Here is a 57,671-nt window from a genome sequence, read left to right as displayed (position 1 = left end):
GCGTGCGGTTGATCGCGAGCGGGGTGCGCAGTTCGTGCGAGGCGTTGCCGACGAAGCGCTGCTGGGCGGTGAAGGCGCGCTCCAGGCGGTCCAGCATCTCGTCGAAGGTGTCCGAAAGCTCCTTCAACTCGTCGTCGGGGCCGTCCAGTTCGATCCGGCGGCTCAGGTCCGTGCCCGCCACCCTGCGGGCCGTGCGCGTGATGCGGCCGAGCGGGGACAGGACGCGGCCCGCCATCGCGTACCCGAAGGCGAAGGCGATGACGGCGAGGCCGAGGAGGGCCAGCAGGGAGCGGCTCAGGAGGTTGTCCAGGGCCACCTGGCGCTGGTGGTCGGTGCAGACGCTGATCGCGGCGTTGAACTCGGAGAGCGTCAGGTTGCCCGAGGCGGCCTGCTGGCAGTTGTCGCTGGTCACCTTGATCTCGCGGCCACCCACGATCTTGAACAGCGGTTCGTTGCCCGAGTTCAGCCCCTGCGCGGCGAGGAGATAGATGATCGAGAGCAGCAGGATGCCCGCGATCAGGAACATCCCGCCGTACAGCAGCGTGAGCCGTATGCGGATGGTCGGGCGCAGCCACGGGAAGGGCGGCTCGACCTTCCTCGGGTCCCACGTCGGCTTCGGAGGCGTCGCGGGGGGCGCCGGGGTCGCGGCCACCGGGTCAGATCCGGTAGCCGGAGCCCGGCACGGTCACGATGACGGCGGGCTCGCCGAGCTTGCGGCGCAGGGTCATGACCGTGACGCGGACGACGTTGGTGAACGGGTCCGTGTTCTCGTCCCAGGCCTTCTCCAGGAGCTGCTCGGCGGAGACCACAGCGCCCTCGCTGCGCAGCAGCACCTCAAGGACGGCGAACTCCTTGGGCGCGAGCTGGATCTCCTTGCCGTCCCGGAACACCTCGCGGCGGTTCGGGTCGAGCTTGATGCCGGCACGCTCCAGGACGGGCGGCAGCGGCACGCTGGTGCGCCGCCCGAGGGCGCGCACACGGGCCGTGAGCTCGCTGAACGCGAACGGCTTGGGCAGATAGTCGTCCGCGCCGATCTCCAGGCCCTCGACGCGGTCGCTGACGTCGCCCGACGCGGTGAGCATCAGGACACGTGTCGGCATGCCGAGCTCGACGATCTTGCGGCAGACGTCGTCGCCGTGGACGAGCGGGAGGTCGCGGTCCAGGACCACGACGTCGTAGTCGTTCACGCCGATGCGTTCCAGGGCTGCCGCGCCGTCGTACACGACGTCGACGGCCATGGCCTCCCGGCGCAGTCCGGTGGCCACGGCATCGGCGAGCAGTTGCTCGTCCTCGACGACGAGTACGCGCACGGCGCTTGTCCTTCCTCTGTGCCCCGCGCACGGTCACGGCAGGGCAGGTCTTTACGTGGAGTGAGACCTCCATCCTGCCCCTTTCGGCCATAAACCGGCTGTAAGGCGGTCCGGCGCCCCGGGAATGCGGGATTTTCTCGTCCGGTTGAGGTTTCTGCGGAAGAGGGCGGGGGGAGGACGGCTTTACACCCCGCGATCACGCTTCGTATGTGGCACGCCACGACCTGCTTCACGCAGCGGGCGCCGGACGTGATCGCCCTTTTCTCCACGGCACACCCCCGTGCCACCGACCCACGACCCAGCCGAGGGGGCGCAACCATGGACGCATTCACCGCAGGTCTCCTGCAGCGCATAAAGACCACGGAGTCCGACCTCACGCGGGCCCGCGAGACGGGCGACGACTTCCTGGCGGAGGTCGAACTGGCCGAGCTGGAAGACCTGCACCGCCTGGCAGCCGAGCACGGCGTGGAGGTCGCCGCCGCGATCTCCTGACCCTTCCTGACACCGCCCGACCGGGATGTCTCCAGCGTCCGGTCGGGTCCGCACACGACAGGGCCCCGGCACCTCAGCGAGGTGTTCGGGGCCCTGTCGTGTGCGGGTGCGGAGGCGGCCGGTCAGTCGTGCCAGGCGCCGAGGTCGTCCAGGAGGGTCTGGAGGGGCTCGAAGAGGCCGGGCGGGCCCGCCACGGTCAGCTCGCCCGACAGGGGCTCTCCGGGGCGGCCGCCGGTGCGGGCGCCCGCCTCCCTCGCGATGAGGTCGCCGGCCGCGAAGTCCCAGGGATTCAGGCCCCGTTCGTAGTACGCGTCCAGGCGGCCCGCCGCCACGTCGCACAGGTCGATGGCCGCGGAGCCGCCGCGCCGGATGTCCCGCACGCGCGGCAGCAGGTGCCGGGCGACCTCGGCCTGGTGGGCCCGCCGCTCGGCGACGTACCCGAAGCCGGTGCCGATGAGGGCCTGCTCGAAGGGCGGCGCCGGGCGGACCCGGGCGGGCCGGTCGCCGACGTACGCGCCCTCGCCGAGGACCGCGCGGAAGGTCTCGCCGCGCACGGGCGCGTGCACGACGCCCACGAGGGTCTCGCCGTCCTTGCGGGCGGCGATGGACACCGCCCAGTCCGGGCGGCCGTACAGGTAGTTCACGGTGCCGTCGATGGGGTCGATGACCCACTGGACGCCGCTGGTGCCCTCGGAGCTCGCGCCCTCCTCGCCGAGCACGCCGTCGCCGGGCCTGCGGTCGGCGAAGAAGTCCGTGATCAGCTTCTCGGAGGCGATGTCCATCTCGGTGACGACGTCGACGGCGCTGCTCTTGGTCGCGGCGACGCCGAGGTCGGCGGGGCGGCCGTCGCGCAGCAGCTCGCCGGCGCGGCTCGCGGCTTCCAGGGCGACGGCGAGCAGTTCGGCCTTGAGCTGGTCCTGCTCCTGGCGGGCGGGGTCGGTCACGGTGCTCCTCGGTGCGTCACGCTAGGCGAACGGGCTGTCGGCGCCCGCGGCCGCGGGCTTCGGGGTGCGGGCCGGGCAGCAGCCCACCGGGCACAGGTCGTGGCTCGGGCCGAGCGCGCCCAGGGCGCACGGCGTCATCGCGCGCCCGCTCTCGGCGTCGGCGCGCTCCAGGACGAGCTCGCGGACCGCGGCGGTGAACCGCGGGTCGGCGCCGACGGTGGCGGAGCGGCGCACGGGCAGGCCCAGCTCCGCCGCCTTCGCCGTGGCCTCGGTGTCGAGGTCGTACAGCACCTCCATGTGGTCCGAGACGAAGCCGATCGGGACCATGACCACGGCCGGGGCACCGGCTTCGTGCCGCTCCTCCAGGTGGTCGCAGATGTCGGGCTCCAGCCAGGGGATGTGCGGGGCGCCGCTGCGCGACTGGTACACGAGCTGCCAGGGGCGGTCGACGCCGGTCTCCTCGCGCACCGCGTCGGCGACGAGGCGGGCCACGTCCAGGTGCTGCCTCACATAGGCGCCGCCGTCGCCGTGGTCCTCGACCCTGCCGGAGGTGTCGGCCGCGGCGGTGGGGATGGAGTGCGTCGTGAAGGCCAGGTGCGCGCCCTCGCGCACCTCCTCGGGGAGGTCGGCCAGGGACTTCAGGACGCCGTCGATCATGGGGCGTACGAAGCCGGGGTGGTTGAAGTAGTGCCGCAGCTTGTCCACGCGGGGCACGTCGAGGCCCTCCTCGCGGAGCGTGGCGAGGGCGCCCGCGAGGTCCTCGCGGTACTGCCTGCAGCCCGAATACGACGCGTACGCGCTGGTGGCGAGGACCAGGACGCGGCGGCGGCCGTCGTGGACCAGTTCGCGCAGAGTGTCCGTCAGGTACGGCGCCCAGTTGCGGTTGCCCCAGTACACCGGCAGGTCCAGGCCGTGCTCCGCGAAGTCCTTGCGCAGGGCGTCCAGGAGGGTGCGGTTCTGGTCGTTGATGGGGCTCACGCCGCCGAAGAGGAAGTAGTGCTGCCCCACCTCCTTCAGGCGCTCCTTGGGGATGCCGCGGCCACGCGTCACGTTCTCCAGGAACGGGACGACGTCGTCCGGTCCTTCGGGGCCGCCGAACGAGAGCAGCAGCAAGGCGTCGTACGGAGTGGGATCCAGCGCTTCGGACATGTCTTTGATCCTGCCACCCGCCACTGACAGGCGGGAAACCGCCGTCCGTCCACGCCGTACTGCCGCATGAGAAACATCAGTGCGATCCAGCCCTTGGACCCGTAAGCTGTATCGACCATCTTCACGCCTTACCGGAGCCTGTCGTCCGAGCGCTCCGGCGCCCCCGCGGAGTCCCACGTGCCGAGCCCCTACCGCGCCATATTCGCCGCCCCAGGCTCCAAGGGGTTCTCCGTCGCGGGCTTCCTCGGGCGGATGCCGCTGTCGATGATGGGCATCGGCATCGTGACGATGATCTCCCAGCTCACCGGGCGGTACGGCCTCGCGGGCGCGCTGTCGGCCACCGTGGCGCTGTCCGCCGCGGCGATCGGCCCGCAGATCTCCCGGCTCGTGGACCGGCACGGCCAGCGGCGGGTGCTGCGGCCGGCGACGCTGATGTCCCTGGTCGCGGTGACGGGGCTGCTGCTCGCCGCGAAGTTCGAGACGCCGGACTGGACGCTGTTCGTCTGCGCCGCGTTCGTCGGCTGCGTACCGAGCGTGGGCTCGATGGTCCGGGCCCGCTGGGCGGCCCTGTACCGCGACACCCCGCAACTGCACACGGCGTACTCCTTCGAGTCCGTCGTGGACGAGATCTGCTTCATCTTCGGGCCGATCATCTCGATCGGCCTGTCCACGGTGTGGTTCCCCGAGGCCGGGCCTCTCCTTGCGGGCTGTTTCCTCGCCGTGGGCGTCTTCTGGCTGACGTCGCAGCGTGCCACCGAGCCGGTGCCGCATCCGCGCGAACACCACACCGGGGGCTCGGCGTTGCGGTCCGGCGGACTGCAGGTGCTCGTCGCCACGTTCGTCGCGACCGGCGCGATCTTCGGTGCCGTCGACGTCGTCACGGTGGCGTTCGCCGAGGACGAGGGCCACAAGGGCGCCGCGAGCCTGGTGCTCGCCGTCTACGCGCTCGGCTCGTGCCTGGCGGGGGTCGGCTTCGGGCTGCTGCGCTTCAAGGGGGCGCCGGCCCGCCGCTGGCTGCTGGGTGTCTGCGCGATGGCCGTGAGTATGATCCCGCTTCAATTGGTCGGGAACCTTCCGTTTCTGGCCGCGGCGCTCTTCGTCGCGGGCCTGTCCATCGCGCCGACGATGATCACGACGATGGCCCTCGTCGAACAGCACGTACCACGCGCGAAGCTCACCGAAGGCATGACGTGGGTCAGCACGGGACTCGCCGTCGGTGTGGCGCTCGGCTCCTCGATGGCCGGCTGGGTGATCGACGCCTCGGGGTCGCGCGCGGGGTACGTGGTCCCGGGGGTGTCCGGGGCCGTCGCGGTGATGGTGGGATTCCTGGGGTATCGCCGGCTGCAGCGGCCGGTTCCGCGACGGGGAGGGACCCATGAGCACGGGAACGGGCACGGGAGCGGGCAGGGGAACGGGAGCGGGACCGGGAGCGACCGGCGGGAAGAAGCCGACGACCTGGCGTAACTGGGCCGGTACGGTCACCGTGCGCCCCGCGCGCGAGGCCACGCCCGCCTCGGTGGACGAACTCGTCGCCGCCGTCCGCCGCGCCAAGGAGGACGGCCTGACCGTCAAACCCGTCGGCTCCGGTCACTCCTTCACGGCGGCCGCCGCGACCGACGGCCTCCTGGTGCGGCCCGACCTCCTCACCGGCATCCGGAAGATCGACCGCGCGGCCGGCACCGTCACCGTGGAGGCGGGCACTCCGCTCAAGCGCCTGAACGCCGCGCTCGCCCGCGAGGGCCTGTCGCTGACGAACATGGGCGACATCATGGAGCAGACGGTCTCCGGGGCCGTCAGCACCGGGACGCACGGTACGGGCCGCGACTCGGCGTCGATCGCCGCGCAGATCACGGCACTTGAGCTGGTCACCGCCGACGGCCGCGTCCTGACGTGCTCCAAGGACGAGCACTCCGACATCTTCGCCGCCGCCCGGATCGGGCTCGGCGCGCTCGGCGTCATCAGCGCGATCACGTTCTCCGTAGAGCCCACTTTCTTCCTCATGGCCCGTGAGGAACCGATGACCTTCGACCAGGTCACCGCCGAGTTCGACCAGCTCGTCACCGAGAACGAGCACTTCGAGTTCTACTGGTTCCCGCACACCGGCAACTGCAACACCAAGCGCAACAACCGCAGCGTCGGTCCTGCCGCTCCCCCGAGCGCGATCAGCGCCTTCGTAGAGGACGAAGTCCTCTCCAACGGCCTGTTCCAGGTGGTCAATTCGCTCGGCCGCGCCGTGCCCGCCACCATCCCGGCCATCGCGAAGATCTCCAGCAAGGCGCTGTCCGCCCGCACCTACACGGACATCCCCTACAAGGTCTTCACCAGCCCACGCAGGGTGCGCTTCGTGGAGATGGAGTACGCCGTCCCGCGCGAGGCCCTGGTCGAGACGCTGCGCGAACTGAAGTCGATGATCGAGCGGTCACCGCTGCGCGTCAGCTTCCCCGTGGAGGTCCGCACGGCCCCCGCGGACGACATCGCGCTCTCCACGGCCTCGGGCCGCGAGAGCGCGTACATCGCCGTCCACATGTACAAGGGCACGCCGTTCCGCAGCTACTTCAGCGCCGCGGAGCAGATCTTCACCGCCCACGAAGGGCGGCCGCACTGGGGCAAGCTCCACACCCGGGACGCCGCGTATCTGGCCAAGGCCTATCCGCGCTTCGCCGAGTTCACCGCCCTGCGGGACCGTCTCGACCCGGACCGCCTGTTCGGCAACCCCTATCTGCGGCGGGTGCTCGGCGACTGACGCCGCGCACCCGCCGGGTCGCTCACTGGTCCGGCGCCTGCTGCTGCTCCTGGACGCTGCCGTTGCCGTTGCCCGGACCGCTGCCGCCGCCGTTCGACGGGGTCGGCGTGGGCGTCGGGGTCGGTGTCGGGGTGGGCGTCGGGTCGGTCTTGGAGCCGTCGCCCGAGTCGCCGCCGTCGCCCTTGTCGGTACCGCCGTCGCCGCCCTGCTCCTTGCCGGAATCCTTCCCGGAGCCGGTGTCCGAGCCGGTGTCGTCACCCGGCGAGGGCTTGCCCGACGGGTCCTTGGACGTGCCGCCGTCCTGCTGCGAACCGTCGTCGGTGCCGGACGTGCCGCCGTCCGACGGCTCGTCGGAGCCACCGGTGGAGGGCTGGTCGTCCGACGTGGACGAGGAGCCGCTGCGGCTGAAGGCGTCACGGACCGTGGTGCTCTTGTCGTCGCCGCTGAAGCTCTTGCCGCTCACCAGCTCGTACGTGGTGATCCCGGCGAGGGAGACCCCGAAGACCAGCGCCGCGGCGACCAGCGGCCGCTTCCAGCTCCGCACGCGCGTGCGGTGCGTGGTGCCTTCGGAGAACTCGTCCGAGGGGAGCGGGGGTCCGGCGGGGGCCATGCCACCGGCCGGTACCGCGTGCGTCTCCGGGGCACCGGCCTGGCGCAGGACGCGGGTCTCCTGGTCGCCCGACTCGTGGTCGCGCGGCAGGAACCGCGTGGCGTCCACGGAGCCGAGCATTCTCGTCTGCTCGGGGTCGGTTCCCGCTACTGGGAGAGCCATCGTCGGGTCAGCGGGGTCGACCGCCGGGAGCGCGGTCGTGGGATCGGCGTCCGTCGCCGCCCTCCCCCACGACGTCGTGACCGGCCCCGTCCCCGCCGCGGAGTACGCCGCCGTCCTGAACGTCTCCGGCACCGGCGCGGCCTGCGCCACCGGGACCTGCTGGGCCTTCGGTTTGGCCTGCACCGCGACGTCACGTATCTGCTCGCCCGTACGCGAGAAGAAGTGCTGGAACACCGTGCCGCCGCAAGTGGCGATGGTGCTCACCAGACCCGCGCCCAGGATCGTTCCGTAGACACCGAAGGAGGACGCGAGCTTCGCGGCCACGACTGCGGCCACCGCGCTCCCCGCCACCTGCGGCACACTCAGATCGAGCCGCTTCTTCTCCGGCTCACCCTCCGTCGTACCCTTCGACTCGGCGCCGGTTTCCGGCCTTTTACGCATGTGCGGACCTTGCCTGCCTTTCTCGACTTCACGTACGACTTACGCGTTCACGTATGAGCTACGCGAGGTACGTGAGAAAGGGACGTATGTCCGAAGCGAATGGTTCCGGTTCAGGCTTTTTCGTGAAGGACGCCACGTCAGAGCGGACGTCTCGCGGCACCGGCTGACGCCAACTCCCTTCCCCCATGAGAAGTTCGGCGGCGTGCCGGTCCACCCGAGTGGCCCGAATGGAGTAGTGTTGCGAGCCCTGGGTCCGGTCTCCAGCCAGGGTGCCCGGGACCAGCCAGGACCGCCGGGAGGGGGCCCGCTGCACAGGGTGACGAGGTTGGTCACTTAGCGTTGCGAATAGGTAACCGTGCCATAACGGCGTTCCAGGGCCCATGCCCGACACGCCGGGCAACTCGGCAAGGTTGTGGCAGGCTGCACCCGGGCAGGCCACACTCGACTAGCGGAAGCAGCGACGCACGTGACGTCGGCAGGCACCACCCGGGAGGTCCCCATGCCCGAACTGCGTGTCGTGGCCGTCAGCAACGACGGCACACGGCTGGTGCTGAAAGCTGCGGACAGCACGGAGTACACGCTTCCGATCGACGAACGGCTGCGCGCCGCCGTCCGCGGCGACCGGCCGCGGCTCGGCCAGATCGAGATCGAGGTGGAGAGCCACCTCCGCCCCCGCGACATCCAGGCCCGTATACGGGCCGGTGCCAGTGCGGAAGAGGTCGCCTCGCTCGCCGGTATCCCCGTCGACCGCGTCCGCCGCTTCGAGGGCCCCGTGCTCGCCGAGCGCGCGTTCATGGCCGAGCGGGCCAGGAAGACCCCCGTGCGCCGTCCCGGCGAGAACACCGGACCCCAGCTCGGCGAGGCCGTCCAGGAGCGGCTGCTGCTGCGCGGCGCCGACAAGGAGAGCGTCCAGTGGGACTCCTGGCGCCGCGACGACGGCACCTGGGAAGTCCTGCTCGTCTACCTCGTCGCGACCGAACCGCACTCCGCGAGCTGGACGTACGACCCGCCGCGGCGCCTCGTGCAGGCCGTCGACGACGAGGCCCGCGCCCTGATCGGCGAGACCGACGACATCGCGGCACCCGAGCCCAGCTTCCCGTTCGTGCCGCGCATCGCCCGGCTCCCCCGGGACCGGCCGCTCGACCGCGCCCTGGAGCGCCCCGGCGCCCCGGCGCCGGAGCCCGACCAGGAGCCCGCGGCGCAGGCCGCCGTGTCCGAGCAGGAACGGGACTCGCTCACCAGCCTCCTGGAGGCCGTGCCGAGCTTCCGCGGCGACATGGTCGTCCCCGAGCGTCCCGCCACGACACCCGCCGAACTGCCGTCCGCACAGGAGGAGCCCGAGCAGGAGCCGGAGGCCGAGGAACCCCCGGCGACCGCCGCCTCGGCCGGCTCCGCCTACGCGGACGTCCTGATGCCGCGCGCCGTGGCCAGCCACCGCGACCGCCTGGTCGGCTCCACGGACCGCCAGGCGGAGGCCGACGGCGTCCGCCCCGGCCGCCGGGCCGCCGTCCCGAGCTGGGACGAGATCGTGTTCGGCACCCGGCGCAAGAAACAGGAGTAGGCGAAACGGAAGCAGACGCCCGCCCGGCGCGAGCCGGTCGGGCGCGGTGAGAATCCGATGAAGGGCCTGTACGCACCACGCGTACAGGCCCTTCACTTGTCACCCACAACACCACCCAGGCGCGGCTACTGCGGCTCCGCCCCCGTGGCCACCGGCCGCGCCGGATCCGAGGACCACTCCGACCACGACCCGACGTACAGCGCCGCCGGAATCCCCGCCACCGCGAGCGCCAGGACCTGATGCGCTCCGGAGACGCCCGAGCCGCAGTACACGCCGACTCGTGAAGTGCCGGACGCGCCCAGGGACTTGAAGCGGGCCGCCAGCTCCTCGGCGGGGCGGAAGCGGCCGTCGCCGACGACGTTCTCCGTCGTGGGCGCCGAGACCGCACCCGGGACGTGTCCGCCGACGCGGTCGATCGGCTCGACGTCGCCCCGATAGCGCTCGGCGGCGCGCGCGTCCAGGAGCAGGCCCGAGCGGGCCAGGGCCGCCGCGCCGTCCGCGTCCAGGAGCTCCACGGAACCCGGCACGGGCGTGAAGGTGCCCTCGGCCGCCGCGGACGTCTCACCGGACTCCCGCTCCCCCGTCCACGCGGCGAGCCCGCCGTCGAGGACCCGGACCGCCTGGTGGCCCGTCCAGCGCAGCAGCCACCAGGCCCGCGCCGCCGCCCAGCCCTGCCCGCCGTCGTACACGACGACCGGGCGGTCCGCAGAGACCCCGGCCGCCCGCATGACCGCGCCGAAGTGCTCGACATCCGGAAGGGGATGCCGCCCGGCCGCGCCCGCCGGGCCCGCGAGATCCGCGTCGAGATCGACGAACACGGCTCCCGGGATGTGCCCGGCCGCATGCGCGGCCCGGCCGTCGAAGGGCGGTTCACCCGTCGCCTTCGCCATGCTCAACTGCCAGCGGACGTCGAGCAGCACTGGCGGATTCTCGCCCGCGAGGTCGCTCGCGAGGTCGGTTGCGGAGATGATGGCATTCATGGCCACCATCCTTGCGTACGGGGTGGCCGCCGCGCCCGGCTCCGGATAACCTGCTCGGCCGGACCACGCCCGGACACGCGGCGTACGGAAACGAGCACGCCGCGTACCGCAGATGGACACAACCCTGCAATCGCGCGTTAACGGATGAGAAATGGCAAACCGGGCATCCTCCGCGAGGAAGCCCGCGAGCGCGGCGCGGCCGGGGGGCGCCGGGCGACAGGTGGTGCGAGCATCTGCACGGACGGGCATACGCGCGGCGCGAGTACGCGCGTTCGGACGATGAACCGAAGCGGAATCGAAGCGGAGTGGCAACGGCTGGGCGACGACGGATGACCGCCGACAGACAACGGATGACATGTCTTGACCTCTGTTGGCCGTAGTGCGCCGTCGACCGGCCGCGAAGTCACGAGGGCCCGAGGAGAGAGTGACGATGACCGAGGCACGGTGGCCGGACGACCGGCGCGCCCAGAGCGCGCGGCGCACACCCGGCACGCCCTGCTGGGTGAGCCTGATGGCGCACGACGTGGCTGCGACCCAGGAGTTCTACGCGGAACTTTTCGGCTGGACGTACCGGCCGGGGCCCCAGCAGCTGGGGCCCTATGTGCGGGCGATGCTCGACGGCTACGAGGTGGCGGGCATCGGGCAACTGCCCGACCGGCAACTGCCCATCACGTGGACGCCCTATCTGGCGTCGGACGACGCGGACGCGACGGCCGAGTCGGTGCGGCACTGCGGCGGCACGGTGGGGGTCGGGCCGCTGGTCGCGGGCAAGGCGGGGCGGATGGCGATCGCGTCGGACCCGGCGGGCGCGGTGTTCGGCATCTGGCAGGCGGCGGCGCACGCGGGCGCCGGCGTCGCGGGGGTGCCGGGCACGCCGACGTGGACCGAGCTGCTGACCCGCGAGACCGTGGAGGTGGCGAAGTTCTACCAGACGCTGTTCGGCTACCACGAAAAGGCGGCCACGCGACCGAACTTGGACTACCTGACCCTGTCCCTGGACGGTCGTCCGGTGGCGTCGGTGCGCGGCGTGGGCCAGGCGCTGCCGCGCGACCGGGGCGCGCACTGGATGACGTACTTCGAGACGCTGGACGTGGACGCGTCGGCCGCGCGGGTCGTCGAACTGGGCGGCCATGTGATCAGCCCCGCCGAGCCCGGACGCTACGGACGCATCGCGACGGTCGCCGACCCCGAAGGGGCCGTCTTCACGCTCATCCGCTCGGAGCGGCCCTCCTAGGAGCGCTCCAGGGTGTCGACCGGCAGTACGTCGGGCGACAGCGCGCCCGCGCGGGCGGAGGCCGCCGTCATGCGGCGCCGGTGGTGACGGCGGCACAGCACCTCGTAACCCACTTCGTCGGGCGCCTGGTTGACGTCGCCGACGACGACCTGGGCGCCCTCGACGACCATCTCGCCGCCGATGGTGCGCGCGTTGTGCGTGGCGCGGGCGCCGCACCAGCACAGGGCCTCGACCTGGAGGACCTCGACGCGGTCGGCGAGCTCGACGAGGCGCTGCGAGCCGGGGAACAGCTTGGAGCGGAAGTCGGTGGTGATGCCGAACGCGAAGACGTCCAGACCCAGGTCGTCGACGACGCGGGCGAGCTGGTCGATCTGTTCGGGCGCGAGGAACTGCGCCTCGTCGGCGATCACGTAGTCGGCGCGGGCGCCGCGGGAGAGGTGGTCGACGAGGTAGGCGTACATGTCGAGTTCGTCGGCCACCTCGATGGCCTCGGTGACGAGGCCGAGCCGTGAGGAGAGCTTGCCGGCGCCCGCGCGGTCGTTGCGCGCGAAGATCATGCCCTGCAGGCCGCGCGCCGAGCGGTTGTGCTCGATCTGCAGCGCGAGGGTGCTCTTCCCGCAGTCCATCGTTCCGGAGAAGAACACCAGCTCAGGCATGGGGGGTTGAGCGCCTTTCGGTCGGTACGCGAAGTCGTACGAGGTGTACGCGGGGGCGTACGGGGGTGGGGTGCCGTCGATGACGGCGACGCCTGGTCGACGCCGAAGAGCACCGACGTACGCGTCAAGAAGCAGCTAGGAGCGTACTTCCAGGAGCGGCACGAGTTGTTCGGCGGGGGTCATGGAGCCGTGGTTGCCGACCATCAGGGACTCCTTGGGCTCCTTCTGGGAGGCGATGATGACGACGTCGTCGTGGGCGGCGGCGACGACGTCACCGATGCGCCCGTGCACGCGCTCGTCGATGCGGGGGCCGAACCAGCCGGCGGCGATCGCCTCCTCGCGGCTCGCGACCCAGAACTGCTCGCCGAGCACTTCGCGCCAGACGGTGAGGACGTCGGTCTCCGCGCCGGGCACCGCGTAGACGTGGCGGGCGCGGCCCTCGCCGCCGAGCAGGGCCACTCCGGCGCGCAGCTCCCAGTCCTCGTCGAAGTCGATGCGGGACGCCTCGTCGAACGGGATGTCGAGCATGCCGTGGTCGGCGGTGATGTACAGCGCGCTGCGGGGCGGGAGCTGCTCGGCGAGGCGCTGGGCGAGGCGGTCGACGTACATGAGCTGGCCGCGCCAGGCGTCGGAGTCGACGCCGAAGCGGTGGCCCTTGCCGTCGACCTCGGCGTAGTACGTGTAGACCAAGGAGCGGTCGGCGGCGGCGAGTTGCTCGGCCGCGAGGTCCATGCGGTCCTCGCCGGAGAGGCGGCCGCGGAAGGTGCCGCCGCTGAGGGCGATCTTGGTGAGCGGGGTGTGCTCGAAGGTCGGTGAGGAGACCTGTGCGGTGTGGACGCCCGCGTCGTGGGCGCGCTGGAAGATCGTCGGGTACGGCTGCCAGGCGTGCGGGTCGGTCCAGGGCCGCCAGCGGAGCTGGTTCATCAGCTCGCCGCTGTCGGGGTTGCGGACCGTGTACCCGGGCAGGCCGTGGGCGCCGGGCGGCAGGCCGGTGCCGACGGAGGCCAGCGAGGTCGCGGTGGTGGCGGGGAAGCCCGCGGTGATGGGACGCCCCGTGCCGCCGCGCGAGGACGCGAGGAGCGAGGTCAGGAAGGGCGCTTCGGCGGGGTGGGCGCGCAGTTGCTCCCAGCCGAGGCCGTCGATGAGGAAGACGCAGTTCCGGTCGGCGGCGGCGAGCTCGGGGATGACCGGCGTGAAGCCGTCCACTTCCTGGTGGGCGACCAGGGTGGGCAGCACGTCGGCGAGCGATCCCGTGCCGTACTCGGGCAGGGGCGCGGAGCCGAGGGCGAGAGGCTGAATGTCGTCCCAGGCAGGATGCGCCATCAGCGACCGGTGTCCGTGCCGGCCGCGGTGGCCTCCGAGAGCGCCTGGGCGAAGGCGAGGGTCTGGCGGACGGTGTCCGGGCCGTCCCCGGCCTCGCTGACGCGCAGGCTGAGGTCGTCGGCCGTGGAGCTGCCCGTGTAGCCGTGGTCCGCCTCGCAGTTGGGGTCGCCGCAGGCGGCGGGCTCCAGGTCGATGCGGGCGACGGCGCCCCAGCCGATGGTCAGGACGACCTCGCGGGGCAGGGACCCCGGAACGTACTTCTCCGGGTTGGCGACGACCCGGCTGACGACCACCGACGAGATCCGGCCGATCTTCACGGACTCCGTGGAGGTGGTGGCGTACGGCGTCGGCGACGTGGAGTCGGCCGCCTGCTCGTCGGTGTGGCTGACGATGAAGCGCGTGTCCGTGAGCACGAGGACCGTCACGTGCCGGCGCACTTCGTTCGCGTCGAACGTGGTCTCCTGGTGGACCAGGTACGACCCGATGGTCTCGCCGCCGATCGCGGCCTCCACCGCCTCGGCCACGAGGGCCGGGTAGTAGCCGCTGCGCTCGATCGCCGCGCGCAGCCCCTGGGTCGTCGTACCGGTCTTTGCCATGCGCCCATCCTACGACCCGACGCCTGGCCCGAGGTGCCAGTGGCCGCGTGAACGCCGGTCAGTACGCGGGCAGGGTGCGAGGTCCCAGGTCGTCGCGGGCGGGCGGCGGGGCGAGGCGGACGGTGGCGCTGAGGACGGAGAGTCCTTCCTGGGCGACGACGACCGGCTCCAGTGAGACGGTGACCACTTCGGGGTGGTCGTCCACGAGCCGTGAGACGCGCATCAGGAGCTCTTCGAGGGCGCCGGCGTCCACGGGGGCCGAGCCGCGCCAGCCGAACAGGAGCGGGGCCGTCCGGATCGACCGGACCAGGTTTCCCGCGTCCCGGTCCGTGACCGGAATCAGCCGGTGCGCGGTGTCCCCGAGGAGCTCGGACGCCGCGCCCGCGAGGCCGAAGGACAGCACCGCGCCCGCCACCGGGTCGTGTCCGGCGCGCACGACGGTGTCCACGCCGCGGGACACCATGGCCTGGACGACCGGGCGCAGCTCGGCGGGCCTGCCGAGGGTGTGGGTCAGTTCCCGGTAGGCGCGCCGCAGTTGCTCCTCGTCGGCGAGGTCGAGGCGGACGCCGCCGAGGTCGGGGCGGTGGCGCAGGTGGGGTGCGGTGGTCTTGAGGGCGACCGGGTAGCCGGCCTCGTGTGCGGCGCGCGCGGCGGTGTCGGCGTCGGGGGCGGGCAGCGCCTGGCGTACCCCGATGCCGTACCGCCCGAGGAGGTCGCGGGCGTCGTCCGCCTCCAGGGTGCGGCCGCGGGGGTCGTCGGCCTTGGCCAGGAGGTGCTCGATGAGGTCGCCCGCGCCCTGCTCGTCGATGTCGTCGTACTCGGGCACCTTGCCGGGCTCGGCGATGTCGCGGCGCCACTGGGCGTACTTCACGGCTTCGGCGAGGGCGCGGACGGCGCGTTCGGCGGCGGGGTAGGCGGGGATGCGGTGGTGGGGCGGGGGTTTGGGGGGTTGTTGGGGGGTGGTGGGGGGTTGTTGCGCGGGGGCAGCTTCGTGGGCCGTGGGCGCGGCTTGCTGGGCCGCGGGGGCGGTCTCCTGGGCCGCGGGGGCGGTCTCCTGCGCCGCGGGGGCAGTCTCCTGGGCCGGAGGCTCGGGCGCCCGGTCGGCCGGGCCGATCGCCGTGGCGGCCCGCGGCCCCGTGCTCGCCGCCGCGGACAGCGCTTCGGCGAGGCCGCCCAGCTCCACGTGCACGACGGTGACCGGCTTGGTCGGGCAGGTCGCGGCGGCGGCGCGGAGGGCCGCGGCCAGCGACTTGTCCTCCCCCTGGCGGGTGGACTCCCCCAGGGACGGGATCACGGTGACGACCACGGAGTCGCACCCGTCGTCGGCCAGCGCGGCGGTGAGGGCGGCGCGGAAGTCGTCCGGGGCCGCGGCGGTGGTCAGGTCGCGGGGCGGCAGCGGCCGCAGGCCCTCGGCGACGCAGGCGTCGTACGTGAGCAGGCCGAGGGACTCGGAGTTGCCGAGGATGGCCACGCGCGGTCCGGCGGGCAGCGGCTGCCCGGCGAGCAGCAGTCCGGCGTCGACCAGCTCGGTCACCGTGTCCACGCGGATCACTCCGGCCTGCCGCAGCAGCGCCGACACCGTGGCGTGCGGGAGTCGCGTCGCGGCGCCCGCGTGGCCGGTCGGCGCGATGCCGCTGTGCCGGGCGCCCTGGACGACGACCAGGGGCTTCACGGCGGCGGTGCGGCGGGCGAGGCGGGTGAACTTGCGCGGGTTGCCGATGGATTCGAGGTACATCAGGGCGACGTCGGTGTCCGGGTCGTCGTACCAGTACTGGAGCACGTCGTTGCCGGAGACGTCCGCGCGGTTGCCCGCGCTGACGCAGGTGGACAGGCCCCACAGGCCGCGGCCGCGCCGGTGCAGACGGGACAGGAGCGCGATGCCGATGGCGCCGGACTGCGTGAACAGGCCGAGGCTCCCGGCGAGCGGCAGTTCGGGCGCGAGTGAGGCGTTGAGGCGCACCTCCGGAGAGGTGTTGATGACTCCGAAGGCGTTGGGTCCGATGATGCGCAACCCGTAGGTGCGTGCCCGGCGGACGAGTTCACGCTGGCGCTCGCGTCCCTCGGGGCCGCTCTCGGCGTACCCGGCGGAGATCACCACGAGTCCTTGTACGCCGTGTTCGCCGCAGTCGGTGACGGCCTGCGGGACGCGCTCAGCCGGCACGGCGACGACGGCCAGGTCGACGGGTTCGCCGATGTCGCGCACGGAGCGGTGCGCGGGCACGCCGTCGATCTCGGCGGTGTCTTCGGGGAGCGAGCCGTTCACGGCGTACAGGCGGCCGGTGAAGCCCGCGTCCAGCAGGTTGCGCAGGATGCCGCGGCCGACGCCGTCCGGGGACCGTCCCGCGCCGATGACGGCGACCGAGCCGGGCGCCAGGAGGCGCTGCACGGAGCGGGCCTCGGCGCGCTGTTCGCGGGCGCGCTGGACGGCCAGGGAGCGGTCGGTGGGTTCGAGGTCGAGTTCGAGGCGTACGACGCCGTCCTCGAAGCTGCGCTGCTGCTGATAGCCCGCGTCCGTGAAGACCTTGACCATCTTGGTGTTGGCGGGCAGTACCTCGGCGGCGAACCGGCGGATGCCGCGTTCACGGGCGACGGCCGCGATGTGTTCCAGGAGGGCGGAGGCGACGCCCCGGCCCTGGTGGGCGTCCTGGACGAGGAAGGCGACCTCGGCCTCGTCCGCGGGCGCGGTGGCGGCGCGGCCCTGGGCGTCGATGCGGTCGAAGCGCACGGTGGCGATGAATTCACCGCCCACGGTGGCGGCGAGGCCCACGCGGTCGACGTGGTCGTGGTGGGTGAAGCGGTGCACGTCCTTGGCGGACAGACGCGGGTACGGTGCGAAGAAGCGGTAGTACTTCGACTCGTCCGAGACCTGCTCGAAGAAGCTGACCAGGCGGTCGGCGTCCTCGGCCGTGATGGGCCTGATGCGGGCCGTGCCCCCGTCGCGCAGCAACACGTCGGCCTCCCAGTGGGAGGGGTAGGGGTGCCGGTCCGGCGGCGTCTGCATGGGGCCAGAGTACGGGTCGCGCCGCCGCTCGGGCCGGGGCAATGTAGGACGGGTCGAAGGGCGGCCGGGCACGGGACGTACGCCCGTGGGCGGCCCGACGATCGTCCCGGCGGGAGCACCCGGGTCGGCATGAGATAGTGGTCTAGACAAGTGTGAGACACCTGGAAGGGCAGCAACACATGGCTGAGCGCCGCGTCAACGTCGGCTGGGCCGAGGGCCTTCACGCCCGGCCCGCCTCCATCTTCGTCCGTGCGGCCACGGCCGCCGGCGTCCCCGTGACGATCGCCAAGGCCGGCGGCGACCCGGTCAACGCCGCTTCCATGCTCGCGGTGCTCGGTCTGGGTGCGCAGGGCGACGAGGAGATCGTGCTCGCTTCGGACGCCGAGGGCGCGGACGCCGCCCTCGACCGTCTGGCGAAGCTGGTCGCCGAGGGTCTCGAGGAGCTCCCCGAGACGGTTTGACCGGTGACGGTGCTCCGCACGCGGAGAACACCGCCCGGGATTGTACGTGAAGGGCTCGATCTGAATTTCAGGTCGAGCCTTTTGCGTATCCGGAGCTTACCCCGACGCATATCTGGCGCATATCCGGCGCAATATTCGATGTCGAAATGCGGGCACACGAAAAGCAATTCCCGCAGACTCGCTCCCCTTTGTATACGGCGTCGCCGTTAATTCCGTACGCTCACGGTGTTTACGGCATGTTGCGAATCCCTCACACGCCCGCCGCGCGATCCGGCGCGCGGCCGGTGCCCGGTGGCCGCCCGCTCGGCGTGCAGCATCGTGAGCGCGCGGGCCCGCTCCGCGTCGCCGCGGGCGACGGCGTCGACGACCGCGGCCCGCTCGGCCCAGGTCTCGGCGGGCGCGGCCTGCGGCTCGGTGACGTACATCCAGGCGATCTTGTGCCGCAGCTGGGTGAGGAGCGTGATCAGGCCGGGGCTGGCGGAGGCCTGGGTGAGCGTCTCGTGGAACCAGCCGTCGAGCGAGCGGAGGTCGTCGGCGCCGCCGCGCCGGGAGCGCTCCTGGCCGAGCCGGACGAGGCCGCGGAGCACCTTCAGGTGGGCGTCGGTGCGGCGCTGCGCGGCGCGGGCGGCGGCCAGTGGCTCCAGGAGCGCGCGGATCTCCAGGAGGTCGGCGGCGTCCTGCTCGGTGGGCTCGGCGACGCACGCGCCCGCGTGCCTGCGGGTGACGACGAAGCCCTCGGCCTCCAGGGTGCGCAGGGCCTCGCGCACCGGGACGCGGGAGACTCCGTAGCGGCGGGCGAGCAGTTCCTCCGTGAGGCGCGTGCCGCGTTCGTAGACACCGGAGACGATGTCGTCCCGGATGGCTGTGCATACCGAGTGCGCGGGAATGCGCATGACGGACCTCCGCTTTAATGCCCGCGAAACGCGTCGGTCGGCGCGTCGGCCGACGCGTCGAATGGCGCTCGTGCAACGACTCCATGGACTCCGTAGGACCCTGTGGAGTGGGACCCTATGGATCCGTAAGGACCCTGTCGACATGGACTCTATTGCAAGGGGCCGCGTTTTCCGATGGGAGGCCGGAATCCATGGATATCTTTTGGCCAAAAAGGCGTGCATACGCGGAAAACCCCGGCTCGGGTGAGCCGGGGCTTTCGTGCGGCGAGGGGGTCAGACGCTGACGCCGTGCGAGCGCAGGTACGCCACGGGGTCGATGTCGGAGCCGTAGTCGGCGCCGGTGCGGGCCTCGAAGTGCAGGTGCGGGCCGCTGGAGTTGCCGGTCGAGCCGGAGAGGCCGATCTGCTGGCCCGGGGTGACCGCCTGGCCGACCGTGACGCTCAGGGACGACATGTGGCCGTACTGCGTGTACGTGCCGTCGTTGTGGCGGATCACGACGTTGTTGCCGTAGGCGCCGCCCCAGCCGGCCTCGACGACGGTGCCGGCGGCGACCGCCTGGACCTCGGTGCCGGACGCGGCGTGGAAGTCGACGCCGGTGTGGCTGCCGGAGGACCACATGGCGCCACCGGTCTGGTAGCCGGTGGAGACGTAGCTGCCGTCGACCGGCGCTACGTAGGAGCCCATGAGGCGCTTGCGCTCGGCCTCGCGGGCGGCGCGCTCCTTGGCCTCGCGCTCCTCCTTGGCCTTGGCCTTCGCGGCGGCCTCAGCCTTGCGCTTGGCCTCGGCGGCCTTGCGCTTGGCTTCCTCGGCCTTGGCCTTCGCGGCGGCCTCGGCCTTCGCCTTGGCGGCGGCTTCGAGGGCCGCCTGCTTCTGGGCGGCGGCCTGGGCGTCGATCTCGTCGGCCAGGGAGTCGCCGATGGAGATGGACTGGGTGAGGCCGGTGGTCTTGTGCTCGGGGGCGGACGCGGCTTCGGCGGCGAACGCCGGAGCGGCCAGACCCGAGATGACGCCGGTGGTGGTGAGAGCGGCGACGCCCGCGGCACTCGCGGTCGTACGGGAGATGCGGCTCGGACGGCGGTGCTTGCCGGTCGGGCGGGTGAACGCCATGAAGCGGCTGATCCTTTCCTTCCTTCTCGCCTACCGGGTTAGCTGACGGGTTCGGAGCAGGAAGGTCTCCTACGGGCTCCTCGCCTCGCGGCAAGGGGTCCGATTCACCCCAGGGGACATGTGGGTCCCCGGCTCCCCTGGCTCGCGCCGTACGGGGACTCGGCGATGGCTGTCCGGTGCCGCGGACGCGGCGTGGTGCCTGACGGGCAGCCGGACCGACGCTAAACGCCTCATCTTTCAATCGACAAACGAATCAAGCCTTTTGTAGCGCACGCCACAGGGCAGACGGCCAACCTCCATGTCAATTCGGACATATGGCGGCATGCAGGGACCCCAGAGGCTTCTTGAACCTCTGGGGTCCCTGATCTCACGGGGCCTTTACGGCGCCGTTGATGTCGCTATGTCCAGCTTTGCGCCACCAGGTCGCCGCTGACGTCCGTCCCGGCAATCAGCCGGTGACCACCGTCACTTCACCGATGCCGAGCGCCTTGACGGGCTCCTCGATCTGCGCGGCGTCGCCCACGAGGACCGTCACAAGGCGGTCGTCCGGGAAGGCGTTCACGACGGCCGCGGTGGCCTCCACGGTGCCCGTGTCCGCCAACTGGCGGTACAGGTGCGCCTGGAAGTCGTCCGGCAGGTTCTGCTCGACCTGGTCGGCGAGGGTGGCGGCGACGGCTGCCGCGGTCTCGTACTTCAGCGGGGCGACCCCCACGAGGTTCTGCACGGCGACGTCGCGCTCGGGGTCCGTGAGGCCCTCCGCGGCGAGCGTGCGCAGGACCTTCCACAGGTCCTCCAGGGCCGGGCCCGTGTTCGGGGTGTCCACGGAGCCGCTGATGGCGAGCATCGCGGCGCCCGTGCCGTCCGCGGCGGAGCGCAGGACCTGGCCGAAGGCGCGCACTCCGTAGGTGTATCCCTTCTCCTCGCGCAGGACGCGGTCCAGGCGGGAGGTGAGGGTGCCACCGAGGCAGTACGTGCCGAGGACCTGCGCGGCCCACACGCGGTCGTGCCGGTCCGGGCCGACGCGGCCGATGAGCAGCTGCGTCTGTACGGCGCCGGGGCGGTCCACGATGACGACGCGGCCGCTGTCGTCGGCGGTCACCGGAGGCATCGGGCGGGGCTCGGCCGCACCGCCGGTCCAGGCGCCGAGGGTGTCCGCGAGGACGGTGTCCAGGTCGATGCCGGTGAAGTCGCCGACCACGACGGCGGTGGCCGCGGCGGGGCGGACGTGCTTCTCGTAGAAGGCGCGCACGGCCGCGGAGTCGATGGCCGTGACCGTCTCCTCCGTGCCCTGGCGCGGGCGCGACATGCGCGCGGTCGCCGGGAAGAGCTGCTTGGAAAGCTCCTTGGCGGCGCGCCGCGCCGGGTTGGCGGTCTCGTGCGGGATCTCGTCCAGGCGGTTGCGTACGAGGCGCTCGATCTCGCTGTCCGCGAAGGCGGGCGCGCGCAGGGCGTCGGCGAGCAGGCCGAGCGCCTTGGGCAGGCGGGAGACGGGCACTTCGAGGGAGACCCGCACGCCGGGGTGGTCGGCGTGCGCGTCGAGCGTGGCGCCGCAGCGGTCGAGCTCGGCGGCGAACTCCTCGGCGGAGTGCTTGTCGGTGCCTTCGGAGAAGGCCCTCGCCATGATCGTGGCCACGCCGTCCAGGCCCTGCGGCTCGGCGTCCAGGGGCGCGTCGAGGTGGATCTCCACGGCGACGAGCTGCTGGCCCGGGCGGTCGCAGCGCAGCACCGTCAGGCCGTTGCCGAGCGTGCCGCGCTCGGGGGCCGGGAAGGCCCAGGGCCTGGCGGCGCCCGCCTGGGGCTGCGGGTGGAACTGCATCGTTGCGGCCTCGGTCACTTCGCCGCCTCCTCGTCGTCCTGGTCGTCCTCGGCATCGCCGGCGGCGTCCGCGGTGTCTTCGGCGCTGATGGGTTCGTACACGAGCACCGCGCGGTTGTCCGGGCGCAGGCGGGCCTTGGCGACCTCCTGGACCTCCTCGGCGGTGACGTCGAGGACGCGCTGGACGGCGGTCAGGGCGAGCTGGGGGTCGCCGAACAGGACCGCGTACCGGCACAGTTCGTCGGCGCGGCCCGCGACCGTGCCCAGGCGGTCGAGCCACTCGCGCTCCAACTGGGCCTGGGCGCGCTCCATTTCCTCCGGAGTGGGGCCCTCCGCGGCGAACCGGGCGAGCTCCTCGTCGACGGCGGCCTCGATGACGGGGACCTCCACGTCACCGGACGTCTTCACGTCCAGCCAGCCGAGCGAGGGCGCGCCCGCGAGACGCAGCAGGCCGAAACCGGCCGTCACGGCGGTGCGGTCGCGGCGTACGAGGCGGTTGTAGAGGCGGGACGACTCGCCGCTGCCGAGGACCGTGAGGGCCAGGTCGGCCGCGTCGCTCTCACGCGTGCCGTCCTCCGGGAGGCGGTAGGCGGCCATCAGGGCGCGCGCGGGGACCTCCTCCTCGACGACCTCGCGCAGCTCCTCGCCGATGCGCTCGGGCAGCGCGCCGTCGCGCGGGGGCTGCTTGCCGTCGTGCGAGGGGATGGAGCCGAAGTACTTCTCGACCCAGGCGAGCGTCTGCTCGGGGTCGATGTCGCCGACGACCGACAGGACGGCGTTGTTCGGCGCGTAGTACGTACGGAAGAACGCCCGCGCGTCCTCCAGGGTGGCCGCGTCCAGGTCGGCCATGGAGCCGATGGGCGTGTGGTGGTACGGGTGGCCCTCGGGGTAGGAGAGGGCGGTCAGCTTCTCGAAGGCCGTGCCGTACGGAACGTTGTCGTAGCGCTGGCGGCGCTCGTTCTTGACGACGTCCCGCTGGTTCTCCATCGACTCCTCGTCGAGGGCCGACAGGAGCGAGCCCATGCGGTCCGCCTCCAGCCAGAGGGCGAGCTCCAGCTGGTGGGTGGGCATGGTCTCGAAGTAGTTGGTGCGCTCGAAGCTGGTGGTGCCGTTGAGCGAGCCGCCGGCGCCCTGCACCAGTTCGAAGTGGCCGTTCCCGTGCACCTGCTTCGAGCCCTGGAACATCAGGTGCTCGAAGAGGTGCGCCAGGCCCGTACGGCCCTTGACCTCGTGGCGGGAGCCGACGTCGTACCAGAGGCAGACCGCGGCGACCGGGGTCAGGTGGTCCTCGGAGAGCACCACGCGCAGGCCGTTGGCCAGCCGGTGCTCGGTCGCTGTCAGGCCGCCGGAGCCGGCTTCGGCTGTGGCCGTGTGACCCATGGGCATGTACGTCCCTTCGATCGCGAAATCCTCGATAAGAGCGGGGGGGGAGAGCTGCTCGGTATGTGCTGCAAGTCCTGCCACTCTAAGCAAGGCCCGGGACCCCTGGCGAAGTTCCCGCTCCGCCCTCGGCGTACTCGGATTTCGCCGTCGGCGTGATCGCCGGGGAACCGGGCGCCGGCCGCCCGGCACGGCGCGTCGTGATCATGGTGGTGGCGGCGTGCCGCCGCGTTGACGCGCGGTCGGTGCGGGGGTCGGCGCGCGGTCGCAGCCCGCCCACCACCGGGTCGTGGTCGGGGTTGTCAGTGGGACAGTCCACAATGGTCGGCGTCAGATCCCGCACTTGTTGGTGAAGGAGCCGCAGCAGCGATGGCCCGCCGCAGCACGAAGACCCCGCCGCCCGACGACGCGTTCGAGGAGAAGATCCTCGACATCGACGTCGTCGACGAGATGCAGGGCTCCTTCCTCGAGTACGCCTATTCGGTCATCTACTCCCGCGCCCTGCCCGACGCCCGGGACGGTCTGAAGCCGGTGCACCGCCGCATCGTCTATCAGATGAACGAGATGGGCCTGCGCCCCGAGCGCGGATACGTGAAGTGTGCGCGCGTCGTCGGCGAAGTGATGGGAAAGCTGCACCCCCACGGCGACGCGTCGATCTATGACGCCCTGGTGCGCATGGCGCAGCCCTTCTCGATGCGCCTCCCCCTGGTCGACGGCCACGGCAACTTCGGCTCCCTGGGCAACGACGACCCGCCGGCCGCGATGCGGTACACCGAGTGCCGCATGGCGGACGCGACCTCCTTGATGACGGAGTCGATCGACGAGAACACGGTCGACTTCGAGCCGAACTACGACGGCCAGGAGAGAGAGCCCGTCGCCCTCCCGGCGGCGTATCCGAACCTTCTGGTGAACGGCTCCTCCGGCATCGCCGTCGGCATGGCCACGAACATGGCCCCGCACAACCTCGGCGAGGTCATCGCCGCCGCCCGGCACCTGATCAAGCACCCGGGCGCCGACCTCGAGACGCTGATGCGCTTCATCCCGGGTCCGGACCTGCCCACGGGCGGCCGGATCGTGGGCCTGTCCGGCATCAAGGACGCGTACGAGACGGGGCGCGGCACCTTCAAGATCCGCGCCACGGTCTCCGTGGAGTCGGTGACCCCGCGCCGCAAGGGCCTGGTCGTCACCGAACTGCCCTTCACCGTCGGCCCCGAGAAGGTCATCTCCAAGATCAAGGACCTGGTCGGCGCGAAGAAGCTCCAGGGCATCGCCGACGTCAAGGACCTCACGGACCGCGCGCACGGCCTGCGTCTGGTCATCGAGATCAAGAACGGCTTCGTCCCGGAGGCCGTCCTGGAGCAGCTCTTCAAGCTGACGCCGATGGAGGAGTCCTTCGGCATCAACAACGTCGCGCTGGTGGACGGCCAGCCCTTGACGCTCGGCCTCAAGGAGCTCCTCGAGGTCTATCTCGACCACCGCTTCAACGTGGTGCGGCGGCGCAGCGAGTTCCGCCGCGGCAAGAAGCGCGACCGGCTGCACCTGGTGGAGGGCCTGCTCGTCGCCCTCCTGGACATCGACGAGGTCATCCGCCTCATCCGCTCCAGCGACAACTCCGCGCAGGCCAAGGAGCGCCTGATGGAGCGCTTCTCGCTGAGCGAGATCCAGACGCAGTACATCCTGGACACGCCGCTGCGCCGCCTCACCAAGTACGACCGCATCGAGCTGGAGTCCGAGCGCGACAAGCTGAAGGCGGAGATCGAGGAGCTGACGCGGATCCTGGAGTCCGACGCGGAGCTGCGCAAGCTGGTCTCCTCCGAACTGGCCGCCGTGGCCAAGAAGTTCGCCACGGACCGGCGCACGGTGCTCCTGGAGTCGGGCGGCGCGCCCGCCGCCGCGGTGCCGCTGCAGGTCGCGGACGACCCGTGCCGGGTGCTCCTGTCGTCGACGGGCCTGCTGGCGCGTACGGCCAACGGGGAGCCGTTCGGCGAGAGCGACGGCAAGCGCGTGAAGCACGACGTGATCGTCTCCGCGGTGCCCGCGACGGCGCGCGGCGAGGTGGGCGCCGTGACGTCGGAGGGCCGGCTGCTGCGGCTCGCCGTGGTGGACCTGCCGCAGCTCCCGGACACGGCGTCGGCGCCCAACCTCTCCGGAGGCGCCCCGGTGTCCGAACTGCTCTCCCTGGAGGCGGACGAGAAGCTGATCTGCCTGATGACGCTCGACGAATCGTCGCCCGGCCTGGCGCTCGGCACCGAGCAGGGCGTAGTCAAGCGCGTGGTTCCCGACTACCCCACGAACAAGGACGAGCTGGAAGTCATCACCCTCAAGGACGGCGACCGCATCGTCGGCGCGGCCGAGCTGCGTACGGGTGAGGAGGACCTGGTCTTCATCACCGACGACGCGCAACTGCTGCGCTATCCGGCGGGGCAGGTCCGCCCGCAGGGGCGTCCGGCGGGCGGCATGGCGGGCATCAAGCTCGCCGACGGTGTGAAGGTCATCTCCTTCACGGCGGTGGACCCGGCGGTGGACGCCGTGGTGTTCACGGTCGCGGGCTCGCGCGGCACACTCGACGACTCGGTGCACACGACGGCCAAGGTCACGCCGTTCGACCAGTATCCGCGCAAGGGGCGCGCCACGGGCGGCGTGCGCTGCCAGCGGCTCCTGAAGGGCGAGGACTGCCTGAGCTTCGCCTGGGCGGGCCCGACGCCGCCGCGCGCGGCACAGCGCAACGGCCTGCCGGCCGAGCTGCCCGAGCCCGACCCGCGCCGGGACGGCTCCGGGGTGTCGCTGGCGAAGCCTGTGGGGGCGGTGGCGGGGCCGGTGTAGTCAGTCGTCCGACGCAGGATCGTCAGGAGCAGCCTCGTCGGAGCCGAGCTCGTCCGGACCGAGCTCGTCCAGACCGGGCTCGTCCAGACCGGGCTCGGAGGCCGCCTCTGGCCCTGAGCCCGCCTCCGGCTCCTGCACGTAGCGCAGGACGCCCCACATGCCGAACTCGTCGGTGTGCGGGGCGTCCTCGTCGTTCTCCCGGCACATCGTCAGCTGCTCGTCCAGGGCGGCGACGTCTATCCCCGACCCGATGAGGACGAGCTGGGTGAGCCGCTTCTCACCGGGCTCCCACGGCTCGGGGTAGAAGCGCAGGAACCGCCCCACGGAGTGCACGGCGTACCGGTTGCGGGCGTCGGCGGCGCCGAAGTCGACGTACCCCTTGATGCGGTACAGCCCTTCGGGCCTGCTGTCGAGGAAGGCGATCAGCCGGCGCGGGTTGAGGGGCGCGTCGGAGGTGAAGGCGAGGCTTTCGTAGGCGGAGTGCAGGTGGATGTGGCCGGGGTCGTCGCAGCCGCAGGAGCCGTCATGGCTGCCGTGACGGTCGGCATCCCCGACACCTTCCGCGTCATGGTGGTGATCGCGGTCGTGGTCAAGGTCATGGTCGTGGTCGTGCAGATCGTCGAAGGAAAGCTGCCCCACTCGCTGCGCCACGGGTTTGCGGTCGAGCAGCAGCTCCACGTCGACACGTCCGTACGAGGCGGGGACGACGGCCGCGCGGTCGGTGAGGCGGTGGACCTCGGCGAGGATCCGCTCCCGCTCGGCTTCGCTCACCCGGTCGGCCTTGTTGACGACGACCAGGTCGGCGATGCCCAGATGCCGGTCGACCTCCGGGTGCCGCTGCCGGGTCGCGTCGAACTCGGCGGCGTCGACGACCTCCACGAGGCCGCCGTACACGATGTGCGGGTTCTCGCTGGCGAGCACCATCCGCATGAGCTCCTGCGGCTCGGCGAGCCCGCTGGCCTCGATGACGATGACGTCGATACGGGTGGACGGGCGGGCAAGCCGTTCCAGGTACTCGTCGAGCTCACTGGCGTCCACGGCGCAGCAGAGGCAGCCGTTGCCGAGCGAGACGGTGGAGTCGCCGAGCGCGCCGGCGACGGCCATCGCGTCGATCTCGATGGACCCGAAGTCGTTGACGATCGCACCGATCCGGCTGCCGCCGCTGCGGTGCAGCACATGGTTCAGGAGTGTCGTCTTCCCGGAGCCGAGAAACCCGGTGAGTACGACAACCGGAATCTGCTGCTCACGCACGTGCGGCCCCTCGCGTCAACTCACATCAAGCTGGATCAAGTCGCTCAAGACGCGTACACATCGCGGGCGACGGCGGTGCACGACGATTGAAGACCTCTCCAGGATATGCGCACGTAGACGCGCCGGTACGTGAACGATTGCAGCGGCGCTCGCGGGGCAAACAATGGGCACGGCGCATGGAATGGACCCAGCCCTCCCTCCGTGCGCCCTCCTCTCCGCCTCCCGCCCGATCAGAGCCGCTCGGCACCCTGGGAGACGGCAAGCGCCGCCCATCGCTCGCCGGTCCGCACCCTGTCGCCCCGCACCCGACGACCGGCGGACGGTCGCCTGATTCGGGGGTTGACATGGCCACACAGAAACTATGGCTCGGGGAGCTCCGCTCCACGGCCGGGGTGCGCCTCACCCTGGCCGTCGGGTGTCTCGTCCTCCTGGCCGCCCAACAGCGCAAATACACCCAGCTCCGCGCCGAGATGGACCGCGCGGAACGCGCGGAATGGCGCCGCGCCATGATGGCGGAGCAGCAGGAACTCCAGCTCTATCTCCTCCGCAAGGCGATCGAGGACCCCGATCTCGCGGCGGTCTACAGCATCGCGGAAGCCGAGTCGCCCACTCAGCGCCGCCAGTTCCTGTTCGCCAACGCGCTCTACACGAACGCGCTATTGGCCTATCGCGCCGGTGTCGTCACATGGGAGGAACTCCACGGCCACCTGCGCTGGATCTGCACGAACCCGGTCTTCCGCCTGTACTGGCACGCGACGCGCCATCAGCGAGCCAGCCTCAAGGACGCGTCGGACGAGGCCCGGGTGGGCCGGATGACGGACATCATCATCCGCGACCTGGACGAGGCCGACTCGGACGAGTACTGGGTGGTGGGTGAGCCTCCGCCTGAAGTTTCGGAGGGACCAGCGTCCGCGTAGAGCCGCTTGGACCTGTCGGTGGTCACGGCCCGTCCGCCGCACAGCCGCCACGTCAAGTCAGCCAAGCGTTCGGTCAAGTATTCGGCGCGCCGATGCGGAACCGAAGCAGGAAACCCCGGGGGAGACGCTAGCCTTCCCCTTCCACACCCTTCTACACCTCTGGAATGACGGTCGGCACACAGCCGACCGTCCACTTTTTTCATGGCCGTCAACTCCTCAAGGACCGGGATTTATGAAGATCGTGCGCCGCATCGGTGCGTCACCGCGGGAACGCGGCAGTCTCGCCGGCGATACCTGTCCGGATATTTTCGAGCTCAGCAACGGTGACTTCGCGGTCATCGGAACCGAAGCGACAGCGGCGCTCGACGGTGAACTTCCCCCTGACGCAGCACGCGCCGACCACGAGCGCATCGTGATCGTCAGCCGCGAGACGCTCGTCCGCGCGAAAGCCGACATCCCGAACAGTTGATCCGCGGCGCGGAGTGACGACGGCGCTCACCGCTCCGGAGGGCGAACCTCTTCGTCCGCCCGACCGACGTAGTTTCCTGTGAGGCCCGAGCCGGGCCTCACAGTCATTTCAACCCGTAGGTTCCGCGCCTCAGGCCGCCGGCCCCTCGGGCGCCACCGGCACCGAAACCGGCGGCACCGGCCCCACATACCGCGCCGCCGGGCGAATGATCTTCGAGTCCTCAGCCTGTTCCAGGATGTTGGCGCCCCAGCCGACCACGCGTGCCGACGCGAAGGTCGGCGTGAACATTTCGCGCGGCAGCCCGCACAGCTCCATGACCACGCCCGCGTAGAACTCCACGTTCGTGTGGAGTTCACGGCCGGGCTTGAGCTCCGCGAGGATCAACTCGACCTGCCGTTCGACCTCGACCGCGAACTCCACCAGCTCGCCGCCGAACCCCTGCGCGATCCCGCGGAGCATGCGCGAGCGCGGGTCCTCGGTGCGGTACACGGGGTGCCCGAAGCCCATGATCCGCTCGCCCGCGAGGACGCGTTCACGGATCCAGGGGTCGATACGGTCAGGCGTGCCGATGGCGTCGAGCGTGTCGAGGGCCCGGCTCGGCGCACCGCCGTGCAGGGGCCCGGACAGCGCACCCACCGCACCCACGAGACAGGCGGCAACATCCGCACCGGTCGAGGTGATGACCCGGGCCGTGAAGGTGGACGCGTTGAAGCCGTGGTCAATGGTGGAGATCAAGTATTGCTCGACCGCCCTGGCCCGCTCGGCACCCGGCTGCGAACCGGTCAGCATGTAGAGGTAGTTGGCGGCGTACGGAAGGTCGTCACGCGGCTCCACGGGCTCAAGCCCCTGCCCGAGCCGGTACAGCGCGGTGAGCAGCGTCGGCACGACGGCGGACGCGGCGAGCGCGTCGGCGCGACGCCGCTCGCCATCTATGTCGTACACCGGCCGGAACCCCTTGGCGGCGCCGAAGAGCGAAAGCGCCGAACGCAGCCCGGCGAGCGGGCCGGACAGCACGCTGGCGCGGGCGATGTCTGGCAGCGCCGCACGCACCTCCTCCGGCAGGTGCCGCAGGGCGGCCGTCTGCCCGGCGAACTCCGCTCGCTGCGCGGCATCCGGCAGCGCGCCGTGGAACATCAGGTGCCAGACGTCCTCGAAGCTGCGGGTCTGCGCGAGCTCCACGGCGGAGTACTGGCGGTAGTGGTAGAAGCCTTCGCGCCCCCTGACGTCACCGAGTTGGGTCTCGGTGACGACGACACCCGCGAGTCCGCGTGGGACCTCGACGGGAGCGGTGGGGACGGCGGCGGAGCCATTGATCGGCATGTTGTTCCTCGACTTCCTCCCTGGACTTGATTCGACTGTCCATGCTTGACTGAGACTCTGTCAATATTGATTGAATCAATGCAATCATCCAGATGTCAGGACGTGGATACGGTGACGCCCATGACGGATCGAACGGATCAAGAAGCGGTTCACGGCGCGTCCGGCCGTGAAGACCGCCGCCTCAGCACCAAGGAGGCGGCGGAAGTACTCGGCGTGAAGCCGGAGACCGTGTACGCCTACGTGAGCCGCGGACAGCTCAGCAGCCGCCGCGGCCCCGGAGCACGCGGCAGCACCTTCGACCCCAAGGAGGTCCAGGCACTGGCGCGCAGGAACAGGCGCGAACCCACCCCGGCGACCGGCGCCAACGAACTCTCCGTACGCACGCGCATCACGCTGATCGACAAGGATCACTACTACTTCCGGGGCGTGGACGCGGCCGAACTGGCACTGCGCCACTCCTACGAAGAGGTCGCCGAATGGCTGTGGACCGGCGTCCTGCGACCCGGCATCCACTTCACGCCACCCCCGGAGCCCGCCGGAGCGGCGCGCCTGGCAGTGCGCGCACTACCGGAGCACAGCGGCCCCACGGACCGGCTGCGGGTGGCGGCCATCGCCGCGGCGGCCGCGGACCCGCTCCGCTTCGACCTCTCCGAGCAAGCCGTCATCGGCACGGCCCGCTCGCTGATCCCGACGCTCGTGGCGGCACTCCCGCCCCTGCTGCCGACCCACCGGGACGGAGGCCCCCTCGCCGGGCGCCTCTGGGGGCGCCTGAGCGGCCGTAAGCCCGACGAGGCATCACTGCACGCCCTGGACACCGCACTGGCGCTGCTCGTCGACCACGACCTGGCCGCGTCCACGCTGGCGGTCCGCGTCGCGGCATCGGCCCGCGCCCACCCGTACGCGGCCGTCTCGGCGGGCCTGGGCGTCCTGGAGGGCCCGCTGCACGGCGCGGCGAGCGGCCTCGCCCACCGGATGCTCCTGGAGGTCCTGGACCGCGGTACGGCAGCACCGGTCGTCGCGGGCGAACTGCGCGCGGGCCGCCGCGTCCCAGGCCTCGGCCACCGCGTCTACCCGGGCGAGGACCCCCGCGCGCGGGCACTGTTCAGCCTCCTGGAGACGATGCCCAAGGCAGGCCCGGCGCTGGCGGCGGCCCGCGACGTGGTGGCCACCACGGCCCGCCACACCGACCTGCACGCCAACGTCGACCTTGCCCTGGCCGTCCTCACCGTCTCGTCCAGCATGGCCGCGGAGGCGGGCGAAACGGTGTTCGCCGTGGCCCGCACCGCCGGCTGGATCGCACACGCCCTGGAGGAGTACGAGGAACGGCCGATGCGGATGCGCCCCGTCGGGCAGTACACCGGGGTGCGGCCGCCCCAGCCGCTGCCGGACCCAGCCGCCCCGCCCGGCAGGCACGACGTGCCCGCAGAATGAAACCGGCCAGGCCGAGGGCAGGTTAGGCTCCCCTCCGTGAGTACGTGCGCGACCGCCTCGCGGGATCTGAACGAACCTCTCGCGGGCACCGCGGCCACCGCCAGGACATGGCTGCTCCTGGAACAGCCCGGCCCCTGGGGCGCCAAGGCGCTCACATCAAGCCATCTGGACCCGGACGTGGGCCGCGCCTTGGAGCAGGCCGTCGAGGCGACCGGCGTACGGATCGCGCTCATCCGGCGCCCGGGACGCCACGCCGACTGCCACACTCCCGCGCGGCACCGGGTGTACGTCGCCCACACCGTCCCCGGAAACGCCTGGCTGCGCTCCCATGTGGTGGACGATCCACGGCAGTTGCTGGACCTGGACTTCCCGGCGCTCGGCGCGGGCGACCACGGCGGCTTCGGCACCCCGCACACCGGGGATCCGCTCGCGCTCGTGTGCACCAACGGCAAACGCGACCGCTGCTGCGCCCTGCTCGGCAGACCGCTCGCCAGTGAACTCGTCGCCTCCGGAGAGGAAGGCGTCTGGGAAGTCACTCATCTGGGTGGTCATCGCTTCTCCCCCACGCTGCTCGTCCTGCCGCACGGCTATGCGTACGGGCGCACAGCCGCGCACGCGGTGAAGGAGATCCTTCAGGGGGTACGTGAAGGGCGCGTCGTCACCGAAGGGTGCCGGGGGAGCTCCGCCTGGGAGCGGCCCGGTCAAGCGGCCGAGCTGGCGGTGCGCAGGGCCGCGCGGGAGGTCGCCGCGGGCACGCTCAGCGTCGTACACACGACGGGCGCCGCTCCGCGCTGGGACGTGACGGTCGCCCACACCGACGGCCGCCGCTGGCGCGTCACCGTCGCGCAGGGCGCTTCGCTGCCGCCGCGCCCGGAGAGCTGCGGGGCGGCTCTGGCATCACCGGCGCGGATGGACGTCACGGCGGTACGGGAGATCACGTAGGGCCCCACAGCCCCGCACGTGCACAGTCACAGCACGGCCCGGCCACCAGCACCAGCACCAGCACCGAGGAACCACGCTCCACCAGGAGATACACGCCACACTGACTTCGGAGTAGCCCACCCGCCGCCGTACCGTTCGTACGCATGAGCCCCACTCCCCCTGCCCGACGTCTGCGCCTCGGCCTGCCGCGGCGCGTCTTCTCGCAGGTGCTCCTGATGCAGGTGGCGATCGCCGCCGGGGTGGCCGTGCTCGCCACCGGACTCTTCCTCGCGCCCCTCAGCGACCAACTCGACGACCAGGCGATGCGCCGGGCCCTCGCCATCGCGCAGACCACGGCGGCGCAGCCGCGGATCGCCCAGGATCTGCGCTCCTCGCACCCGACGGCCGACGGGCCTGTGCAGTCCGCGGCCGAGCGGATCCGGAAGGCCAGCGGCGCCGAGTACGTCGTGATCATGAACAAGGAGGGTGTGCGTTGGTCGCACACCGACCGCGACGAGGTCGGCAGGGTCGTCTCGACCGACCCCAGCGACGCCCTCGCGGGCCGCGACGTCATGGAGATCGACAACGGTACGCTCGGCCGCTCCGCGCGCGGGAAGGTGCCGTTGCGTGACGCCGGCGGGACGATCGTGGGCGCCGTCTCCGTAGGCATCGAGTACGACAGCGTGCGCGCCCGGCTGATCCATACGATCCCGAGCCTCTTCGCGTACGCGGGCGGGGCACTCGCCGTCGGCGCGCTCGCCGCCTACCTGATCTCCCGCAGGGTGCACCGCCAGACGCGGGATCTCGCGTTCTCCGACATCTCGGCGCTGCTCGCGGAGCGCGAGGCGATGCTGCACGGCATCCGTGAGGGCGTCGTGGCCCTGGACCGCGGCGGCCGGATACGGCTGCTCAACGACGAGGCGCAGCGGCTCCTGGGCCTCGGCGCGGGGGCGATCGGGCAGCCCCTGGAGGCCGCGCTCGGCGAGGGCCGCACCGCCGACGTCCTCTCGGGCCGTGTCACCGGCACGGACCTGCTGACCGTGCGCGGCCAACGCGTCCTGGTCGCCAACCGCATGCCCACCGACGACGGCGGCGCCGTCGCCACCCTCCGCGACCGCACCGAGCTGGAACAACTCGGCCGCGAACTCGACTCCACACGCGGCCTCATCGACGCCCTGCGCGCCCAGGACCACGAGCACGCCAACCGCATGCACACACTGCTCGGCCTCCTCGAACTGGAGATGTACGAGGAGGCCGCGGAGTTCGTCGGCGAAGTGGCGGGCGCGCACCGGGTGACCGCCGAGCAGATCACCGAGAAGATCCACGATCCGCTCCTGTCGGCCCTGCTGGTCGGCAAGGCGACCGTCGCCGCGGAGCGCGGTGTGACCCTGGCCGTCTCCGAAGAGACCGCTCTGCCCGACCGGCTCGTCGACCCCGGCGGCCTCGTCACGATCGTCGGCAACCTCGTCGACAACGCCCTGGACGCCGCCACGGGCCTGCGCGCGGGACCCGCTGGCGTCGGGCACGCGCGCGTAGAGGTCGTTTTGCGTACCGAGGGTCCAGAGGGGCGCACGGTTGTCCTTCGGGTACGTGACACGGGCCCTGGTGTGCCGGAGGACCGGCGTGAGTCGGTCTTCACGGAGGGCTGGACCACCAAGGAGCCGCCGGCTCATGGGAAGCGGGGCATCGGGCTCGCCCTGGTGCGCAGGCTCGCCGAGCGGCAGGGCGGCAGCGTGCGGGTCTGCGAGGCGCCCGGCGGCGGCGCCGAGTTCACCGTCGTACTGCCCGAAGGGCTCGCGGAGCCCCGACCGGTCGCCACGGAGGAGACACGATGATCGAAGTACTGGTCGTGGACGACGACATGCGCGTGGCGGACGTCAACGCGGCCTACGTGGAGAAGGTCCCCGGCTTCCGGGTGGCCGGGCGCGCGCACAACGCCGCCGAGGCGCTGCGACTCGTCGAGGAGCTGCCCGTCGATCTGGTGCTGCTCGACCACTATCTGCCGGACGAGACCGGCCTCGCTGTGGTCCGCTCCCTGCGTGAGCGCGGCCACCAGACCGACGTGATCATGGTGACGGCGGCGCGCGACGTCGCCACGGTGCAGGCCGCGATGCGTCACGGCGCGCTGCAGTACCTGGTCAAGCCCTTCTCGTACGCGGGACTTCGCGCCAAGCTCGACGCGTACGCGACGCTGCGCCGCACCCTCGACGGCGGTGGTGAGGCGGAGCAGGCGGAGGTCGACCGCATTTTCGGCGCGCTCTCGGCCACGCCGACGCCTGAGCTGCCGAAGGGGCACTCCCCCACGACGGCGGAGCTGGTCCGCAGGGCCCTGATGGCCGCTGAAGGGCCGATCTCGGCCCAGGAGTTGGCGGAGCGCACCCGGCTGAGCCGGCAGACCGCACAGCGCTACCTGAAGCTTCTGGAGCGTACTGGCCGGGTACGGCTGAGCCTGAAGTACGGCGACACGGGCCGACCCGAGCACCGCTACGAGTGGTCGTCCGCCCTCTGACCGGCTACGCGGCACCGGCTCCTGTGAGCGAACGCACCTCTGTCTCCGCGTGCTTGGCCGCGTCCGCGCGGTCCGGTGAGATGACCGTGCCGAACCATCCGGCGAGGAAGCCCAGCGGGATCGAGACGAGCCCGGGGTTCTCCAGCGGGAAGTACTGGAAGTCCACGCCGGGGAAGAGCGAGCCCGCGCTGCCGGAGACCACGGGCGACAGCGCCACGAGCACCAGCGCGGGCAGCAGCCCGCCGTACACCGACCAGACGGCGCCCCGGGTGGTGAACCGCCGCCAGAACAGCGAGTAGAGCAGCGCCGGAAGGTTGGCCGAGGCGGCGACCGCGAACGCGAGACCCACGAGGAACGCGACGTTGAGGTCACGGGCGACCAAACCGAGCCCGATCGCGACCGCGCCGATTCCCGCCGCCGCGACCCGTGCCACCGCGACCTCGCTGCGCTGCTTCGCGTGCTTGCGCCGCAGCGAGGCGTAGAGGTCGTGGGCCACGGACGCGGACGAGGCGAGTGTGATTCCGGCGACCACGGCGAGGATCGTGGCGAACGCGACGGCGGCCACGACGGCGAAGAGAACCGTTCCGCCGGTGGAGTCCGCACCGCCTCCCAGATCGAGCGCGAGCAGCGGAACCGCCGTGTTCCCCGCGGCGTTCGAGCCCCGCACCGCGTCGGTCCCGACGATGGCCGCCGCACCGAAGCCGAGCACGATCGTCATCAAGTAGAAGCTGCCGATGAGACCGATGGACCAGACGACCGAACGGCGGGCGGCGCGTGCGGTCGGCACGGTGTAGAAGCGCGACAGGATGTGCGGCAGCCCGGCCGTGCCGAGCACCAGCGCGAGGCCGAGGCTGATGAAGTCGAACCGCGCGGTCCAGTCCCCGCCGTACTTCAGCCCGGGCGCGAGGAACTGTTCGCCGTGCCCACTGCGGTCGGCAGCTGTGCGCAGCAGCTGGTCGAAGTCGCCGTGGAACCGCATCAGCACCAGGACGGTCAACGCGATCGCCCCGGCCATCAGCAGGACCGCCTTGACGATCTGGATCCACGTGGTGGCCCGCATCCCTCCCATCGACACATAGATGACCATGAGCGCGCCGACGCCGATCACCGTCCACGCCTGCGCCGCCTCGCTCGTCCCGCCGAGCAGCAGCGCGACCAGTGAGCCCGCCCCCACCATCTGCGCCACCAGATAGAGAACGGACACGGTCACCGAGGAAGTTCCCGCGGCGATCCGCACCGGGCGCTCGCGCATCCGGGCCGCGACCACGTCGGCGAGCGTGAACCGGCCGCAGTTGCGTACCAGTTCGGCCACCAGGAACAGCACGACGAGCCAGGCCACGAGGAAGCCCACCGAGTAGAGCAGGCCGTCGTATCCGTAGAGCGCGATCAGCCCGGAGATGCCGAGGAACGAGGCGGCGGACATGTAGTCGCCCGCGATGGCAAAACCATTCTCCATGGGCGAGAACAGCCGTCCGCCCGCGTAGAACTCCTCCGCCGAACCCTGCCGGTTGCGGCTCACATACGTCGTGATCGCGAGGGTGACCGCCACGAACACGCCGAACAGGACCAGCGCCAGGGTCTGGTGGTCACCCGTCACCACTCGGCCCCCTGCTCCCGCTCGCGTTTCCGCTCCTGCTCCCGTTTCTGCTCGAAGACGGTCCAGCGCAGGTCAAGTGCCGCTCGATCCCGCCGCAGCCGGGCGTGCCGCGCATACGCCCAGGTCAGCAGGAACGTTGTGGCAAACTGCGCGAGCCCCGCGACCATCGCGACATTCACCGCTCCGCTGACCGGCCGCGCCATCAGCCCCGGCGCCGCCGTCGCGGTCACCACATACGCCACGTACCAGGTGAAGAAGGCGGCCACCGCGGGGATCACAAACCTTCGGTAGCGGCGGCGCACTTCCTGGAAGGCGGCGCTCGCCTGCACTTCCAGATAGATGTCAGCCGCGCTCCGCTCCGGCGGGGCGACCTGCGCGGGAACGGCGGGCGCCGTCGGTGTGCCCGTGCCGTCCAGCTCGCCCCAGCCGGAGGCCAGCTCGTCGTACCACGGATCCTTCAGATCACCGGCCCGGATCTGCCCGGCATCGCGGCCGTCGTGCTTCTCCACCGAACTCTCCTTGTCCGCGGCCTCATCCGGCCGCGTGCCCAAGGATGGGCAGTTCGGGAAGATCCCTGACTCTCCTCTCCCCGCTCTTCACCCCATCAGGTGAAGGAACGTCCTCACCCGCGCTTTCTCCCCGGCGGCTGCGCGAGACCGTGCCGGTAGGCGTAACGCACCGCCTGCGCACGGTCCTTGAGGCCCGCCTTGGCGAAGAGGTTGTTGATGTGGGTCTTCACCGTGGCGGTGGAGACATGCAGCGCCCGCGCGATCTCCTGGTTCGTCATCCCCTCCGCGATCAAGGCCACCACCTCGGTCTCCCGGAGGGTCAGTCCGTCGGGCGGCTCCGCCGCGTGCCCCGCCGGTTCCGGTTCCGACAGCCGCTCGAGCAGGCGCCGCTGGATCCTCGGCGAGAGCCCCGCGTCCCCCGAGAGCACGTCGTGGACGGCCCGCACGATCTCGTCACCGCCCGCGTCCTTGGTGAGATACCCCCGCGCCCCCGCTCTCAGCGCCGGAAACAGCGACTCGTCGTCGGCGTACGTGGTGAGCACCACGACCTGCGTGCCCGGATAGTCCGCACGGATCCTCCGCGTGGCCTCCGCCCCGTCGCAGCGCGGCATCCGCAGGTCCATCAGGACCACGTCCGGCGCGAGTTCGGCGACGAGCCGCACCGCCTCCTCGCCGTCACCCCCGGAGCCGACGACCTCGATGCCCGGCAGAAGCCCCAGGAGCATCACGATCCCCTCACGCACCACGGTCTGGTCGTCGACCACGACCACACGCGCGGGCGCCCGGCCACTTCGATGCCCGCCGTCCACCGTCATCCCGGCACCTTCAGCCGCACCACGAAGCCTGCCTCCTCCGGTCCTGCCTCCAGCGAGCCGCCCAGCAGTTCGGCGCGCTCCCTCATGCCCAGCAGACCGTACCCGGCTCCGGAGGTGGCGAGTTCGCCCGCCGACCCTCCCGAATCCCGCACGTCCAGCGTCACTTCCCCCTCCCCGTACTCGAAGAGCACCGTCACCTTGGCCCCCCGGGCGTGCTTGCGCACATTCGTCAGGGCCTCCTGCGCCACCCTGCGCACCGCCTGGGACGCCTCCGCGCTCAGCACCCGCCGCTCCCCGGCGACCGCCACCGAAGCCCCGTCCGACGCGACCAGCTCCCGGAGGAAGTCCTCGACCGGCGTCATCTCCCCACGCAACGCGGACAGTGCCTGCCGGGTCTCGGCCAGCCCCTCCGAAGCCATCGACCGCGCCGCCACCACCCGCCCGAGGATCTGCCCCCGGTCAGCGCCGCCCTCGATCAGCAGCCGGGCCGCCTCCAGGTGGACGAGCTGTGCGGACAGGCTGTGCGCCAGCACGTCGTGGATCTCCCGGGCGATCCTTGCCCTCTCGTCCAGCGCGGCCGACTCGGCCTCGGCGGCCCGCGCCGCCCGCTCCTGGGCGAGCAGTCGCTGGGCGTTGCCCCGGGCCTCCGCGTCCAGCCGCAGGACGTATCCGGCGAGGGCGAGCCCGGCGGTGATGGCCGCTGTCGTGGTCCAGGGGTCCTCGTTGACCAGGGCGAAGGCCGTGAGTGACGTCGTGGCGGCGATCACGGCCGCGGCCAAGGGCAGCCGCTCCAGTGCCATGACGGCGGCGGCACACCAGAGCACCACCGCGGGGAGCTCGAACCCGGTCGCGTGGGCCACGAACGCCACCACCAGGACGAGCCCCAGTGACGCCAGCGACGGCCGCAGTCGCTGCTCCAGCGTCGCCCGGAAGTACGCCACCAGGGCTGCCGCGCAGATGCCGATCAGGCCCACTCCCAGGGCGACCCGCCAGCCCGGGATCCCTCCGCGGAAGAGGGTGCTCCAGAGCAGCAGGCCGATGAACACCGCGCGCACGAGCCAGCTCAGCAGCCGTCGGGGGCGCGTCATCCTCTCGCTGGCGAGAGCCTCCCGTGAGGGCCAGCGCAGCCAGTCATCACGCGTCACGCGGGCCCCTTTCCGGTCGGCCCGGACATTGCGGGCACCTTGTCACCGTACGACGCCCGGGAATGCCTTCGCCGGGCGCAGAGTCTGGGCGCGGAGCTCCAGGAGGCCCGCGCGCACCAGCAGCGACGCGGCGAAGGCCAGCAGCAGGGCTCCCGCGCCCTGGTGGATGCCGATGAGCAGGCCTATGCCCATGAGTCCGAGCCGGGCGGCTATGCCGACGGCCCACACGGCCGCCGTGGCTTTGGTGCCTCGGGTCCACACGGAGCCGTCCTGCTCGGTCCAGACGCGGCTGGTGCGAGCCCAGGCGGCGCCGATCAGGAGCCCCACGAGGATCTCGCCGGCGAGCAGCGCGATCGAACCGATCTCGTGGTGGGTGTCTATGAGACCTGCATCCTTCACACCGAAGTAGGCAAGCACCGCCGGCACCAGCCACCAGCGCTTGGAGCCTTCCATGCGCTGGGGCTGCGTCTGGCGCACGACGACGAGGGCGACTGCGGCGAAGATCAACAGCGCGTTGGCGAACCCGGGCATCACGGCCTCCGATGGCGTGCGCGGACGAGAAGTACGACGCCTTCGACGCTACGGAACCGGGCTGGTCAGAGGATCGGAGCGAGGGTGGATCATGGGTGGACGGAGTGTCTCCACCCACGGGTGGAGACCTAGCACCAGGTGCCGTTCATGGGCGTCGGGAAGGCCCCTGCGAAGACTTGCGCAGGGGCCTGTCCCTCAGCCGGTCGGCAGAGACCTCACGCGTCGATGCGCGAGCGGTCCAGCGTCGCCGCCGAGCTGGTGATGAACTCCTTGCGCGGCGCGACCTCGTTGCCCATCAGCAGATCGAAGACCTGCTCGGCCGAATCGAGGTCGGAGATGTTGATCCGGCGCAGCGTGCGATACCGCGGGTCCATCGTCGTCTCGGCAAGCTGGTCGGCGTCCATCTCGCCCAGGCCCTTGTACCGCTGGATCGAGTCCTTGAAGCGCACGCCCTTGCGCTCGAACTCGAGCAGGGTGTCGCGCAGTTCGCGGTCCGAGTACGTGTAGACGTACTTGTCCTGGCCCTTCTTGGGCTGGATCAGCTCGATCCGGTGCAGCGGCGGCACGGCGGCGAACACACGGCCCGCCTCGACCATGGGCCGCATGTAGCGCTGGAAGAGCGTGAGCAGCAGGATGCGGATGTGCGCGCCGTCGACATCGGCGTCGACCAGCAGAATGATCTTGCCGTAGCGGGCCGCGTCGATGTCGAAGGTCCGGCCGGACCCAGCTCCTATGACCTGGATGATCGCGCCGCACTCGGCGTTCTTGAGCATGTCCGAGACCGAGGCCTTCTGGACGTTGAGGATCTTGCCGCGGATCGGCAGGAGCGCCTGGAACTCGGAGTTCCGGGCGAGCTTGGCGGTGCCGAGCGCGGAGTCTCCCTCAACGATGAACAGCTCGCTGCGGTCCACGTCGTCACTGCGGCAGTCGGCGAGCTTCGCCGGCAGCGAGGAGGACTCCAGCGCCGTCTTGCGGCGCTGGGCGTCCTTGTGCTGGCGGGCGGCGATGCGGGTGCGGGCCGCGGCGACGATCTTGTCCATGACCGCGCGGGCCTGCGCCTTGGCGTCCCGCTTGGTGGAGGTCAGGAACGCCTTGAGTTCCTTGGCGACGACATTGGCGACGATGCGGTTCGCCGCCGACGTACCGAGGACTTCCTTGGTCTGGCCCTCGAACTGCGGCTCCGCGAGACGCACGGTGACGACGGCTGTGAGGCCTTCCAGGGCGTCGTCCTTGACGACGTCGTCCTCGGCGACGCGCAGGACCTTCTGCAGGCGCAGCGCTTCATTCACCGTCTTCGTGAGCGACCGCTCGAAGCCGGTCACGTGCGTGCCGCCCTTGGGCGTGGCGATGATGTTGACGAAGGACTTGAGCGTCGTGTCGTAGCCGGTGCCCCAGCGGAGTGCGACGTCGACGCCCAGCTCGCGCGTGACTTCGGTGGGCGTCATCTGGCCGTGCTCGTCGAGGACCGGCACCGTCTCCTTGAAGGTGCCCTGGCCGGAGAAGCGGAGGATGTCGCAGACGGCCTTGTCCTGTGCCAGGTACTCACAGAATTCGCTGATGCCGCCGTCGAAGCGGAAGGATTCCTCGCCCTTCGTGCCGCCCTCGCCGAGGCCGAACTCGTCGCGCACGACGATGGTCAGCCCGGGCACGAGGAAGGCCGTCTGGCGGGCGCGCTGGTGCAGGTTCTCCAGGCTGAGCTTGGCGTCCTTGAGGAAGATCTGGCGGTCGGCCCAGTAGCGCACGCGGGTGCCGGTGCGGGTCTTCGGGACCTTCTTGACCTTGCTCAGCCGCGCCGCCGGGTCGAACGAGGCGTCCGGGCCGTCCTTCGCGAAGGCACCGGGGACGCCGCGGCGGAAACTGATGGCGTGCGTGTGCCCGGCGCGGTCCACCTCCACGTCGAGGCGGGCCGACAGGGCGTTCACCACGGAGGCGCCCACGCCGTGCAGGCCGCCGGAGGCCGCGTACGAGCCGCCGCCGAACTTTCCGCCCGCGTGCAGCTTGGTCATGACGACCTCGACTCCGGAGAGCCCGGTCTTCGGCTCGACGTCGACCGGGATGCCCCGGCCGTTGTCGCGGACCTCTACGGAGGCGTCGTCGTGGAGGATGACCTCAATGTGGTCGCAGTACCCGCCCAGGGCCTCGTCGACTGAGTTGTCGATGATCTCCCAGAGGCAGTGCATCAGGCCACGGCTGTCCGTCGACCCGATGTACATGCCCGGACGCTTGCGGACGGCCTCGAGTCCCTCCAGGACGAGCAGGTGCCGCGCGGTGTAGTTGGAACCGTCACGGTCTGCTCCGGTCAGCAACGCTGTGGACGGCACGGACGTCTCGGCGGTCACGCGGTTCGCTCCTCGCTGAATTTCAAGGGAGGCCCTTTGGGGTAAGGGCTCGGCTTCTGCTGCCCGTCAGAGGGTACCGAGGCCTGGTAGAGCCGTTGTCACGCCACCCTCGTCTCGGCTCAGACTAAACCAGAAACGTACGCGTGTTCGATCCCTCGATGGAGTGAAGCACACGTCACGTTCCCTTCCAGGCATGAACCATTTAGGCTCCGGGCACGTCCTCATGAACAACCGGCAAGCCAGCCGGCGAGGACCTGACCTGACAGACAGCGCGAAACCGTAAGACACGTAAGAGACGCAATACGGCACATTCGCCGCCAACCGGCAGCAGACAACCACCTCGAAAGAAAAATTCGAGGAAAAGCCACGAGCGGGAACGTTTTCGGCCTGGTTGGATGTTGACCCTGGTACGACAGCTCGTCGAGCTAGAGAAGAGGCGACGTGACTACTGTTCTGACCCCCGCGAGCCCCCTGACGGCCGCTGACCGCTGCGACCGCTGCGGCGCCCAGGCGTACCTTCGCGTCGTCCTGTTGAGCGGCGGTGAACTGCTCTTCTGCGCCCACCACGGTCGCAAGTTCGAGCCGGAACTCAAGAAGATCGCCGCTGAGATACAGGATGAGACGGAGCGCCTGACCGCCGCACCGGCGAACGCATCCGAAGAGGACTGAAGCCTCACACCACGACGAGCGAGCGCCGGACCACCAGACCGGCGACCGGGCGGCTGCCCCTGCACCCCAGGGACAGCCGCCCTCTCTCGTTCACACCACCCGATCACTCAGGCGTACCGGCTCATCACGCGCACGACATCCGAGATCCGCGTGTACACCCCAGGACTGCCCGCCTGGCCACAGCCGTCCCCCCACGACACCAGGCCGATGAGCCGCCCCTGCGCGACCAGTGGGCCGCCGCTGTCGCCCTGACAGGCGTCCCGGCCACCCTTCAGTTCACCCGCGCACACCATGGAAGCGGACGTGTACGTCCCGTCCGCACTGCCTGGGTACGCCTCCTCGCACACCTTGTCCGCCAGGACCGTCACATCCGCGGCGTGCAGCGTCCGCGCGTAGTCGCCCCCTCCCGTGGTGTCGCCCCAGCCGTACACAGCGGCCCCCGTGCCGGGCTCGTACGCCGCGTCACCGGCGCCCGCCGTTCGGATCGTGTAGGCCTCCGGCAGGGCCTCTGAGAGGGTCAGCACCGCGAAGTCACCGGCGTTGGTGTAGGCGTCGTACTCCGGATTGATCCGTACGCGACGTACGGAGATCTCATTGCCCGTGTTCGTGGCCAGGTCGTCGCGGCCGGAAATGACCTTCAGGTCCCGCACCCGGCCGAGCGGCACGCCCAGGACTTCTTCGCGCATGCAGTGTGCGGCGGTCAGGACCGTCGAGCGCGCGATCACGACGCCGCCGCAGAACTGGCCGGACCGCGTACCTCCGAACCGGTCACGGCTGGCGAGAGCCACCGTCCACGGGCTGTCAGCCACTCGCACCGGCCTGCCTCCGATGACGACGCTGTCGGCCGCCGCGGGGGCCGGAGAGGCCAGGGGCAGCACCGCCGCCGCGGCCCCCAGGACCAGCGCTTGCGCCAGCGTACGGACGATGGGAGGACGCATGCGATCTCCTCACTCTGGGTTGCAATCGCACACCCAGAGTCAATCACCGCCCCACGCGCCGCACGCGCGCCACGCGGGCGGAACCGGCCTCGCGCGCGCCCTCGCGCGGGCAGACGAAAGGCCCGGACCCTCCTGTGGGAGGCTCCGGGCCTTTCTGAGGCGCTGTGCGTCGGATGCCGGAGATCCGGCCGCGGACCTAGTCCAGGTAGTCGCGCAGGACCTGCGAGCGCGACGGGTGGCGCAGCTTCGACATCGTCTTCGACTCGATCTGGCGGATGCGCTCTCGCGTCACTCCGTAGACCTTGCCGATCTCGTCGAGGGTCTTCGGCTGACCGTCGGTGAGACCGAATCGCATGGAGACGACGCCCGCCTCGCGCTCGGACAGGGTGTCGAGCACGGAGTGGAGCTGCTCCTGGAGGAGCGTGAAGCTGACCGCGTCGGCCGGGACGACGGCTTCGGAGTCCTCGATGAGGTCACCGAACTCGCTGTCGCCGTCCTCGCCCAGCGGCGTGTGCAGGGAGATGGGCTCGCGGCCGTACTTCTGGACCTCGATGACCTTCTCCGGGGTCATGTCGAGTTCCTTGGCCAGCTCCTCCGGGGTGGGCTCGCGGCCCAGGTCCTGGAGCATCTGGCGCTGCACGCGCGCGAGCTTGTTGATGACCTCGACCATGTGCACCGGGATACGGATGGTGCGGGCCTGGTCGGCCATGGCGCGGGTGATGGCCTGACGGATCCACCAGGTGGCGTACGTGGAGAACTTGTAGCCCTTGGTGTAGTCGAACTTCTCGACCGCGCGGATCAGACCGAGGTTGCCCTCCTGGATGAGGTCCAGGAAGAGCATGCCGCGGCCCGTGTAGCGCTTGGCCAGGGAGACCACGAGGCGGAGATTGGCCTCCAGGAGGTGGTTCTTGGCGCGGCGGCCGTCCTCGGCGATGATCTCCAGCTCGCGCTTGAGCTTCGGCGCGAGCTTGTCGGCGTTGGCCAGCTTGTCCTCGGCGAACAGGCCCGCCTCGATGCGCTTGGCGAGCTCGACCTCCTGCTCGGCGTTGAGCAGGGGGACCTTGCCGATCTGCTTCAGGTAGTCCTTGACCGGGTCGGCGGTGGCGCCGGCGGCGGCGACCTGCTGTGCGGGCGCGTCGTCCTCGTCCTCGTCGGAGAGCACGAAGCCCTGCGCGCCCTCCTCCGCGGGCTCGCCCTCGCCGGGCTTGCCGGCGGCGGGCGCCTCCTCGGTGGCCTCCTCGTCGAGGAGCTCACCGGCTTCCTTCTTGGAGGCGGTCTTCTTGGCCGTCGTCTTCTTGGCGACGGTCTTCTTCGCGACGGCCTTCTTGGCCGTCGTCTTCTTGGCAGCGGCCTTCTTGGCGGCCGTGCCGTCCTCACCGGCGTCGGCGGCGACCGAAGCCTCGGGCGCGGCGGCCGTGGCCGGCTTCGCCGTGGCGGTCTTGGCGGCGACCGTCTTGGTCGCGGTGCGCTTGGCCGGGCTCTTCGCTGCGACGCTCTTGCGGGGGCGCTTCGGCTCCGCGGCACTGACCATCAGCGTCACACCCTCTTCCTCGAGGATCTGGTTGAGGCTGCGCAGAACGTTCTTCCACTGAGTGGCCGGGATCTGGTCAGCTTCGAAGGCACGACGAACGTCGTCGCCGGCGATCTGCCCATCAGCCTTTCCCCGCTCGATGAGCGCCATGACAGAGACGGATTCGGCGATCTCCGGCGGGAGCGTACGGGATGTGCTGGCCGACACGAACAACCTCTCGGAACGTTGGAAAACGGCTTCCGGCCCCGTCCACTGTGGACCGGAGCCGACGACCGACGGCTGGGGATTGTGCCGACGGCGCGGGCGGGACCGTGGAGCTCGCACAGCGCCGTGAACGACGGCTGTATTCCCTCCTCGGCTATCACCTCTTAGGTCATCGCGCTGTCCGTAGGAGCGTTACGCCCAATCTACGTGGCCCGAGTCACACCCCGTAAGCGCTCAAAAGCAGCCAGACGCGGTCAGAAGCGACAAGAGTTCCATCATCAACCGGTCGGATGTATGCGTCGGGGTGCGTCAGCATGCGACGGCGTACGTGATGACGCCACCGGAGCACCGTCCTCCACGTACGACATCACCGGAGACCCCACATCCGTGTCGCCGGACCCGCCCTGCCCCTGAGGGGGCGCGGGAGTCCGGCGACACGGACGGGTGTCAACGGGTGTCGAAGCATCGATCGCGGCAGCGAAACGATGCTGCGCGGTGCGCACGGGCTGCCGTGCTGACGCGGAGGGCGGTCAGTGCTCGCGGGGAGCGGGCACGACGCGCTCCACCTCCGGGTGAACGGTGAGGAGCTGGCGCATGGCCGCCTCGGCGCCCGCTCCGTCGCCCGCGGCGAGGGCGTCGACGATCCGGGAGTGGTGCACCAGGGACGCCTCGGTCGGGCGGTCGCAGCCGGTGACGGGGCCCCCGGAGACCTGGAGCGCGGCCGAGACGATGCCCGAGAGGTGCTCCAGCATACGGTTGCCGGCGACCTGGATGAGAAGCGAGTGGAACTCGGCGTCCGCGCGGGAGAACGTGATCGAGTCGCCCTGCGCCAGCGCGTGGCCCATGATCTCGACCATGTCGGAGAGCCGCTGCTGCACCTCCTCGCGGCCGTGTCCGGCGGCGAGACGGGCGGCCAGCGGCTCGATCGTCCAGCGCAGCTCGCTGAGTTCGCGGCGCTGGTCGTCGCGCTGCGGGCCGAACGCCCGCCATTCGATGATGTCCGGGTCGAGCAGGTTCCAGTCGCTGACCGGGCGTACTCGCGTGCCGACGTTGGGGCGCGCGCTGACGAGGCCTTTGGCCTCCAGGACGCGCAGGGATTCGCGGACGACGGTGCGGGAGACCTCGAACCGCTGGCCGATCTCCTCGGGGACCAGGGGGCGGTCGGCTCCCAGGTCTCCGGAGACGATCATCTGGCCCAGCTGCTGGACCAGTTGGCCGTGGAGTCCGCGGCCGCGGCTGCCGGCGGCTCGCCGGCCCACGCGGCCCAGGTCCTGGTCGGCACTGTCCCACGGCGCGACCACACGGTCGGTGCCGGGTGCCTCCGCGTAGGGGTAGCGGTCGAGTTCGCCCGCCGGACCGGCGAGGCCGGAGTCTGCGGAGCGGGCGGCGGTCATCATGGTGTGCGCAAGGGTACTCACGGATCAGTTGTCGGCGTGGCCCCCAAGTCCCTTGAGGTCTTTGGTGAAAAGCACACGAAAGGGTGATCGCTTACCTCGCTGCAATTGACGCGTTATCGGAAAGAAGTCGCCGCTCCCCGGAGAGTTGCGCGCAATGCGGGAACGAAACGCGGCAGACAGCCGTCAGCGAGCCCGGCCCCGCACCGCGGTGAGCACATAAGCGCAGAGCAGAGCGGTGACCGACAACGTCAGTGCGCTGCCGACGGGTTGAGCCACCATGCGCACTCCCCCGGCCAGATATCGCTCGGCCCCGAAGGGCCATTGCACCAGCGCGAGGTCACGCAACCGTCCCGGCAGACCCGCCGCCGATCGCACAGACGGCCCTTCCAGTGCCTTTTGTACGAGGGGTACGACGACGATCGGCACGGCGACGACGGCGGCGAGCCCGGCGGTCGTGGACCGGAACACTCCGGCTGCCAGAACGCCCGCCCAGGCGCAGCCGGTCATAAGAGTGAGCCAACTCGCGCTCAGGGCAAGCCAGTCGGCGGGAACTTCAGTGAGCTCCGATCCGTATACAAGGTGGAGCAGGGCGGCGTCGCACCCCACGGTGAGCACGGCCAGGAGCAGAGCCGTGGCGGCGGCGACCGCGAGCTTCGCGGCGAGGAGACCCAGCCGACGCGGGACGGGGCCGCGGTCCGCAGCGAGGGCGGGGTGGCGGAACTCCTCACCGAAGGCGAACGCACCGAGAAGTCCGGCACCGAGGGCGGCGGGCGGCAGCGGAAACTCAGTGGGCCATGCCACGAGCAGGCGGGGCTGCGGCGTGTGGCCGGTCCGGGCGAGGAAGACACCCAGGACGGCCGAGACGGCGAGGACGGCGGCCACCGTGAGGTATCCGGTGCCGATGCCGGTGGCGCGACGCAGTTCGTAACGCAAGGGGCGCAGGGGGTTTCGGTTTGTGCGGACGGTGATGGGGGGTGGCAAGGGGGACCTCGGCTGAGGGGGCGGCTGAGGTTGGAACTGTGGCTGTGGCTCAGAGGCGCGGCTCGCCGTTCGAGCCTTCGTCGCTTGAGCCGTCGTCGCTGGATCATCCGAGGTCGAGGGCTGGAGGGCGCCGTTCGGCAAGGAGGTGTGTCCGTCGGCGGAGGTGCCATCTTCGTACGGGAGTCTCTCCGTGGTCCCGCCGGGCGCATGCTCCGGCGCGGGCTTCCTGGGAGGCGCGTCGGGGGCGCGCGGCTCGGTGGGCGCCGGACTGGCCTCTGAGGCGGGAAGGCTTTGCCGGTGCGCGGTCGTGGGTGGCCCCGCGTCCCCGGTTTCATCGGCGAGTTGGTGGACGAGGATGCCGTGCCGGAACGCGGTCTCCCCCACGTCCGCGCACGTGCTGCCGTACACCGAAAGCCTGTTGCCGCCCTCCTTCACCACCTCGACGGTCCAGCGGCGGGAACGCGCCTCCTTGGCGAGGAGGGCGGCGAGGCGCGTGGCGTGAGGGGTGCGCACGGCGACGCGGGGGCGCAGCCGGGTGCGGGCGAACTCCGCCGCGTCCTGGTCGGCGACGAGCCTGCCGGCGTCGAGCGTGACGACCCGGTCGGCGGTCCGCGCGGCCTCCTTGGGGTCCTGGGTGGAGTACAGGACGGTGCCGCCCTGGGCCGCGTGTGCCCGCAGAAAGCCGTGCAACCAGCCGTTCTCCCGGGCCGCCAGGCCGTCGGCGGGACCGTCCAGGACAAGTGTGTGCGGATTGGTGAGGAGGGCGCAGGCCAGACCGAGTCTGCGGTCCATGCCACGGGAGAGTGTGCCGAGGCGCTGCTCGCGAAGGCTGACGAGCCCCACGGCTTCCAGCACGTCGTCGGCGCGCAGGACGGGCACCCCGACCGCTGCGCAGAGCATCCGCAGGTGGCCCCGCACCGTGCGGGCCGGATGGCCGGGGACCTCGCCGAGCAGCACACCGACTTCCCTGGAGGGGTGGGCGATGCGGTGCAGCGGACGGCCTCTGAAGTAGGTGATTCCGCGGCCCTGTTGGAGTTCGAGCATCAGCCTGAGCACCGTCGTCTTGCCCGCGTCCGGTGCGCCGAGCAGCGCGGTGACACGGCCGGTGCGCGCCTCGAAGGACACGTCGTCGACGGCGGGCGGGAGCTCCTGACGGGAATTGCTGGTCAGTCCGATGGCCTGGATCATCGCTTCTCTCGCGGGATGTGCGACCGCTCGACGGCCGGGGCGAGTCCGCCGGATCGGGGACGGACGAACCCCGTGGGTACCGCAGCAAGATAACGCGACATTTCTGGCTTTTGGCTCAGGGTGACTTCACGCGAGCCGCTGCGTCAGGCGAGCTGCGGCCGCGCGCGATCGGAGCCGCTTCTCAGACGTCCGGGCGCAGCATCGGCGGGTTGAGGAGCGTCGCGCCGCCCGCCCGGAAGAGCTGAGCGGGGCGGCCGCCCTGGCGGGTCGTCGTGCCGCCGGTGGGGACGAGGAAGCCCGGCGTACCGGTCACCTTGCGGTGGAAGTTGCGCGGGTCGAGCGCGACACCCCACACGGCTTCGTACACCCGTCGCAGCTCACCGACCGTGAACTCGGGCGGGCAGAACGCCGTGGCCAGGGACGAGTACTCGATCTTCGAGCGGGCGCGTTCCACCCCGTCCGACAGGATCTGCGCGTGGTCGAAGGCGAGGGGCGCCGCCTGTTCGCCCTCGCGGCCGTACCCGCCGTGGGTGAGCAGGGCGTCGACCGGCGCCCAACGCGCGCTGTTGGCGTCGCCGCCCGCGCGAGGTGCGGGCAGGTCGGGCGCGAGGGCGAGGTGAGCGACGCTGACCACCCTCATCCGCGGATCACGCTTGGGATCGCCGTACGTCGCCAGCTGCTCCAGATGTGCCCCGTTGGCCTGAACCGGGCTGTCCGGGTCGTGAGCGCACAGGCCGGTCTCCTCGACCAGCTCCCGCGCTGCCGCCGCCGACAGGTCCTCGTCGACCTTCACGAATCCGCCGGGCAGCGCCCACCGCCCCTGGAACGGCGGTTCGCCGCGGCGCACGGCCAGCGCGCACAACGCGTGGCGGCGCACGGTCAGCACGACCAGATCGACGGTGACAGCAAAGGGCGGGAAGGCCGACGGGTCGTAGGGCGACATGCCGCGATCATAGTCGTCTGCCTGACGATAAACACCTCTTACGGCATCTGCTTCCCGCTCCGTTCCCCGCGGCCCGCCCATCCGGCCCGACGCGTCCTCCGCCTCACCGCTCAGCGTGCTCACACTCCCAACTGCAGCCCGTCGGCGGCCTCCTCGACCATGGCGAGGCCGAGCCTGCTCACCCGTACGGAGAACGGAGCTCCCGCGACCCTGAGTGCCGTGAGTCCGAGCTCTCCGAGGGGTGCGCTGCGGACGGGGTTCAACGTCACCGTGCCGGCCGGCGCGTCCGGGCGGATACCGGCGAGCAGAGTCAGGAGCTGCACCCCGGCCGCCGCGCTCACGGCCGCGGGACGGCAGGCCGCCGGGTGCGGCAGGGGCGCGCCGCCTGCCACGCGCTGCTCACCCGCGTACATCTCGGGCAGTCGGTGTCCGAAGGCCTCGGCCGCGCCGAGGGCGCCGCGCAGCAGCGAGCCCGCCTCCTTCTCGTAGCCCGCGGCAGCCAGGCCCGTCACGGCGACTGCCGTCTCGTGCGGTCTGACCGCGCCGCTCCGGTGCCCGAACGCGTTGTACCCGGCTTCTTTGGCGCCCAGGCTTCGCAGGCCCCAGCCCGAGTCCATGGTCGGGCCGCCGAGCAGCCTGGCGAGTTGCTCCGTCTGCACCTTGTCGAGCAGTCCGGGGGCGAGTGCTCCGGCGCCGAGCAGGCCGGTGTCCAGGAGGTGGGCCGCGCTCCCTGTGAGGTACGGAATCAGCCGTCCGTCGGGCAGTCGCGCCGCCGCCGGCCTGCCGCCCGTTCGGTCCGCCACCCAGAATTCCTCCCGGAAGCGGCCACGCAGCCGCTCCGCCCACTGCCGCAGGTCGGTGCCGCCCGCACTTCCGTGGGCGTCGAGGAGGTCGGCGCCGAGCAGCGCCGCACGGTGCGCGTGGGCCTGGGTCTCGCAGCGGGCGGGCCCGCCGGGGTGGGGGTCCGGGAGGAAGGTGTTGTCGCCCAGGGCGTCGAGGAGCCATCTCAGGCACCGCTCGGCGGTGGGCAGCAACTCCTCCATGTCCGCCTCCGGGGTGCCCCAGCGCCAGGCTTCGGCGAGGAGCGCCGGGAACAGGAGGGTGGCTTCGACGCCTGTGCAGCCAGGGGGCAGCAGGGGCCCGGCGGCCCTCGTCGGCCCGGGGATCATGCCTGACCGCGGGCCCGGTTTCTTGAGCTGGCCGCGGGCGAGGGTGCGCAGGGTGCCCACGGCGAGCCTGGTGCCCAGCGGCAGGGTCATCCGGGCGGCCGCGAGTGCTTCGGCGGGCGCGAGGCCGCAGCGCCAGGGGGCACCAGCGGCCACGTACACATCGGCGGGATGTGTCGGGTCGCGCAGCAGCAACGCCCGGAGGTCGGCCACGGATGTCTCCAGGAGCCGCTGGACCGTGGGGTCGTCGCCCACTGCCCGGGCCGAGGCCAGCGGGCTGCTCGCACCGTGGCTCACGGCTCTCACCGGTCCACCGCCGTCGGGGCGGACACGCAGCTCCACGCTCTGGCTGCCCCCCGGCGGGAGCTGCACTTCCCAGCGCAGCAGCCCGGCGGAGGCCAGGGCGTCCTTGGGGGCCGGGACGGCGGTGACCACGCAGTGGCCCCGGCTCGAGGACCAGCGCATGCCGGAGTCGTGGACACTGGCGGGCAGTTCCGGGCCGGCTCTGCCCGACGCGACCGCGCCCAGTTCCGCCAGGTCCGTGCCGAGTGACACCTCGACGGGCAGCCTCAGGGGGCGGCTGGCCGCGCTGTGCAGCGTGATCCTCTCCGTGCCGTCGGCGTGCCGGATCCGTTCCACGACGACGTCCGGGTCGGGTCCGCCCTCGGTCGAGGGAAGCACCGTGGCCACGAAGCGGGCGCTGTCGGCCGAGAGCATCCGGGCCTGCACGGCGACCGGCTCCCGCCCGGCCACGCGGACCTGGCAGCGTGACAGCATGCGTCGGCCCGAGCGGTAGAAACCTTCCAGGCCACGGCCGTTGAGCTGCCCCTGGTCCGTGGAGACGGCCAGTGCGGGCAGGGCGACGCAGACCAGCGAGGCATGCGCGGGCGGCAGCGCGCCGGGGCGGCGCGCCACGGGAGCGAGAGCCTGTCCGGCGGACGGGCGCCGGGGGGCCGGGGCGGGCAGGCGCGGTCTGTCGGCCTGACCGCCGTCGGATCTCTTGGGCACACCGGCGACTTCGGACCGGCCGGAGACAGGAGACGGGGCGGGAACGTGCATGGGGCAGCCTCTTCTGCGTTGTCTGCGCTGCGGAGACTCGGTCGCGGTGCAGCGGCGCGACCCGGACGTGGGTACCGCCACTCAGGTGAACGGAAGCGGACCGCTCCAAGTCACGCACCCGCCGCAGGAAGCCGCCCAGACGGCGGTGCGCTGCCGCCACGACCGCCCCGGCCGACGTGGCCCACGCCAGGACCGGCCAGGACCCGGGGCGCCAAGCCCTCACGCTCGCGCTCACTGGTCACTCCTCGTGTCCCGCCTGACGGCGGGCCGCCGGTTCCGCGGCCCCGTGCCTGCTCCTCCGCTCGGGCGCGTGGTGCGCGCGGAGGGGCGGGAGCGGCGGCGGTGGCCGCGGGGTGCGGAGCCGATGTCCGTGTCGGTCCTGGCCTCTGGTTCTGTCGGCGCACCGGCACCGGCACCCGCGCCCGCGTCCGCGCCGAAGCCGACATCGGGGCCGACGGGACGAGAGGAGCCAGTGGGGACGGAAGCGGCCGCGGAGACCGCGGGGCTCAAGTGGTCGACCGCACCCAGATGTTGGGAAGCGTCGTCCGTCGTCGAAGCACCTTCGGCCACAGCGGACTCCGGCTCCCGCTGGGCCCGCTCGCCGCGCAGGATGCGGCGAATCGGCTCCGGGTCGTCGTCCGCACCGCACACGGGGTACAGCAGCAGCGCGAAGGTGTAGTGCGGGTCGGCGGCCAGCGCCATGGTCAGTGCTTCCTGGCCCTCGATGAGGTCACCGAGCGACCAGGCGACCCAGCCGGCCAAGGTCAAGGGCGCCGCCGCGTGTTCGTAGAAAGAGCCGACGCAGCGCCGGGCGAGTGCTCGCCAGAGCCTGAGCGCCGACCTGGCTTCCTGGCCCTCCATCCACTCCGCCGCCCGGTCCCGCGTCGTACGGTCCTGGAGACCGAGGATCACGGCGGCAGCCTCGTCGTGAGCCAGCAGTTCGTCGTCCTGAAGGTCCGCGTCCAGCAGGTCGGGCTTCGGGGGTGCCGCGGCGAGGCGGGCCATCAGGCGGCGGGCGAGGTCGAGGGTCTCTTCGGCGACTTCATCATGGCCGCCCTCGTCCAGGATCCTGGGCACGAGCGCGACCGCCGCAGCGTGCAGCGCGCTCTCCTGAGCCGCCGCGGCCGCGGTCCGCCACGGCTTCAGTCGCGCCCGCAGCTTCCCCTGGTCGGGGCCCACTTGACGGCCCGCGTACGCGGTGGCCGCCGCGAGGACCGACGTGCCCGCGGGAGGAAGCGGGGTGCCGTCCGCCGGGCAGCAGCGCTGATCAGGGCAGCAGTACGTCCAGAAGCGGCCGTCCGATACGCACACGGCCTCCAGGACCGGGATGTCGAGGTCGCCGCAGGCGGTGCGGAGCGTCTGGGCCAGCGGCCTGAGACGCTCCATGACCTGTCGCCCGGAGAGCCCGGAGGTGTCCCCCGCGGACCCTCCCGGCTCCTGGCAGAGGAAGGCCACGACGCCGTCCGGCCGGACCGAGCGCCGCTCGCAGCCGCTCACCAGGCACTGGGCCAGCTGCTCCGCGACGGCCGGCCAGTCCTCCGCGCGTTCCGGAATCCCGAGGCGCACCCTCCCGCCGAAACGGCCGCGCGGGCCCTGCAGCGCGATGAGGACGACGCTGTTCTCGGGCCGGAATCCGAGCAAGTACGGCAACGCGTCCGCGAGTTCGGCGGGAGTGCGCAGAGTGACCGCGGGTTCGTCGATCGGATCGGTCGGGTCGATTGAGTCGCTGTGATTCGTCATGCGCCGACTCTGCACCGGAACCTGTCATTCCGGTTGGGCCTGTGGATAACCACGATCAGGGGCACGCCAAGAGTTGTCCACAGCCTGGCGGGCTCGGTCGCCCGATGCCGGACCCATCCGGTTACATGGAGTCACGAGCGCCGAACTCTCGCCGCACAGCAGGCCGCTCACGCCCGCATGAACACACGAATCCGTGGACGCACGGACACGTGGACACATCCAGCTCAGTAAGGTTAGCCTTACCTCACTTAAGGGGGTTACGGTCCATGGCAGAGAAACGCCGTCCCGAACTCGGCACCGTGCAGGAGACCTTGCTCATTCCGCTCTACGCGAGAGCCGTGGAGACCCGGCGGCAACGCGAGCTGCTCCACGATCCTCGCGCGGTCGAGATGGTCGAGGCCATCGACTACGACTTCACGCGCTTCGACGGAGCCAAGAGCCTGATCGGCGCGAACCTCCGCACGCTCCTGCTCGACACGTGGGTGCGTCGCTTCCTCGCCGAACACCCTCACGGCACCGTTGTCGAGATCGGGACGGGGCTCAACACCCGGTTCGAGCGGGTGGACAACGGCACGGTGCGCTGGTTCGACGTGGACCTCCCCGACGTCATAGCGCTGCGGCGTACGTTCTTCGACGACACCGAGCGCCGCCGGATGATCGCGGGATCGGTGACCGACCCCGACTGGGTCACCTCGGTCGCCGACTCGCCGGGTCCCTACTTCGTCGTCGCCGAGGCCGTACTCATCTATCTCGAAGAGGCCGCCGTCCAGGACGTGTTCCGCATGATCGGCGAGAAGCTTCCGGGTTCTCTGCTGGCGCTGGAGACCGCCGCCGGGGCCATGATCGACGCTCAGGACCGCCACGACGTCCTCAGCAAGGTCGACGCGCGCATGCACTGGCGGTGCGACGACCCGAGCACTCCGGAACGCTGGGACACCGGAGCCCGGTTGGTCGAGACCACGACCCTGAACACCCTGCCCCACCCCGTCAGAGACCGACTGCCCTGGTCGTACAGGGTGCTGCTGTCGACCATGGGCACGCTGCGCCGTCGACAGATAGAGGCGTACCGCTTCAACTTGTACCGCATGGAGGCCCGTTGAGCACCGTAGCCGAGACATCGCCGAGTGAGCCGAACGGGCCGATCGAACCGACCGCCGCGGAACGGGTCCGCTCCGTCGTCGCCGGCGCCGAGTCCTTGTCCCTCACCACGGACGGTCAGGAGTACGACCTGATCGGCATGCACTCCGTGAGCCGCAGGGGGCGGATCACCCTGCACCCGCAGGCCGACAGCCCTCTCGCCGCCCAGGTGGCGCGAGCGCCGCGCGGCAGCCTTGCCGCGCTCCTGGAGTTCACGGACATCGCGCCGACCGCCGTTCGCGCCCGCGTCAGGGCCGGGGTCACGGTCTCGGGATGGCTGACACCGGCCAGAGACGGCGAGGCGCCGGCGTTGGAACTCGACATCGCACGCGTCACCCTGCGCACCGCGGCCGGGACGGTGGAGGTGGGGCTCGACGAGATGACCCTGGCGGCTCCCGATCCGCTCGCGGCCGAGGAGGCGGCGATGCTGACTCATCTCACCGACGCACACGAGGACATGGTGGCCGGGCTCGTGGCTCTCGCCGGACCCCGAATACCGCACGGCTTCACCCGGGCCGTGCCGCTGGCCCTGGACCGCCACGGGATCACGTTGCGCTACGAGTACCCGAGCGGTCATTGCGATCTGCGTCTGCTGTTCCCGGAACCGGCCAGGAATGCCGCGGACGCCGGTGAGCAGATATGCCGGCTCCTCGTGGCACCCGCCGCGACGGCTCATCTCCACCACCCGTCATCGCGGTCCTGAGCCGCCACCGGACCGGGCGCGCCCTCCTGGTGGCCGGCGGCCGGTGACCGCCACCCGGTGACCGGCACCCGGTGACCGGCACCCGGTGGCCGGGGCCGGTGGCCGGGGCCGGTGGCATACCTCATCCATCACGAATCCGTAGGGGGACACCGTGGGACACGGCTGGCAGGGCGCTGTCCTGAAGCTGATGCGCGGCAAGGACTTCACCTTCACCGTCCGGTCGAACGAGCGGCTTTCGGAGCGGCTCCATCGGCTGTCCTTCACGGACGGCGGCATGCTCGCCGCCACGGGGGTCCATCCGACGATGTGGGTGCGTCTCTGGTTCGACAACGGCGACCGTCCGCATCAGCGGGCCTACACCCTCGTCGCCCCCGACCCCGAAGCCGGCACGTTCAGCATGGACTTCGCCCTCCATCCCGGCCGCGCGAGCGACTGGGCCCGCGCGGCGTGCCCCGGCGACACCATCGACGCGACGGTGCAGGGCTCGGAGTTCAGCGTGCCGGATCCGTTGCCGTCCCGGCTCCTCGCCGTCGGCGATCCTGCGTCCCGGCCGGCCATCGACTCGCTGCTCGACGCCATGCCGCTGACTCCGGCCACGATCTGGTACGAGACTTCTCACGCCCGCGACGGTGACCACATACCCGGCGGCGGCACGGCGAGCCGCGACGTCATACATGTGCCGCGTGAGGACCACGGTTCCCAGTTGATAGAAACGGTCCGCACGGCTCTGCCTGAGCTCATGGACGACTCGTCGTATCTCTGGGTCGCCTGCGACACCGCGACCACCCGCGCGCTCGCCTCGTTCGCCCGGAAGCAACTCGGCGTGCCGAAGGAGCGGTTGTACACGCTGGGCTACTGGCGGGCTAGTTGATCGGTTGCCGCTCGACTGCGGTCGGGCGAGGTCGGCTGAGTTCGTGCCGTGGGCGCCGGGGCGAGGTCCGCGGGGCGTAGGGGTTCGGGCTGGTCGGCCATGCGGACCGGACCCGGACCCGGACCCGGACCCGGGCTCGGGCTTGAACCTGGACACGCGTCTGCCCGCCCGGAGTCGGGCCCCGGCCTGACCCCGACCCCGACCTCGGTCCCGACCGCGGTCCCGGTCCCGGACGAACGTCTGCCCGTCCGGGTCCGGGGATCGTCAGGCGCGGCGGCCCCGGTTGCGGGAGGCCAGCGCGAGGGTGTCGAGGAGCGGGGCCGTGCGGGACCAGCCGAGGCAGGCGTCGGTGACGCTGAGGTCGGGACGGGGGTGTGCTGTTTCGGGGTCCTGCTTGCCGTCGGACAGGTAGGACTCGATCATGACTCCGGCGAGGGACGTGTCGCCGTCGGTGATCTGCTGGGCGAGGTCGGCGACGACGGTCGGCTGGCGGTTGTGGTCCTTGCCGCTGTTGCCGTGCGAGGCGTCCACGACGATGCGTTGGGGGAGGCCGGCTGCGGCGAGGGCCGAGCGGGCCTGGGCGATGCTCGCCCGGTCGTAGTTGGGGGTCGGGCCGCCCCGGAGGACCAGGTGGGTGTCGGGGTTTCCGGTGCTCTGGACGGTGGTGAGGCGGCCGTCGAAGGACACTGCGGGGAGGGTGTGCGCGTGGGCGGCGGCCTGGATGGCGGCGATCGCGGTGTCCATGCGGCCGGAGACGCAGTTCTTCATGCCGACGGGCATGGGGAGCCAGGAGGCCAGGTGGCGGTGGGGCTGGCTGGCGACGGTGCGGGCGCCGATGGCGGCCCACGACACCGTGTCGGCCACGTACGGGGCGAGGGCGGGGTCGACGAACTCGTAGGCCAGGGGCAGGCCCGTGGCGGCCGCGTCGGTCAGGAAGGAGCGGCCGAGGCTCAGGCCCGTGGCCAGGTCGCCCTTGCCGTCGAGCGTCGGCGCGGTGAGGAGGCCGGTCCAGCCGGTGATGGTGCGGGGCTTTTCCAGATAGGCGCGGAGGACGATGACCAGGTCGTCGGAGAGGCGTTGAGCGGCGGTGGCGAGGAGGTCGGCATATTCGAGTGCGGCCGTGGTGTCGTGGACCGAGCAGGGGCCCACGACCACGAGCAGGCGGGGGTCCCGGCGGGCGAGGACGGCGGCGACGGTGTCGCGGTGCCGGGCGATGGCTTCGGCGGTCGCCTGGGGCAGCGGGTGGGCTGCGGCGAGTTCGGCGGGTGAGGGTAGGGGGTGGACTGCGGTGAGATCCGCCGGCGCGGGCTGGGCCGGGGCGAGCTTGGCCGGTGCAGGGCCGGGCTCGGCCACGGCGAGGTCGGCCAGTACAGGACCCGGATCGACTGCGGCGAGATCCGCCGTCGCCGGACCAGGCTCGGCCAAGGCCGATTCGGTCGGCGGGGCCACAGGCTCGATCGTCGTGAGATCCGCCGGTGTCGGCCCGGGATCGGCCGTGGTCAACTCGGGTGCTGCTGAGGCAGATTGGGCCGCAGGAGCCGACGGTGACGGCACAGGCTTGGGTGCGGTGGGGGTGGGTGGTGTGGGCGCGGGCTGGTTTGTCGTGAGTCTCGCCGGTGGGGGCGTGGGGTGGGCCGGGGCGCGGCCGGGCGGTGTCGGGGCGGGGGGTGTGGGCAGGGGGTGCATTTTTACTTCCTGACGTGGGTGCG

Annotated in this window: 48 protein-coding genes and 1 riboswitch (2 of these 49 cut by a window edge); of the genes, 17 read left to right on the top strand and 31 right to left on the bottom strand. The window is 71.4% G+C overall.

Annotated elements, in window-relative coordinates:
• Both IEY91_RS06620 and IEY91_RS06615 read right to left on the bottom strand, forming a co-directional pair.
• Positions 1-652, bottom strand: partial view of a sensor histidine kinase gene (locus tag IEY91_RS06620; protein WP_164319612.1) — the 5' portion only. It extends 596 nt beyond the left edge of the window; 652 of the gene's 1,248 nt are visible here — the first part of the coding sequence; its start codon is at positions 650-652; its stop codon lies beyond the left edge, outside the window.
• 4 nt (positions 653-656) lie between these two features.
• Positions 657-1,310 (bottom strand): response regulator transcription factor, encoded by a 654-nt coding sequence (locus IEY91_RS06615; protein ID WP_055544891.1) that lies wholly within the window; start codon positions 1,308-1,310, stop codon positions 657-659.
• 318 nt (positions 1,311-1,628) lie between these two features.
• Between IEY91_RS06615 and IEY91_RS06610 the strand changes: the two genes are divergently transcribed.
• Entirely contained in the window at positions 1,629-1,802 is a 174-nt protein-coding gene (locus IEY91_RS06610) for a hypothetical protein (protein ID WP_189173213.1), read from the top strand.
• A 122-nt stretch (positions 1,803-1,924) separates the two neighbouring features.
• On the opposite strand, the gene IEY91_RS06605 is transcribed toward IEY91_RS06610, so the two are convergent.
• The gene (locus tag IEY91_RS06605; protein ID WP_164319614.1) at positions 1,925-2,746 is read right to left on the bottom strand and encodes an inositol monophosphatase family protein; all 822 of its coding nucleotides are present in this window, start codon (positions 2,744-2,746) and stop codon (positions 1,925-1,927) included.
• A 21-nt stretch (positions 2,747-2,767) separates the two neighbouring features.
• On the bottom strand, positions 2,768-3,895 hold the full coding sequence (locus IEY91_RS06600; RefSeq protein ID WP_189173212.1) for a ferrochelatase: 1,128 nt from the start codon (positions 3,893-3,895) through the stop codon (positions 2,768-2,770).
• Between the two features lie 177 nt (positions 3,896-4,072).
• Here IEY91_RS06600 and IEY91_RS06595 point away from each other — a divergent pair, with 177 nt between their 5' ends.
• Both IEY91_RS06595 and IEY91_RS06590 read left to right on the top strand, forming a co-directional pair.
• Positions 4,073-5,359, top strand: coding sequence for an MFS transporter (locus IEY91_RS06595; RefSeq protein ID WP_164319618.1), 1,287 nt, complete (start codon positions 4,073-4,075; stop codon positions 5,357-5,359).
• Entirely contained in the window at positions 5,271-6,638 is a 1,368-nt protein-coding gene (locus IEY91_RS06590) for a D-arabinono-1,4-lactone oxidase (protein ID WP_189173211.1), read from the top strand. The genes IEY91_RS06595 and IEY91_RS06590 overlap by 89 nt, the downstream gene beginning before the upstream one ends.
• A gap of 22 nt (positions 6,639-6,660) precedes the next feature.
• Here IEY91_RS06590 and IEY91_RS06585 read toward each other — a convergent pair whose 3' ends face one another.
• A complete protein-coding gene (locus IEY91_RS06585; protein WP_189173210.1) occupies positions 6,661-7,851 on the bottom strand; it encodes a hypothetical protein in 1,191 nt (396 codons plus the stop codon).
• A gap of 499 nt (positions 7,852-8,350) precedes the next feature.
• On the opposite strand from IEY91_RS06585, the gene sepH reads away from it, so the two are divergent.
• Complete coding sequence (gene sepH, locus IEY91_RS06580; RefSeq protein WP_164319624.1) at positions 8,351-9,412, top strand: septation protein SepH; 1,062 nt, start codon at positions 8,351-8,353, stop codon at positions 9,410-9,412.
• 125 nt (positions 9,413-9,537) lie between these two features.
• Here sepH and IEY91_RS06575 read toward each other — a convergent pair whose 3' ends face one another.
• Entirely contained in the window at positions 9,538-10,392 is an 855-nt protein-coding gene (locus IEY91_RS06575; protein WP_189173209.1) for a sulfurtransferase, read from the bottom strand.
• A 430-nt stretch (positions 10,393-10,822) separates the two neighbouring features.
• On the opposite strand from IEY91_RS06575, the gene IEY91_RS06570 reads away from it, so the two are divergent.
• Complete coding sequence (locus tag IEY91_RS06570; protein ID WP_164319627.1) at positions 10,823-11,626, top strand: VOC family protein; 804 nt, start codon at positions 10,823-10,825, stop codon at positions 11,624-11,626.
• Here IEY91_RS06570 and IEY91_RS06565 read toward each other — a convergent pair.
• From IEY91_RS06565 to IEY91_RS06550, 4 genes are all read right to left on the bottom strand, one after another.
• Positions 11,623-12,282 carry a thymidine kinase gene (locus tag IEY91_RS06565; RefSeq protein WP_164319629.1) on the bottom strand — a complete coding sequence of 220 codons (660 nt, stop codon included), beginning with the start codon at positions 12,280-12,282 and terminating at the stop codon, positions 11,623-11,625. The two genes, IEY91_RS06570 and IEY91_RS06565, sit on opposite strands and share 4 nt — an antisense overlap.
• Positions 12,283-12,417: 135 nt before the next feature.
• Positions 12,418-13,605 carry an alkaline phosphatase family protein gene (locus tag IEY91_RS06560; protein WP_164319631.1) on the bottom strand — a complete coding sequence of 396 codons (1,188 nt, stop codon included), beginning with the start codon at positions 13,603-13,605 and terminating at the stop codon, positions 12,418-12,420.
• A complete protein-coding gene (locus tag IEY91_RS06555) occupies positions 13,605-14,201 on the bottom strand; it encodes a DUF5998 family protein (protein ID WP_164319632.1) in 597 nt (198 codons plus the stop codon). Before IEY91_RS06555 ends, IEY91_RS06560 begins: the two co-directional genes overlap by 1 nt.
• 58 nt (positions 14,202-14,259) lie before the next feature.
• The gene (locus tag IEY91_RS06550) at positions 14,260-17,202 is read right to left on the bottom strand and encodes a bifunctional acetate--CoA ligase family protein/GNAT family N-acetyltransferase (protein WP_189173208.1); all 2,943 of its coding nucleotides are present in this window, start codon (positions 17,200-17,202) and stop codon (positions 14,260-14,262) included.
• A gap of 179 nt (positions 17,203-17,381) precedes the next feature.
• On the opposite strand from IEY91_RS06550, the gene IEY91_RS06545 reads away from it, so the two are divergent.
• Positions 17,382-17,663, top strand: coding sequence for an HPr family phosphocarrier protein (locus IEY91_RS06545; protein WP_164319636.1), 282 nt, complete (start codon positions 17,382-17,384; stop codon positions 17,661-17,663).
• Positions 17,664-17,869: 206 nt separating this feature from the next.
• Here IEY91_RS06545 and IEY91_RS06540 read toward each other — a convergent pair whose 3' ends face one another.
• From IEY91_RS06540 to IEY91_RS06525, 4 genes are all read right to left on the bottom strand, one after another.
• Complete coding sequence (locus tag IEY91_RS06540; protein ID WP_164319638.1) at positions 17,870-18,556, bottom strand: GntR family transcriptional regulator; 687 nt, start codon at positions 18,554-18,556, stop codon at positions 17,870-17,872.
• Between the two features lie 273 nt (positions 18,557-18,829).
• Positions 18,830-19,663, bottom strand: a complete 834-nt coding sequence (locus IEY91_RS06535; RefSeq protein ID WP_189173207.1) for a M23 family metallopeptidase — start codon at positions 19,661-19,663, stop codon at positions 18,830-18,832.
• Between the two features lie 13 nt (positions 19,664-19,676).
• Positions 19,677-19,838: riboswitch (cyclic di-AMP (ydaO/yuaA leader) on the bottom strand.
• A 273-nt stretch (positions 19,839-20,111) separates the two neighbouring features.
• Entirely contained in the window at positions 20,112-21,497 is a 1,386-nt protein-coding gene (locus tag IEY91_RS06530) for a M16 family metallopeptidase (protein WP_189173206.1), read from the bottom strand.
• Entirely contained in the window at positions 21,494-22,858 is a 1,365-nt protein-coding gene (locus IEY91_RS06525) for a M16 family metallopeptidase (RefSeq protein WP_189173459.1), read from the bottom strand. The genes IEY91_RS06530 and IEY91_RS06525 overlap by 4 nt, the downstream gene beginning before the upstream one ends.
• A 369-nt stretch (positions 22,859-23,227) precedes the next feature.
• Here IEY91_RS06525 and IEY91_RS06520 point away from each other — a divergent pair, with 369 nt between their 5' ends.
• Complete coding sequence (locus IEY91_RS06520) at positions 23,228-25,681, top strand: DNA gyrase/topoisomerase IV subunit A (protein WP_189173205.1); 2,454 nt, start codon at positions 23,228-23,230, stop codon at positions 25,679-25,681.
• Here IEY91_RS06520 and IEY91_RS06515 read toward each other — a convergent pair whose 3' ends face one another.
• Positions 25,682-26,932, bottom strand: a complete 1,251-nt coding sequence (locus IEY91_RS06515; protein WP_189173204.1) for a CobW family GTP-binding protein — start codon at positions 26,930-26,932, stop codon at positions 25,682-25,684. It abuts the gene before it with no gap.
• A 344-nt stretch (positions 26,933-27,276) separates the two neighbouring features.
• Between IEY91_RS06515 and IEY91_RS06510 the strand changes: the two genes are divergently transcribed.
• Both IEY91_RS06510 and IEY91_RS06505 read left to right on the top strand, forming a co-directional pair.
• Positions 27,277-27,849: a DUF6082 family protein gene (locus tag IEY91_RS06510; protein WP_189173203.1), complete on the top strand. Its 573-nt coding sequence runs from the start codon at positions 27,277-27,279 to the stop codon at positions 27,847-27,849.
• Between the two features lie 232 nt (positions 27,850-28,081).
• Positions 28,082-28,318: a hypothetical protein gene (locus IEY91_RS06505; protein WP_189173202.1), complete on the top strand. Its 237-nt coding sequence runs from the start codon at positions 28,082-28,084 to the stop codon at positions 28,316-28,318.
• A 129-nt stretch (positions 28,319-28,447) separates the two neighbouring features.
• Here IEY91_RS06505 and IEY91_RS06500 read toward each other — a convergent pair whose 3' ends face one another.
• Complete coding sequence (locus IEY91_RS06500; RefSeq protein WP_189173201.1) at positions 28,448-29,638, bottom strand: citrate synthase/methylcitrate synthase; 1,191 nt, start codon at positions 29,636-29,638, stop codon at positions 28,448-28,450.
• Positions 29,639-29,758: 120 nt separating this feature from the next.
• Between IEY91_RS06500 and IEY91_RS06495 the strand changes: the two genes are divergently transcribed.
• From IEY91_RS06495 to IEY91_RS06480, 4 genes are all read left to right on the top strand, one after another.
• Complete coding sequence (locus tag IEY91_RS06495) at positions 29,759-31,069, top strand: citrate synthase (protein ID WP_189173200.1); 1,311 nt, start codon at positions 29,759-29,761, stop codon at positions 31,067-31,069.
• A gap of 36 nt (positions 31,070-31,105) precedes the next feature.
• Entirely contained in the window at positions 31,106-32,011 is a 906-nt protein-coding gene (locus IEY91_RS06490) for a ferredoxin family protein (protein ID WP_189173199.1), read from the top strand.
• A gap of 143 nt (positions 32,012-32,154) precedes the next feature.
• Positions 32,155-33,825: a sensor histidine kinase gene (locus IEY91_RS06485; protein ID WP_189173198.1), complete on the top strand. Its 1,671-nt coding sequence runs from the start codon at positions 32,155-32,157 to the stop codon at positions 33,823-33,825.
• Positions 33,822-34,499, top strand: a complete 678-nt coding sequence (locus IEY91_RS06480; protein ID WP_164319658.1) for a response regulator — start codon at positions 33,822-33,824, stop codon at positions 34,497-34,499. Before IEY91_RS06485 ends, IEY91_RS06480 begins: the two co-directional genes overlap by 4 nt.
• 4 nt (positions 34,500-34,503) lie before the next feature.
• On the opposite strand, the gene IEY91_RS06475 is transcribed toward IEY91_RS06480, so the two are convergent.
• The 6 genes from IEY91_RS06475 to IEY91_RS06450 form a co-directional block, all read right to left on the bottom strand.
• Positions 34,504-36,096, bottom strand: coding sequence for a monocarboxylic acid transporter (locus IEY91_RS06475; RefSeq protein ID WP_189173197.1), 1,593 nt, complete (start codon positions 36,094-36,096; stop codon positions 34,504-34,506).
• Positions 36,093-36,605, bottom strand: coding sequence for a DUF485 domain-containing protein (locus IEY91_RS06470; protein ID WP_229696749.1), 513 nt, complete (start codon positions 36,603-36,605; stop codon positions 36,093-36,095). The genes IEY91_RS06475 and IEY91_RS06470 overlap by 4 nt, the downstream gene beginning before the upstream one ends.
• Positions 36,606-36,718: 113 nt before the next feature.
• Entirely contained in the window at positions 36,719-37,420 is a 702-nt protein-coding gene (locus tag IEY91_RS06465) for a response regulator (protein WP_164319664.1), read from the bottom strand.
• Positions 37,417-38,565 carry a sensor histidine kinase gene (locus IEY91_RS06460; RefSeq protein ID WP_189173195.1) on the bottom strand — a complete coding sequence of 383 codons (1,149 nt, stop codon included), beginning with the start codon at positions 38,563-38,565 and terminating at the stop codon, positions 37,417-37,419. Before IEY91_RS06460 ends, IEY91_RS06465 begins: the two co-directional genes overlap by 4 nt.
• Before the next feature lie 42 nt (positions 38,566-38,607).
• Positions 38,608-39,096 carry a DUF1453 family protein gene (locus tag IEY91_RS06455; protein WP_189173194.1) on the bottom strand — a complete coding sequence of 163 codons (489 nt, stop codon included), beginning with the start codon at positions 39,094-39,096 and terminating at the stop codon, positions 38,608-38,610.
• A gap of 215 nt (positions 39,097-39,311) precedes the next feature.
• Positions 39,312-41,435: a DNA gyrase/topoisomerase IV subunit B gene (locus tag IEY91_RS06450; protein ID WP_164319670.1), complete on the bottom strand. Its 2,124-nt coding sequence runs from the start codon at positions 41,433-41,435 to the stop codon at positions 39,312-39,314.
• A gap of 441 nt (positions 41,436-41,876) precedes the next feature.
• Here IEY91_RS06450 and IEY91_RS06445 point away from each other — a divergent pair, with 441 nt between their 5' ends.
• Positions 41,877-42,104, top strand: a complete 228-nt coding sequence (locus IEY91_RS06445; RefSeq protein ID WP_016641857.1) for a DUF7455 domain-containing protein — start codon at positions 41,877-41,879, stop codon at positions 42,102-42,104.
• A gap of 107 nt (positions 42,105-42,211) precedes the next feature.
• On the opposite strand, the gene IEY91_RS06440 is transcribed toward IEY91_RS06445, so the two are convergent.
• The 7 genes from IEY91_RS06440 to IEY91_RS06410 all read right to left on the bottom strand — a co-directional run bounded on the left by IEY91_RS06440 (position 42,212) and on the right by IEY91_RS06410 (position 53,251).
• The gene (locus IEY91_RS06440) at positions 42,212-43,042 is read right to left on the bottom strand and encodes a S1 family serine peptidase (RefSeq protein ID WP_189173193.1); all 831 of its coding nucleotides are present in this window, start codon (positions 43,040-43,042) and stop codon (positions 42,212-42,214) included.
• 196 nt (positions 43,043-43,238) lie between these two features.
• Positions 43,239-44,786 (bottom strand): RNA polymerase sigma factor, encoded by a 1,548-nt coding sequence (locus IEY91_RS06435; RefSeq protein WP_164319674.1) that lies wholly within the window; start codon positions 44,784-44,786, stop codon positions 43,239-43,241.
• Between the two features lie 521 nt (positions 44,787-45,307).
• Positions 45,308-46,195, bottom strand: a complete 888-nt coding sequence (locus IEY91_RS06430; RefSeq protein WP_189173192.1) for a FadR/GntR family transcriptional regulator — start codon at positions 46,193-46,195, stop codon at positions 45,308-45,310.
• A 162-nt stretch (positions 46,196-46,357) separates the two neighbouring features.
• Positions 46,358-48,343 (bottom strand): ABC transporter ATP-binding protein, encoded by a 1,986-nt coding sequence (locus tag IEY91_RS06425; protein ID WP_189173191.1) that lies wholly within the window; start codon positions 48,341-48,343, stop codon positions 46,358-46,360.
• 181 nt (positions 48,344-48,524) lie between these two features.
• Entirely contained in the window at positions 48,525-49,286 is a 762-nt protein-coding gene (locus tag IEY91_RS06420) for an NUDIX hydrolase (protein WP_164319678.1), read from the bottom strand.
• 119 nt (positions 49,287-49,405) lie between these two features.
• Complete coding sequence (locus IEY91_RS06415; RefSeq protein WP_229696748.1) at positions 49,406-51,511, bottom strand: glycogen debranching N-terminal domain-containing protein; 2,106 nt, start codon at positions 51,509-51,511, stop codon at positions 49,406-49,408.
• Positions 51,512-51,742: 231 nt separating this feature from the next.
• Positions 51,743-53,251 (bottom strand): DUF4192 domain-containing protein, encoded by a 1,509-nt coding sequence (locus tag IEY91_RS06410; RefSeq protein WP_189173190.1) that lies wholly within the window; start codon positions 53,249-53,251, stop codon positions 51,743-51,745.
• A gap of 266 nt (positions 53,252-53,517) precedes the next feature.
• Here IEY91_RS06410 and IEY91_RS06405 point away from each other — a divergent pair, with 266 nt between their 5' ends.
• The 3 genes from IEY91_RS06405 (at position 53,518) to IEY91_RS06395 (ending at position 55,962) form a co-directional block, all read left to right on the top strand.
• A complete protein-coding gene (locus IEY91_RS06405) occupies positions 53,518-54,351 on the top strand; it encodes a class I SAM-dependent methyltransferase (protein ID WP_189173189.1) in 834 nt (277 codons plus the stop codon).
• The gene (locus tag IEY91_RS06400) at positions 54,348-55,091 is read left to right on the top strand and encodes a DUF2470 domain-containing protein (RefSeq protein WP_164319684.1); all 744 of its coding nucleotides are present in this window, start codon (positions 54,348-54,350) and stop codon (positions 55,089-55,091) included. The genes IEY91_RS06405 and IEY91_RS06400 overlap by 4 nt, the downstream gene beginning before the upstream one ends.
• Positions 55,092-55,242: 151 nt before the next feature.
• Entirely contained in the window at positions 55,243-55,962 is a 720-nt protein-coding gene (locus IEY91_RS06395; RefSeq protein ID WP_189173188.1) for a siderophore-interacting protein, read from the top strand.
• 264 nt (positions 55,963-56,226) lie between these two features.
• Here the strand turns inward: IEY91_RS06395 and IEY91_RS06390 are convergent, their stop codons facing one another.
• Positions 56,227-57,387 (bottom strand): 3-deoxy-7-phosphoheptulonate synthase, encoded by a 1,161-nt coding sequence (locus IEY91_RS06390; protein ID WP_229696747.1) that lies wholly within the window; start codon positions 57,385-57,387, stop codon positions 56,227-56,229.
• 263 nt (positions 57,388-57,650) lie between these two features.
• Positions 57,651-57,671 carry the final stretch of an MDR family MFS transporter gene (locus IEY91_RS06385; protein WP_229696746.1) on the bottom strand. 1,425 nt of this gene lie beyond the right edge of the window, so 21 of the gene's 1,446 nt are visible here — the last part of the coding sequence; the start codon falls outside the window, past its right edge; its stop codon occupies positions 57,651-57,653.

The organism is Streptomyces lasiicapitis (genome assembly GCF_014646335.1).
Lineage (GTDB): Bacteria > Actinomycetota > Actinomycetes > Streptomycetales > Streptomycetaceae > Streptomyces > Streptomyces lasiicapitis.
The sequence above is the reverse complement of the archived record's forward strand: the minus strand, read 5'-3'. Positions and strand labels throughout refer to the sequence as shown.

What these genes read in the sequence shown, in the direction of transcription:
- IEY91_RS06610 (WP_189173213.1), top strand. Translation starts at nt 1,629, where the DNA reads ATGGACGCATTCACCGCAGGTCTCCTGCAGCGCATAAAGACCACGGAG.
- IEY91_RS06600 (WP_189173212.1), bottom strand. Translation starts at nt 3,895, where the DNA reads ATGTCCGAAGCGCTGGATCCCACTCCGTACGACGCCTTGCTGCTGCTC.
- IEY91_RS06590 (WP_189173211.1), top strand. Translation starts at nt 5,271, where the DNA reads ATGAGCACGGGAACGGGCACGGGAGCGGGCAGGGGAACGGGAGCGGGA.
- IEY91_RS06585 (WP_189173210.1), bottom strand. Translation starts at nt 7,851, where the DNA reads ATGCGTAAAAGGCCGGAAACCGGCGCCGAGTCGAAGGGTACGACGGAG.
- sepH (WP_164319624.1), top strand. Translation starts at nt 8,351, where the DNA reads ATGCCCGAACTGCGTGTCGTGGCCGTCAGCAACGACGGCACACGGCTG.
- IEY91_RS06575 (WP_189173209.1), bottom strand. Translation starts at nt 10,392, where the DNA reads ATGAATGCCATCATCTCCGCAACCGACCTCGCGAGCGACCTCGCGGGC.
- IEY91_RS06570 (WP_164319627.1), top strand. Translation starts at nt 10,823, where the DNA reads ATGACCGAGGCACGGTGGCCGGACGACCGGCGCGCCCAGAGCGCGCGG.
- IEY91_RS06565 (WP_164319629.1), bottom strand. Translation starts at nt 12,282, where the DNA reads ATGCCTGAGCTGGTGTTCTTCTCCGGAACGATGGACTGCGGGAAGAGC.
- IEY91_RS06560 (WP_164319631.1), bottom strand. Translation starts at nt 13,605, where the DNA reads ATGGCGCATCCTGCCTGGGACGACATTCAGCCTCTCGCCCTCGGCTCC.
- IEY91_RS06555 (WP_164319632.1), bottom strand. Translation starts at nt 14,201, where the DNA reads ATGGCAAAGACCGGTACGACGACCCAGGGGCTGCGCGCGGCGATCGAG.
- IEY91_RS06550 (WP_189173208.1), bottom strand. Translation starts at nt 17,202, where the DNA reads ATGCAGACGCCGCCGGACCGGCACCCCTACCCCTCCCACTGGGAGGCC.
- IEY91_RS06545 (WP_164319636.1), top strand. Translation starts at nt 17,382, where the DNA reads ATGGCTGAGCGCCGCGTCAACGTCGGCTGGGCCGAGGGCCTTCACGCC.
- IEY91_RS06540 (WP_164319638.1), bottom strand. Translation starts at nt 18,556, where the DNA reads ATGCGCATTCCCGCGCACTCGGTATGCACAGCCATCCGGGACGACATC.
- IEY91_RS06535 (WP_189173207.1), bottom strand. Translation starts at nt 19,663, where the DNA reads ATGGCGTTCACCCGCCCGACCGGCAAGCACCGCCGTCCGAGCCGCATC.
- IEY91_RS06525 (WP_189173459.1), bottom strand. Translation starts at nt 22,858, where the DNA reads ATGGGTCACACGGCCACAGCCGAAGCCGGCTCCGGCGGCCTGACAGCG.
- IEY91_RS06520 (WP_189173205.1), top strand. Translation starts at nt 23,228, where the DNA reads ATGGCCCGCCGCAGCACGAAGACCCCGCCGCCCGACGACGCGTTCGAG.
- IEY91_RS06510 (WP_189173203.1), top strand. Translation starts at nt 27,277, where the DNA reads ATGGCCACACAGAAACTATGGCTCGGGGAGCTCCGCTCCACGGCCGGG.
- IEY91_RS06505 (WP_189173202.1), top strand. Translation starts at nt 28,082, where the DNA reads ATGAAGATCGTGCGCCGCATCGGTGCGTCACCGCGGGAACGCGGCAGT.
- IEY91_RS06500 (WP_189173201.1), bottom strand. Translation starts at nt 29,638, where the DNA reads ATGCCGATCAATGGCTCCGCCGCCGTCCCCACCGCTCCCGTCGAGGTC.
- IEY91_RS06495 (WP_189173200.1), top strand. Translation starts at nt 29,759, where the DNA reads ATGACGGATCGAACGGATCAAGAAGCGGTTCACGGCGCGTCCGGCCGT.
- IEY91_RS06485 (WP_189173198.1), top strand. Translation starts at nt 32,155, where the DNA reads ATGAGCCCCACTCCCCCTGCCCGACGTCTGCGCCTCGGCCTGCCGCGG.
- IEY91_RS06480 (WP_164319658.1), top strand. Translation starts at nt 33,822, where the DNA reads ATGATCGAAGTACTGGTCGTGGACGACGACATGCGCGTGGCGGACGTC.
- IEY91_RS06465 (WP_164319664.1), bottom strand. Translation starts at nt 37,420, where the DNA reads ATGACGGTGGACGGCGGGCATCGAAGTGGCCGGGCGCCCGCGCGTGTG.
- IEY91_RS06455 (WP_189173194.1), bottom strand. Translation starts at nt 39,096, where the DNA reads ATGCCCGGGTTCGCCAACGCGCTGTTGATCTTCGCCGCAGTCGCCCTC.
- IEY91_RS06440 (WP_189173193.1), bottom strand. Translation starts at nt 43,042, where the DNA reads ATGCGTCCTCCCATCGTCCGTACGCTGGCGCAAGCGCTGGTCCTGGGG.
- IEY91_RS06425 (WP_189173191.1), bottom strand. Translation starts at nt 48,343, where the DNA reads ATGATCCAGGCCATCGGACTGACCAGCAATTCCCGTCAGGAGCTCCCG.
- IEY91_RS06420 (WP_164319678.1), bottom strand. Translation starts at nt 49,286, where the DNA reads ATGTCGCCCTACGACCCGTCGGCCTTCCCGCCCTTTGCTGTCACCGTC.
- IEY91_RS06415 (WP_229696748.1), bottom strand. Translation starts at nt 51,511, where the DNA reads ATGCACGTTCCCGCCCCGTCTCCTGTCTCCGGCCGGTCCGAAGTCGCC.
- IEY91_RS06410 (WP_189173190.1), bottom strand. Translation starts at nt 53,251, where the DNA reads ATGACGAATCACAGCGACTCAATCGACCCGACCGATCCGATCGACGAA.
- IEY91_RS06405 (WP_189173189.1), top strand. Translation starts at nt 53,518, where the DNA reads ATGGCAGAGAAACGCCGTCCCGAACTCGGCACCGTGCAGGAGACCTTG.